General features: G+C 57.4%; 57 protein-coding genes and 1 pseudogene (2 of these 58 cut by a window edge). 14 read left to right on the top strand and 44 right to left on the bottom strand.

Features of this window, described 5'->3' with window-relative positions:
• Positions 1–86, top strand: the 3' end of a protein-coding gene (locus tag O9H32_RS20315) for a hypothetical protein (protein WP_269867962.1). The gene continues 247 nt to the left of window position 1, outside the view; 86 of the gene's 333 nt are visible here — the last part of the coding sequence; the start codon falls outside the window, past its left edge; the stop codon is at positions 84–86.
• 805 nt (positions 87–891) lie between these two features.
• Here the strand turns inward: O9H32_RS20315 and O9H32_RS20310 are convergent.
• The 7 genes from O9H32_RS20310 to O9H32_RS20280 all read right to left on the bottom strand — a co-directional run bounded on the left by O9H32_RS20310 (position 892) and on the right by O9H32_RS20280 (position 7682).
• Entirely contained in the window at positions 892–1674 is a 783-nt protein-coding gene (locus tag O9H32_RS20310) for an SGNH/GDSL hydrolase family protein (RefSeq protein WP_269867961.1), read from the bottom strand.
• A 241-nt stretch (positions 1675–1915) separates the two neighbouring features.
• Positions 1916–3382: a DUF4179 domain-containing protein gene (locus O9H32_RS20305; protein WP_269867960.1), complete on the bottom strand. Its 1467-nt coding sequence runs from the start codon at positions 3380–3382 to the stop codon at positions 1916–1918.
• Entirely contained in the window at positions 3369–3893 is a 525-nt protein-coding gene (locus O9H32_RS20300) for a sigma-70 family RNA polymerase sigma factor (RefSeq protein ID WP_269867959.1), read from the bottom strand. The genes O9H32_RS20305 and O9H32_RS20300 overlap by 14 nt, the downstream gene beginning before the upstream one ends.
• Before the next feature lie 213 nt (positions 3894–4106).
• Positions 4107–4295 carry a hypothetical protein gene (locus O9H32_RS20295; RefSeq protein WP_269867958.1) on the bottom strand — a complete coding sequence of 63 codons (189 nt, stop codon included), beginning with the start codon at positions 4293–4295 and terminating at the stop codon, positions 4107–4109.
• Between the two features lie 121 nt (positions 4296–4416).
• Positions 4417–5109, bottom strand: a complete 693-nt coding sequence (locus O9H32_RS20290; RefSeq protein ID WP_269867957.1) for a class I SAM-dependent methyltransferase — start codon at positions 5107–5109, stop codon at positions 4417–4419.
• Between the two features lie 128 nt (positions 5110–5237).
• Positions 5238–5768, bottom strand: a complete 531-nt coding sequence (locus O9H32_RS20285) for a DUF420 domain-containing protein (protein WP_269867956.1) — start codon at positions 5766–5768, stop codon at positions 5238–5240.
• 603 nt (positions 5769–6371) lie between these two features.
• Positions 6372–7682, bottom strand: coding sequence for an ABC transporter substrate-binding protein (locus O9H32_RS20280; protein WP_269867955.1), 1311 nt, complete (start codon positions 7680–7682; stop codon positions 6372–6374).
• 145 nt (positions 7683–7827) lie between these two features.
• On the opposite strand from O9H32_RS20280, the gene O9H32_RS20275 reads away from it, so the two are divergent.
• Positions 7828–8085, top strand: coding sequence for a hypothetical protein (locus O9H32_RS20275; RefSeq protein ID WP_269867954.1), 258 nt, complete (start codon positions 7828–7830; stop codon positions 8083–8085).
• Positions 8082–8540, top strand: coding sequence for a c-type cytochrome (locus tag O9H32_RS20270; RefSeq protein WP_269867953.1), 459 nt, complete (start codon positions 8082–8084; stop codon positions 8538–8540). Before O9H32_RS20275 ends, O9H32_RS20270 begins: the two co-directional genes overlap by 4 nt.
• Before the next feature lie 172 nt (positions 8541–8712).
• Here O9H32_RS20270 and O9H32_RS20265 read toward each other — a convergent pair whose 3' ends face one another.
• From O9H32_RS20265 to O9H32_RS20245, 5 genes are all read right to left on the bottom strand, one after another.
• Complete coding sequence (locus tag O9H32_RS20265) at positions 8713–9837, bottom strand: carbohydrate ABC transporter permease (RefSeq protein WP_269867952.1); 1125 nt, start codon at positions 9835–9837, stop codon at positions 8713–8715.
• Positions 9837–10958 carry a carbohydrate ABC transporter permease gene (locus O9H32_RS20260; protein WP_269867951.1) on the bottom strand — a complete coding sequence of 374 codons (1122 nt, stop codon included), beginning with the start codon at positions 10956–10958 and terminating at the stop codon, positions 9837–9839. Before O9H32_RS20260 ends, O9H32_RS20265 begins: the two co-directional genes overlap by 1 nt.
• A gap of 12 nt (positions 10959–10970) precedes the next feature.
• The gene (locus O9H32_RS20255; RefSeq protein ID WP_269867950.1) at positions 10971–12398 is read right to left on the bottom strand and encodes an ABC transporter substrate-binding protein; all 1428 of its coding nucleotides are present in this window, start codon (positions 12396–12398) and stop codon (positions 10971–10973) included.
• Between the two features lie 233 nt (positions 12399–12631).
• Complete coding sequence (locus O9H32_RS20250; RefSeq protein WP_269867949.1) at positions 12632–13672, bottom strand: LacI family DNA-binding transcriptional regulator; 1041 nt, start codon at positions 13670–13672, stop codon at positions 12632–12634.
• Between the two features lie 190 nt (positions 13673–13862).
• Positions 13863–14765: an NAD(P)/FAD-dependent oxidoreductase gene (locus O9H32_RS20245; protein WP_269867948.1), complete on the bottom strand. Its 903-nt coding sequence runs from the start codon at positions 14763–14765 to the stop codon at positions 13863–13865.
• Between the two features lie 150 nt (positions 14766–14915).
• On the opposite strand from O9H32_RS20245, the gene O9H32_RS20240 reads away from it, so the two are divergent.
• Positions 14916–16004 carry a citrate synthase/methylcitrate synthase gene (locus O9H32_RS20240; RefSeq protein WP_269867947.1) on the top strand — a complete coding sequence of 363 codons (1089 nt, stop codon included), beginning with the start codon at positions 14916–14918 and terminating at the stop codon, positions 16002–16004.
• 440 nt (positions 16005–16444) lie between these two features.
• Here the strand turns inward: O9H32_RS20240 and O9H32_RS20235 are convergent, their stop codons facing one another.
• From O9H32_RS20235 to O9H32_RS20220, 4 genes are all read right to left on the bottom strand, one after another.
• The gene (locus tag O9H32_RS20235) at positions 16445–16768 is read right to left on the bottom strand and encodes a hypothetical protein (RefSeq protein WP_269867946.1); all 324 of its coding nucleotides are present in this window, start codon (positions 16766–16768) and stop codon (positions 16445–16447) included.
• A 116-nt stretch (positions 16769–16884) separates the two neighbouring features.
• A complete protein-coding gene (locus tag O9H32_RS20230; protein WP_269867945.1) occupies positions 16885–17562 on the bottom strand; it encodes a TetR/AcrR family transcriptional regulator in 678 nt (225 codons plus the stop codon).
• Between the two features lie 50 nt (positions 17563–17612).
• Positions 17613–18782 (bottom strand): FAD-dependent oxidoreductase, encoded by a 1170-nt coding sequence (locus O9H32_RS20225; protein WP_269867944.1) that lies wholly within the window; start codon positions 18780–18782, stop codon positions 17613–17615.
• 634 nt (positions 18783–19416) lie between these two features.
• Entirely contained in the window at positions 19417–20421 is a 1005-nt protein-coding gene (locus O9H32_RS20220; RefSeq protein ID WP_269867943.1) for a LacI family DNA-binding transcriptional regulator, read from the bottom strand.
• A gap of 341 nt (positions 20422–20762) precedes the next feature.
• Here O9H32_RS20220 and xerS point away from each other — a divergent pair, with 341 nt between their 5' ends.
• On the top strand, positions 20763–21842 hold the full coding sequence (gene xerS, locus O9H32_RS20215; RefSeq protein ID WP_269867942.1) for a tyrosine recombinase XerS: 1080 nt from the start codon (positions 20763–20765) through the stop codon (positions 21840–21842).
• Positions 21843–22137: 295 nt separating this feature from the next.
• On the opposite strand, the gene O9H32_RS20210 is transcribed toward xerS, so the two are convergent.
• Together O9H32_RS20210 and O9H32_RS20205 are read right to left on the bottom strand one after the other, a co-directional pair.
• On the bottom strand, positions 22138–23505 hold the full coding sequence (locus O9H32_RS20210; protein WP_269867941.1) for a Stk1 family PASTA domain-containing Ser/Thr kinase: 1368 nt from the start codon (positions 23503–23505) through the stop codon (positions 22138–22140).
• Between the two features lie 128 nt (positions 23506–23633).
• Complete coding sequence (locus O9H32_RS20205) at positions 23634–25166, bottom strand: NAD(P)H-hydrate dehydratase (RefSeq protein WP_269867940.1); 1533 nt, start codon at positions 25164–25166, stop codon at positions 23634–23636.
• Between the two features lie 408 nt (positions 25167–25574).
• Between O9H32_RS20205 and O9H32_RS20200 the strand changes: the two genes are divergently transcribed.
• Entirely contained in the window at positions 25575–26516 is a 942-nt protein-coding gene (locus O9H32_RS20200; protein ID WP_269867939.1) for an aldo/keto reductase family protein, read from the top strand.
• A 218-nt stretch (positions 26517–26734) separates the two neighbouring features.
• On the opposite strand, the pseudogene O9H32_RS20195 reads toward O9H32_RS20200, so the two are convergent.
• The 9 genes and pseudogenes from O9H32_RS20195 to O9H32_RS20155 all read right to left on the bottom strand — a co-directional run bounded on the left by O9H32_RS20195 (position 26735) and on the right by O9H32_RS20155 (position 32810).
• A pseudogene (locus O9H32_RS20195) lies at positions 26735–28197 on the bottom strand (amidase family protein).
• A 189-nt stretch (positions 28198–28386) separates the two neighbouring features.
• Complete coding sequence (locus tag O9H32_RS20190) at positions 28387–28860, bottom strand: hypothetical protein (protein WP_269867938.1); 474 nt, start codon at positions 28858–28860, stop codon at positions 28387–28389.
• Positions 28861–28921: 61 nt separating this feature from the next.
• Positions 28922–29380: an SRPBCC family protein gene (locus O9H32_RS20185; RefSeq protein WP_269867937.1), complete on the bottom strand. Its 459-nt coding sequence runs from the start codon at positions 29378–29380 to the stop codon at positions 28922–28924.
• A 137-nt stretch (positions 29381–29517) separates the two neighbouring features.
• The gene (locus O9H32_RS20180) at positions 29518–29775 is read right to left on the bottom strand and encodes a hypothetical protein (RefSeq protein ID WP_269867936.1); all 258 of its coding nucleotides are present in this window, start codon (positions 29773–29775) and stop codon (positions 29518–29520) included.
• A gap of 114 nt (positions 29776–29889) precedes the next feature.
• Positions 29890–30549: a hypothetical protein gene (locus O9H32_RS20175; RefSeq protein ID WP_269867935.1), complete on the bottom strand. Its 660-nt coding sequence runs from the start codon at positions 30547–30549 to the stop codon at positions 29890–29892.
• Positions 30539–30829, bottom strand: a complete 291-nt coding sequence (locus O9H32_RS20170; protein WP_269867934.1) for a MazG nucleotide pyrophosphohydrolase domain-containing protein — start codon at positions 30827–30829, stop codon at positions 30539–30541. The genes O9H32_RS20175 and O9H32_RS20170 overlap by 11 nt, the downstream gene beginning before the upstream one ends.
• 52 nt (positions 30830–30881) lie before the next feature.
• On the bottom strand, positions 30882–31418 hold the full coding sequence (locus O9H32_RS20165; RefSeq protein ID WP_269867933.1) for a DUF4937 domain-containing protein: 537 nt from the start codon (positions 31416–31418) through the stop codon (positions 30882–30884).
• 57 nt (positions 31419–31475) lie between these two features.
• Positions 31476–31664 (bottom strand): hypothetical protein, encoded by a 189-nt coding sequence (locus O9H32_RS20160; protein ID WP_269867932.1) that lies wholly within the window; start codon positions 31662–31664, stop codon positions 31476–31478.
• 189 nt (positions 31665–31853) lie between these two features.
• Positions 31854–32810, bottom strand: coding sequence for a helix-turn-helix transcriptional regulator (locus tag O9H32_RS20155; RefSeq protein WP_269867931.1), 957 nt, complete (start codon positions 32808–32810; stop codon positions 31854–31856).
• Positions 32811–33020: 210 nt separating this feature from the next.
• Between O9H32_RS20155 and modA the strand changes: the two genes are divergently transcribed.
• Together modA and modB are read left to right on the top strand one after the other, a co-directional pair.
• Entirely contained in the window at positions 33021–33857 is an 837-nt protein-coding gene (gene modA / locus O9H32_RS20150; RefSeq protein WP_269867930.1) for a molybdate ABC transporter substrate-binding protein, read from the top strand.
• 2 nt (positions 33858–33859) lie between these two features.
• Complete coding sequence (gene modB / locus O9H32_RS20145) at positions 33860–34528, top strand: molybdate ABC transporter permease subunit (RefSeq protein WP_269867929.1); 669 nt, start codon at positions 33860–33862, stop codon at positions 34526–34528.
• Positions 34529–34824: 296 nt separating this feature from the next.
• Here the strand turns inward: modB and O9H32_RS20140 are convergent, their stop codons facing one another.
• The 4 genes from O9H32_RS20140 to O9H32_RS20125 all read right to left on the bottom strand — a co-directional run bounded on the left by O9H32_RS20140 (position 34825) and on the right by O9H32_RS20125 (position 39881).
• Positions 34825–35502 carry an SOS response-associated peptidase gene (locus O9H32_RS20140; RefSeq protein WP_269867928.1) on the bottom strand — a complete coding sequence of 226 codons (678 nt, stop codon included), beginning with the start codon at positions 35500–35502 and terminating at the stop codon, positions 34825–34827.
• A 66-nt stretch (positions 35503–35568) separates the two neighbouring features.
• Positions 35569–38694 carry a glycoside hydrolase family 2 TIM barrel-domain containing protein gene (locus O9H32_RS20135; RefSeq protein ID WP_269867927.1) on the bottom strand — a complete coding sequence of 1042 codons (3126 nt, stop codon included), beginning with the start codon at positions 38692–38694 and terminating at the stop codon, positions 35569–35571.
• Positions 38695–38817: 123 nt separating this feature from the next.
• A complete protein-coding gene (rpiA, locus tag O9H32_RS20130) occupies positions 38818–39492 on the bottom strand; it encodes a ribose-5-phosphate isomerase RpiA (RefSeq protein ID WP_269867926.1) in 675 nt (224 codons plus the stop codon).
• 65 nt (positions 39493–39557) lie between these two features.
• The gene (locus tag O9H32_RS20125; protein ID WP_269867925.1) at positions 39558–39881 is read right to left on the bottom strand and encodes an iron chelate uptake ABC transporter family permease subunit; all 324 of its coding nucleotides are present in this window, start codon (positions 39879–39881) and stop codon (positions 39558–39560) included.
• A gap of 94 nt (positions 39882–39975) precedes the next feature.
• On the opposite strand from O9H32_RS20125, the gene O9H32_RS20120 reads away from it, so the two are divergent.
• Positions 39976–40167, top strand: coding sequence for a hypothetical protein (locus O9H32_RS20120; protein WP_269867924.1), 192 nt, complete (start codon positions 39976–39978; stop codon positions 40165–40167).
• A gap of 12 nt (positions 40168–40179) precedes the next feature.
• Here O9H32_RS20120 and O9H32_RS20115 read toward each other — a convergent pair whose 3' ends face one another.
• From O9H32_RS20115 to O9H32_RS20085, 7 genes are all read right to left on the bottom strand, one after another.
• Positions 40180–41028, bottom strand: coding sequence for an alpha/beta fold hydrolase (locus tag O9H32_RS20115; RefSeq protein WP_269867923.1), 849 nt, complete (start codon positions 41026–41028; stop codon positions 40180–40182).
• 561 nt (positions 41029–41589) lie between these two features.
• Positions 41590–42117: a DinB family protein gene (locus tag O9H32_RS20110; protein ID WP_269867922.1), complete on the bottom strand. Its 528-nt coding sequence runs from the start codon at positions 42115–42117 to the stop codon at positions 41590–41592.
• Between the two features lie 82 nt (positions 42118–42199).
• Positions 42200–43117: a helix-turn-helix transcriptional regulator gene (locus O9H32_RS20105; RefSeq protein WP_269867921.1), complete on the bottom strand. Its 918-nt coding sequence runs from the start codon at positions 43115–43117 to the stop codon at positions 42200–42202.
• A gap of 244 nt (positions 43118–43361) precedes the next feature.
• Entirely contained in the window at positions 43362–43679 is a 318-nt protein-coding gene (locus O9H32_RS20100; RefSeq protein ID WP_269867920.1) for an S-layer homology domain-containing protein, read from the bottom strand.
• A 118-nt stretch (positions 43680–43797) separates the two neighbouring features.
• Positions 43798–45108 carry an FtsW/RodA/SpoVE family cell cycle protein gene (locus tag O9H32_RS20095; RefSeq protein ID WP_269867919.1) on the bottom strand — a complete coding sequence of 437 codons (1311 nt, stop codon included), beginning with the start codon at positions 45106–45108 and terminating at the stop codon, positions 43798–43800.
• Positions 45105–45440 (bottom strand): PadR family transcriptional regulator, encoded by a 336-nt coding sequence (locus O9H32_RS20090; protein ID WP_269867918.1) that lies wholly within the window; start codon positions 45438–45440, stop codon positions 45105–45107. The genes O9H32_RS20095 and O9H32_RS20090 overlap by 4 nt, the downstream gene beginning before the upstream one ends.
• Positions 45441–45790: 350 nt before the next feature.
• Positions 45791–46012 carry an alpha/beta-type small acid-soluble spore protein gene (locus tag O9H32_RS20085; protein WP_269867917.1) on the bottom strand — a complete coding sequence of 74 codons (222 nt, stop codon included), beginning with the start codon at positions 46010–46012 and terminating at the stop codon, positions 45791–45793.
• Positions 46013–46274: 262 nt separating this feature from the next.
• Between O9H32_RS20085 and O9H32_RS20080 the strand changes: the two genes are divergently transcribed.
• Positions 46275–47204, top strand: a complete 930-nt coding sequence (locus O9H32_RS20080) for a GNAT family N-acetyltransferase (protein WP_269867916.1) — start codon at positions 46275–46277, stop codon at positions 47202–47204.
• A gap of 97 nt (positions 47205–47301) precedes the next feature.
• On the opposite strand, the gene O9H32_RS20075 is transcribed toward O9H32_RS20080, so the two are convergent.
• From O9H32_RS20075 to O9H32_RS20065, 3 genes are all read right to left on the bottom strand, one after another.
• Entirely contained in the window at positions 47302–48522 is a 1221-nt protein-coding gene (locus O9H32_RS20075) for a hypothetical protein (RefSeq protein ID WP_269867915.1), read from the bottom strand.
• A gap of 167 nt (positions 48523–48689) precedes the next feature.
• Complete coding sequence (locus O9H32_RS20070) at positions 48690–49166, bottom strand: GNAT family N-acetyltransferase (RefSeq protein ID WP_269867914.1); 477 nt, start codon at positions 49164–49166, stop codon at positions 48690–48692.
• 61 nt (positions 49167–49227) lie between these two features.
• On the bottom strand, positions 49228–49758 hold the full coding sequence (locus tag O9H32_RS20065) for a DinB family protein (RefSeq protein ID WP_269867913.1): 531 nt from the start codon (positions 49756–49758) through the stop codon (positions 49228–49230).
• A gap of 355 nt (positions 49759–50113) precedes the next feature.
• On the opposite strand from O9H32_RS20065, the gene O9H32_RS20060 reads away from it, so the two are divergent.
• On the top strand, positions 50114–50320 hold the full coding sequence (locus O9H32_RS20060; RefSeq protein ID WP_269867912.1) for a hypothetical protein: 207 nt from the start codon (positions 50114–50116) through the stop codon (positions 50318–50320).
• Positions 50321–50670: 350 nt separating this feature from the next.
• Here the strand turns inward: O9H32_RS20060 and O9H32_RS20055 are convergent, their stop codons facing one another.
• The 3 genes from O9H32_RS20055 to O9H32_RS20045 all read right to left on the bottom strand — a co-directional run bounded on the left by O9H32_RS20055 (position 50671) and on the right by O9H32_RS20045 (position 52953).
• Positions 50671–51492: a hypothetical protein gene (locus O9H32_RS20055; protein ID WP_269867911.1), complete on the bottom strand. Its 822-nt coding sequence runs from the start codon at positions 51490–51492 to the stop codon at positions 50671–50673.
• Between the two features lie 158 nt (positions 51493–51650).
• Positions 51651–52280, bottom strand: a complete 630-nt coding sequence (locus O9H32_RS20050; RefSeq protein ID WP_269867910.1) for a class I SAM-dependent methyltransferase — start codon at positions 52278–52280, stop codon at positions 51651–51653.
• A 358-nt stretch (positions 52281–52638) separates the two neighbouring features.
• The gene (locus tag O9H32_RS20045; RefSeq protein ID WP_269867909.1) at positions 52639–52953 is read right to left on the bottom strand and encodes a DUF1904 family protein; all 315 of its coding nucleotides are present in this window, start codon (positions 52951–52953) and stop codon (positions 52639–52641) included.
• Between the two features lie 369 nt (positions 52954–53322).
• Between O9H32_RS20045 and O9H32_RS20040 the strand changes: the two genes are divergently transcribed.
• The 3 genes from O9H32_RS20040 to O9H32_RS20030 form a co-directional block, all read left to right on the top strand.
• A complete protein-coding gene (locus O9H32_RS20040; protein WP_269867908.1) occupies positions 53323–53925 on the top strand; it encodes a nitroreductase family protein in 603 nt (200 codons plus the stop codon).
• A 158-nt stretch (positions 53926–54083) separates the two neighbouring features.
• The gene (locus tag O9H32_RS20035) at positions 54084–54956 is read left to right on the top strand and encodes an aldose epimerase family protein (protein ID WP_269867907.1); all 873 of its coding nucleotides are present in this window, start codon (positions 54084–54086) and stop codon (positions 54954–54956) included.
• Between the two features lie 209 nt (positions 54957–55165).
• On the top strand, positions 55166–56407 hold the 5' portion of the coding sequence (locus tag O9H32_RS20030) for a DUF445 domain-containing protein (protein WP_269867906.1). 12 nt of this gene lie beyond the right edge of the window; 1242 of the gene's 1254 nt are visible here — the first part of the coding sequence; the start codon lies at positions 55166–55168; the stop codon falls past the right edge of the window.

The following is a 56407-nucleotide window of genomic DNA, read 5'->3' as shown; positions in this document are numbered from 1 at the left end:
AAATTGCTAACGGAGAAGAGCAGCTTAACGCTGAGACTAAGCAGTTAGTTGTCAGCTTTGGCGTATTCGAGAAGGTTTCAGAGTAAGCCGTAGCTTGCAGACATCTAGCTATCCATTTGGAAAAAAGATGCTCCCTCAAAAAAGCCCTGCTTCTCCGGATCCGCCCGGCTTGCTCCGTGGAGGGTGTCAAGCAAGTGCAGGAACATAGGGGCTCTAGGACGGCGTGATTTTCGCTGCCCTAGAGCCCCTTGTATCGTTGCGGGTAACCCACAGCGGCGGTACCGGATCTTGGCCAGTGCCTTTTGCTGGCTTAGAGCCGATAGCATGAGGTACAATAAGCATTTAATAATGTTCCGTCTGGGTAGGTACTAAATGACTAACGTTGGCTGGAGTTATGTGACGGGAACGGCTGTGCTGCTAGCGCAGAAAACGTCATGTAGGAGGTTGGTATGAAAAGAACGTCAAAGGTGGCAAATGTCACGCTGGCTGCAGTATTTACACCTGGGTTTGGTATACATCAAAAAGGATGTTGGAAAATTCGTGCGTACCACTAAACAATAAGCTTTAGACATCATTGATTCGATATTACACGAACCGGTTGGGAGAACCCTGCCGGTTCGTGTATTTTATTTATCCGCTAATAAGAGAGCCACAGACTCGCTCGTACACTCGCCTGCTGCAGCTCGCCTCTAGTTCCCCGCATTGCGCCAACCGTGCCGACCAAGCGGTACCCGTTGTCCAGCGCAGATCCTGATTCACGGGAATTCCAAATGCTGAATCTGTGTGTGTTTAAAAACGAAAACGCATCCCGTTTTGGAATGCGTTTTCACCATTTTTCTCAATAACGCACATGACCATGTACATCTGCGCATCATCTGTGTGTGTTTCTTTTTACCGCTTACCGTATATGTACTCATTTAAAATGTTTCCCCAGATCGCGTAGCCTTTATCATTCGGATGCGCATCGTCAACCAGCAAGTCATTGATTGTCAGGTTGGATTTTTTCATTTCCTCCAAAAACGGATGATAAATATCAAAATAGGTCCAGCCATTCTGTACAATGTAATCACCGGCTTGATTCACGTAGTCTTCGTATGTAAGCCCTACTTTGTTCGGATACGTTTTTTTGATCGGATTGGCCGAAGTCAACACCAACCGGGTGTTTGGCATTTCCGTCTGCATTTGCTTTACAATCGCTTGGAGATTCGATTTGGTTTGATCGATCGGCACGTTGGTTCCATAGTCATTGATCAGGCATGTTTCGAAAAAAATCATATCCAGGTTCTGCTTGGCGACCACGCTTACTTTATTTTCCTTTACTATGCCGTTGGTGGAATACCCGCCGAATCCGGTATTCTCATAGCTGAATTTGCCCGCCCCCACATCCTTGGTCAGCCGATCATATACGAGATAGGACCAGGTCTTATCCGGCCCTGACGAACCGGCTCCCGCAGTTACGCTGCTGCCCAGGGTACCGAACACTACTTTTTTTCGGGATTTGGCCAGCTGCTTCGAATAATTATACAGGGAGCCGGCCTCCCGCTCCGATCTCCGCACCTCCTGCTGTCCCCAAGCCGCGGCGGCCTGCTGGATTTGTGTCATCGTCCCGGCTGCTTGTCCCGCTTGCCCGTTCGGTTCTGTAACGAGCATCAACATGAGAAGCCATGGTAACATTCTTAAACTCTCTCCTCTCTCTCCTGCCTGTTCTATCAGAATCAGGCTCTCCCATGGGTATAGTACAACAAAACATCCAGTTTGTGCAAAATAAAATTACAAATTCCGACTTTATTGGAGGACAAGAGACACAGGAACGTTCTAAAAAATGACAAAAACACCGGCTCTCTTTCCCTAAACGGCCGGAAAAGCGAAGTGACGGTGTTCTTTACTGCGAGACTTTCGAGACTATGGCTGCTATTTATTCGTTGGCTTCACTTGTAAAAATTTGAAGACGATACGGCTCCCGAATATAGGCTGGATATCCGCCCACATGGAAAGACAGCGGCTGGACATAGGGCTTGTCAGCAATATAATAGAACCTAGTCTGTACATCATCGCTATACATACCGGTTATCGTGTTCTTCGGATCCGGATGCCCCATCGGGAATTCTCGCCCCTGCGCATCCGTGAACCCCGATCCGTCAAAGAGGTTATACCCTACCAGATGATCATCCGCGGCGATGCCTTTCAGCCGCAGCGTCATCTTCAGAAGCCCGCCGTCCTCTTCTTTGCTGATACCCCCTAGCACCATCTTCTGATCCGGAGCCTTCAGCACTTCCTGCGTCTCGGTGTTGATCACAATGGACATGTCGTCCTTATCCAGGGCCCGGAACATGGAGCCTTCCAGATACAACGCCTTCGGTTTGTGATAATAGGAGCTTTCGAACGTGACGGTATCTCCATCCTTCGAATCTTCCGACCCGCCAATCGATTGCCAGACGTGCCCGGTGTCGTCCGTCAGCCGCATATCGACCTGATCAAAAACCTGCTTCGAGTTCGCTTCGTCATACCGGAATTGGACGTTAATCCGCAAGGGCGAAACGGTCGCTTTCACTACTTCGATCCGCTGGCCTTCCATTAATAGGGTCCGGTGAATGTCCAGCTCCCGTTTCAAGGTCTCGAACCGGCTGCGGTCGATCTTGAAGGCTGCGCCCATCTCCACCGGTTCGCCATCCGGACCACCCAGGGTGCTGTACGCCGGAGAATGCTCCTCGGGGAGGGCTGCGACCTGCACGCGCAGCCGCACCTCCGCCGGCATGGGAACCCCCTCTGCCATCCGGATATCCAGTGTACCGCGCTGCACGCCCTCTTCATCCGATTCCCCCGCACCCTCCAGCCGCTGAGGCTGGCCCCACGACCAACTGGCTTGCAGATGGCGGCCGGAGCTGTCCATCACCTCCGGTTCGGTCAGAGCGACCCCCTGATCGTTAACTGCACTCCGGACGGAATAGAACACCACCAGCCGGGCGTCATCGGCCGAGATCGCATCTACCGTGAACGTCAATCCTTCCTTCTCATCCGAGGCGCCGATCGGCTGTATATACTCATTAGCCACAGCTAGCTGAACCCCCTGGTCGGATGTCTCCTGTACCAGCCGGACGAACACGCTTAGGCCGGGGATCTCCCGCAGCGCAGAAGCGAACACAGGCGAGACCCGGATACCGGCACTGAAGAGCAGGAATACAAGGCATGCCGCTGCAGCGCAGCCTATCCACCGTTTGCGGCGAACCGCCAGCTTCCGCTTCTCCCGCTTCCCCTCGTCGATACCGATTCGAATCCGCAGGCTCAGCTGCTCCTCCTGCGGCAGCTGCAAGCCCTTGTGCCGTAAGCCGGACTGCTCCAGGATCGCCTCTACCTCGGATTCTCCGCGGTCATGCATAGTCATATCCCTCTTCCTCCCCAACCGTTCTGCGAAGCTCCTTCAAAGCTTGGTGGAGCCAGGACTTCACCGTGCCTTCCGGCCGCTCCAGCAAAGAGGCAATCTCTGACAGCGTCATATCCTGATAATATTTCAGCACGATGACATGCCGCAGCTTCGGCTTCAGCCGCTCTACAGCTTGCTCCATGCGGATTCTATCGTCGGGCGCATCAGCGGCCGCAGCCTCCTCGCGGGTATGCGGTACGGGAAGCACCCTGCGCCTGCGTTTGCGCTCGTCGATACAATAATGGATCAGGATCCGGGTCAGCCACGTGGCAAAATACTTCGGTTCCCTAAGCCTCGGCAGCTTCAAATAAGCCCGGCATGTCACTTCCTGGATCGCTTCCAGCGCCTCGGGCTCACTCCTTAGGTAGGCGTACGCGATGCGGTACAGCTGCTCCTTCTGATCGCTAACCAGCGAGTAGAACGCATCGTCGTCGCCCCGCTGCGCAGCGCGAACCGTCTCCTCAGAGGACATGCATTGCCACTCCCTTTCGTACATTAGACGGAGAAGCGGCCAAAACGGTTTTGGTTAATCCGGTATTTGTTTCCAGCAAATTTGATGCCAGTAATGATCTAACGCAAAAAAACCACCGCAACGGGGCAAACCCGTGCATTCGGTGGCTTCTCCTTGCGCCTTCCACTTCCACTTCCTACATTCCGGTAGACGCAAAAAGTCATTCTTCCTGCATCATTGATCCGATTCCTGCTCCGTCTGCGCTAGTCCCTGCGTGCCGATCACGGCACAAGAGCCCGGATAGCCGTCGCTGGCCATCGTCTCCTCGAGATGCTCCCGCATGTCTTCGTCTCCAGGCAAATCGGCCGCAAGCCTTACGGCCGGCGGGTGGAACTCCACGTGTCCCTTGGGGTGGTCCGTCATACCGGTGATTCCTCCTTCGCGGTTAAGTATACGGGCTGTCATTCCCATATAGTATGGCCGCACAGAGGCAGGCTCACTCCAGAATCTTCCGAGCCCTGCCAAGACAGCGGACAGTCTCCCGCTACCCTGGCTCACCTTCCCTTACCCGGGCACCGGCGATCCACAGCGTGCTGCAATAGGAGCGGGTCACCCAGTCCATCTGCGCATACAGCTCTGCCGGAACCTCCGGATGCCGCACCCCGGTCATGGATCCGACAGGCAGCCCGAGTTCGTCCAGCATCCGGTGAAGCTCCACAGGCAGGAGCATGTTATAATTCGTCGGCTCCCCGCGCAGGCGGCGGTAGGCATCTTCATGCGGCAGGGTCCGGGGACCGAGACAGGCTACGATCACAGCGCCTCCCGGCGCCGTCACCCGCTTCATCTCGTCAAGCAGGGCCAGCGGACGCTTCACCCATTCGACCACCGTACAGGCTGTCGTAACCGCGAAGCTCCCGCTCTCAAAAGGCAGCGAGCCCCCGTCCGCCAAGCGGACATCCAACCCGGACGCCTGAGCCGCTTCCACCATAGCCGGCGAGAGATCCACACCGCCCGCCCGAAATCCCATGGCGGCATAGCGGCGCACCCCAAGACCCGGGCCGCACCCGACATCCAGCAGCGTTCTTCCGGCAGGCTCTCCCGCAAAATTCCGGACAAACTTCAACAGGTGCCTGCGGCTGCCCTGATCCCACAGTGCCTCATCCGAGAAGAATCCGCAGTAGGCGTCCCACCAAGAGCCGCCGAACGAACCGGCCGCCGCGTACTCCTCATCGTTCACCAGATCTCCCCCTCTTTTGTGCAAGCTCCGCTTTCCCGCGCGATCGCCAAAAAAAGAAACGCACCCGCCGAACGTCCGACCACCAAGTACATGATCTTCCGCTTCTGTCCCCCGGGTGCGTTTCGCTTCTAATAATAAGGTTTGATCATGAGATACACAATAACGCCGGTGAGGCTCACGTACAGCCAGAGCGGCATCGTCCAGCGGGCGATCCGGCGGTGCTTGTCCACCTGGTTCGTAATCCCCCTTGCAAAGGTGAGCAGTGCCAGCGGAACGATCGCCGCCGCCAGAACAATATGCGTGATCAGGATGAAATAGTATACCGGGCGCATCGCCCCGACACCGCCGTAAGAGGTGGATGGCGCCATCCCGTGATAGGCCAGATACGAGACCAGGAACAAGGCCGTCGTCGTAAAGGCCGCATAGATGAACCGGCGGTGCCACACGACATTCTTCCGCAGGATCAGGAACAGCGCCGCGAGCAGGAAGACGAACGTGAAGGAGTTCATCACGGCGTTGAACAGCGGAAGCAGCAGCAGGTTGAAGCCCTCGGCCGGGTCGATGTTCGGCAGGAACAAGAGCAGGATGACCAGGGCATTGATGCCGATGGAGAGCCCCACGACCCAGGGGACATAATTGAACGAAGAAGTTGGCTTCATAGGGTACAGCGGCTCCTTTGCGGGATTGTAATGGGTTTGTGCTTCGATCATAAGCAATGCCGCGCAGCGAAGTCAAGGCAGCGGATTACCGCAGCCCCCTCCGGGGACACCGGCCGTGAACGTTCTGTGACCTTCCTGCGGCAGCCCGCACCTCCGCAATTACCCGGGATAGGAACGTGAGTTCGTATGCCCTGCAAGATTCAGCAGAAGAGATCAGATACAGCGGGCACGGACGGATTCTCCCACAATCGAGTTACCTGTGCATTTACCTGCGCAATAAGCCGGAAAGCCTGCACCTGTGCGGACTTTCCGGCTTATTGCCCTTCAAGCTTGAGGGCTTGCGCGGGTACTATGTCCTCGGACATCGGCCCGGATGCTTCGCAGCGCTATACACAAACGTATGTTCCCTATCCACAGTAACCCACAGCAATTCCCATAGAAGGATTGGCAGCATCTGCAACGGATAGCGCACTCCCAATAGAGATAATGCGGCAAAAGATGCTGCGAACAACAAAGCGGGAGCTCCGCTGCTCCGGAATCTCCCGCTCTGCCATTCAGGCTATACCCCGCTTGCCGCTCGGGTGAGTACGGCCTGAGTCTTGACTACTTCTTGTTCTTCGCCAGTATCGCGTTCGCTTCCTTGCGGAACTTGGCGGCCGCCGTCTCCACACTCAGCTTCTTATACATGATCTGCTCGCTCGTATCCCGCAGCAGCTTCTCGATCTCCACAGCGCCTACCGGGCTCGGCGGATCCATCGGCGAGGAGTTGTTCTCCGCCCACGCGATATAATCGAAGATCTTGGTCTCGTTCGGCGTGAGCAGCGGCTTCAGCGCTTCCTTGACCTTGGAGGATACAGGCACGCCGCGGTCGCCCTTAATCAGCTTGTTCGCTTCGATATCGTTCACGAAGAAGGAGATGAACTTGGCAGCTTCGGCCTTCTGCTTCGAAGAATTCGTCACCGCAAAGTACATGCTCGGCTTCAGGAACAAGCCCTTATTCCCGTTCGGCCCCGGGAGCGGGTGCAGCTCAAGCGGCGTCTTCGCGAGGTTGGCCACCGCCAGGAACTGGTTGGACCAGCCGTTGGTCCACAGGGCGTTGCCGAGCAGCACCTCGTCTTCCTCGGCCGTCCCTTTCTTCTGCGCTTCTTTGTCCAGCGGGAGCAGGTAGCCGGCGTCGTACCATTTCTGATATTGGGTGAAGTAATCGATGAACGGCTTGTCGTCGGCGTAACCGAGCGCAGAGCCGTCCCCGTTGAACATTTGCTGTCCTAGTGACCTCAGGTAATACGGGAAGAACACATCATGACGGAACGCGAAGCCCCCGATCATCTTGCCGCCGGCTTTTGCCTTCTCGCCGATCGCCGTGAAATCATCCCATGTCCAGTTCTTCGCCGGCGGTGTCACGCCGACCTTCTTCATGAGCTCCGGATCATACATGGTCATGAGCGCATTGACCCCAAGGTTCATCGCCATGAGCTTGCCGCCGACTTCGCCGCCCGACAACGCATTCGGAGAGATCGACGAGACGTCCAGCGTGCCGTCCTTGGTGTAAGAGGTCAGATCCGCGAGCTGCCCCCGCCCAGCATACTGGGACAAGTACGAAATATCCATCTGAACGATATCCGGCAGCTGATTGGCCGCTGCCTGCGGGGCCAGCTTCTTCCAATAGTCGTCGAAGGTCGCATATTCGGCCTCGATCTTCACATTCGGGTTCTTTTGCTGATAGAGCTCTATGACCTTCAGGGTATAATCATGCCGGGCCTGGCCGCCCCACCATGCTATGCGCAGCTTGACCTGTTCGCCGGACGCCCCGCCGGCCGTCCCGGAAGCGGGCGCCGTGTCTCCGGATCCCGAAGCACACGCCGATGTGAGCAGCAGAGCTGCGGATACCAGCAGGGGGATTGTTTTTTTCATCGCTCTTCCTTTTGGTCCGGCAGCCGCCGTCCCAAGTTCCTTACTTTTCTCTCTACCTGTCTCTGTATTCATTTCTTTTTGTCCTCTCCTCTTCCCTTGGGAACTCCTGACATGCTTATTATCCCTCCCGGACACGCCCGAGGTAATGAAAATAGCCGTGTTTTTTGTTAAAAAAACAGAGGTTTATCCCATCGAGGTACAGAAAGCTGTGTCTCTTCATAACCAGAGAATCAAGATACAGCAGACAGGAATGGAAATTTATAAGGATGAGAACAAGTATATTGTTGGCACGGATCAAAAAAACAACATCCAAAAAGATACCGGCCATGCATTCTTGGCAATGTATGGGCGCATATTAAGAAACGGAAGAACATTCAGAAGTCAGGGGGTGGAACCAAGATGAAAAAACAATGCATACTGGTCGCATGCTCATTGGTACTGCTCGCCGCTCTCACGGCCTGCGGAGGAAACAAAGAGAAAAATAATGCGACAGGCAATACAGAGAACAACACCAATACCGGCAAACCCGAGAATACCGGTAATACCGGGACAGGCGGTACCGAAAACGGCGGGACGGCCGGAGGCAACACAGGCGGGACGGCTGGCGGCGGGACGGCAGCAGGCGGTACGGTCGATGCCCAGGCCGTCTACAAATCGCGCTGCATCTCCTGTCACGGAGCGAATCTCGAAGGCGCGATGGGCGGGAACACCAACCTGACGAAGGTCGGAGCCCGGCGCTCGAAGGAGCAGATTACCGCGCAGATCACGAACGGCGGCAACGGGATGATGGCTTTTAAGGAAATCCTGAAACCGGAAGAGATCAACGCGCTGGCGGATTGGCTCGCGGCGAAGAAGTAAGCGGAAGGCCGGCGGACAACGCCCGCGGCTTTCCTGCAGCAATCAGCAAAAAAAACGGCTCGCCCCGCTCCGAGAGAGCCAGGGGAAGCCGTTTTTTTGTGGGGCCTTGCAGCGAGCGTGCAGCGTGCTGGGCCTGTTCTTTTGTTCGAGCATGCCATCGTACAGCCAGGACTCAGCCTTTGACCGAGCCGCCCAGCAGGCCGCGGACAAAATATTTCTGAAGGCCGAAGAACACGGCCAGCGGCATCAGCATGGAGACGAAGGCGGCGGCGGTCAGCAGATGCCAATCGTTGCCCCGCGATCCGACCATATCGGCGATCCGCATCGAGAGCACCTGCACATCCGGCTGGGAGCCGATGAAGATCAGCGACACGAGATAATCGTTCCACACCCACAGGAACTGGAAGATCCCGATGGAGGCAATCGCAGGCACCGACAGCGGCAGCACGAGTTTCGTGAAGATCGTGAAGTTCGAAGCCCCGTCCATGAACGCCGACTCGAAGAGGTCCTTGGGCAGCTGCGAGATGTAGTTGAACATAAAGTAGGTTGCCAGCGGCAGGCCGAACCCCGTATGGGCAATCCAGATGCCGAGGAAGGAGCCGTTGAGCCCGAGGCCCGTAAAATCCTTCATGATCGGGATGAGCGCCACCTGGATCGGGACGACGAGCAGGGCGATCACGACGACGAACAGCGTGCGGCGCCCGGGGAACTTCAGCCAGGCGAAGCCGTAAGCCGCGAACGAGGCGATGAGCACCGGAATGACCGTGGCCGGTACCGCCACCGTGAAGGTGTTGAGGAAGGCGCGGCTGAGATCCGTGCCTTTCTCCGTCTGGGTGCTGCCATCCCCCATGGTAATGACGTACTCTTTGCCCGTCAGCACATTCTTGTAGTTATCGGTGGTGAACTGCGCACCGGCCGTCCAGGATGGCGTCTGCACATTCACGGTACGGGCGCGCCGGTTCTCCCAGATCAGCCTGCGCTCCCCGGCCAGCACACCGGCCCGAAGCTGTTCGTCGGTGTAGGTGACACCGAGCACTTCGATGGGGCCCCGCAGATCCGTGTCCTTGGACAGCGTAAGGGTCTCCGCCGTGGACCAATCCTTGTGGGGCAGCACCTTCCACCACCCCGACTGAAGAATGTCCGCCGCCGGCCGGAAGGAGGAGACGAGCAGTCCGACGGTCGGAATGAGCCAGATCAGACAGATCACCCCAAGCACGGCGTTGATCAGCCATTTGGAGCCCCCTTTGCGGACTCCGGATTTGCGCTTGCGCGGAAGCCCCGTAGCTGCACTTGCCATTATAACCCTCCCTCCTTCCGGAACTGCCTGAGATTAAACCAGATCACCGGGATGACCGCCAGCAGCAGCACAATCGCCAGCGTCGAGCCGTATCCGAAGTTGCGGTACATGAAGAACTGCCGGTAGAACTGCGTCGCGACGACTTCCGTGTCGTACTGCCCGCCGGTCATCACCATGACCACGTCAAAAATCTTCAGCGTGAACACGATGATCGTCGTCGTCACCGCCAGCAGCGTGCTCGAGATGTACGGGATCATGATGCGGAAGAAGATACGCACTTCCCCCGCCCCGTCCACCCGGGCCGCTTCCAGCAGATCCTCCGGGATGCTCTTGATCGCCGCGGAGAAGATGACCATCGCGAAGCCGGTCTGCATCCACACGAGGATGGCTACGAGGAACAAATTGTTCCACGGCTGCAGCATCGAGGTCCAAGCCATCGGCTCCCCGCCGAAATACACGACGATGGCGTTCAGCAGGCCGATCTGCTCCTGCTCCGGCTGGTAATAGTAGATGAACTTCCAGATGACGCCCGCCGCGACGAAGGAAATCGCCATCGGCATGAATACGATCGCTTTGGCTGTCCGCTCGAAGGAGCTGCGGTCCGCGAGGATGGCGATCAGCAGGCCGAGGCCGACACAGGCGGCGGTCCCGAAGACGACCCACAGCAGGTTGTTGCGCAGTGCGACGAGCAGCAGCCGGTTCGTGAACACCGCCGCATAGTTGGCGAGGCCCACGAAGTTCTCCGAGCCCGCATCGAGGAAGCTTAAGTAAAGCGTCCGCAGCGTCGGCAGGAGGAGCAGCCAGCCGAGCAGCGCTAGGGCCGGGCCGATGAATACGAACGGCTGGACCTTCTGCCGGACGCGGTCGCCGTACTGCTCCACCACCCAGTTGAAGGAGAGGAAGAGCAGGTAGATCCCGGCGACGCCCCATAGGACGGCGAGCAGCGTATAGAGCACCGGATGGATCGAAGCCGTGCGAAAATATTGGAAGATCCCGTAATGGACGGCGCCGTTCAGGAGCGGGACGCCGAGGGTGAGCAGGAGCAGCCGTCCGAAGGACGGCGCCCCCTGCTCCTTGCCGGTGGATGAGGCCTTCGCAGGCCCGGGAATGACGGGGTTCATGGAACCTCCCCCTTACTTTTTGTTCCAGCCCGCTTGAATCTCGTTCAGCGCGCCGTCCAGGTCAACCGTACCGCTGACATAATCCGTCATGCCTTTCCAGAACGTGCCTGCGCCTACAGAGCCCGGCATCAGGTCGGAGCCGTCGAAGCGGAGCGTCTTCGCGTCCTGCACAAGCTTCGCCATGCGGCGGTCGACGTCCGTGGAGTACCAATCGAGGGCCGCATCGTTCATCGGCGCGATGACGCCGCCGGACTGCACCCATGTCTTGATCGATTCGCCCTTCGTGAAGAACTGCAGCACCGCGCGCACTTCCGGACGGTCGTTGAACATCGCGTAGATGTCGCCGGCGACGAGCACCGGATTGCCGTACTGCGGATCGATCGGCGGCAGGTAGAACCAGTCGTAGTCGACGCCCGCTTTGGCCGTGTTCGGGAAGAAGCTCGTAATAAAGTTACCTTGGCGGTGGAGCCACGACTTCGCCGGGTTCGAGAACATTGACTTCGGCGCGTCGCCGAAGGAGGTGGTCACGATTGACTTGCGTCCGCCGTACACGAATTCATCGTTCAACCAGATCTCGCCCATCTTCTCGACAGCTTTCTTCACTTCCGGCGAAGTGAACGGCAGATCCCCTTTCACCCACTTGTCGTAGTTCTCCGGGGTCGTCGTCCGCAGCATGATGTCCTCGATCCAGTCCGTTGCCGCCCACCCCGTCGCCGCGCCGCTCTCGATGCCGATATTCCACGCCTTATCGCCGTCCTTGGCAATCTGCTGGGAGAGCGCGATCATCTCGTCCCACGTCTTGGGCACCTTGTACCCCGCTTCATCGAACTGCTTCTTCGGATACCACACGAGGCTCTTCACGTTGCTGCGGTTCCAGATGCCCGCCATGATCTTGCCGCTCGGGCCGTCCATCGTCGCCATATCGATCCAGGAGGCGTTGTAATTCTTCTTCAGCGCGCCTGCGTCCATGACCTTGTTCACATCGATGACTTTGCCCTTCTTCGCGAACGAGCCGAGCAGGCCCGGCTGCGGGAAGTCGGCGATGTCCGGCGCATTGCCGCCGTCCACCCGGATCGAGATCGTCGCCTCGAACTCCTTCGAGCCTTCATACTGGATATCGATGCCCGTCTTGCTCTCGAATTCCTTGATGCTCGTCTCGAACTTCACCTGGTCGGCGTCCGTGAACGGCCCGAACATCGTAACCTTGGTGCCCTTGTATTTGCCGGCGAGCGCTTGGTCGTACTCCGTAGACCCTGCAGCAGGAGCGGGAGCCGCGGCCGGGTCAGTCTTCGCAGGCTGCGTATCCTTGGCGGCCGGTGCGGTGGTTCCGCCAGCCGGTTCTGCTGCCGGTGCGTTGCCGCCGCAGGCGGTCATGAGCATCGAAGAAGCAAGAAGGACGGAGACGGCGGACATGCTTTTTTTCCCTAAGCGTTTGGACATCGGAGAGTTCCCCTTTCGTATGCGGCTTACGCCGAATGCAGGATTAGCATTTGAATGCGGTTACAAAAAAAGCAGTGAACGATGCATTCTATGGGCTGTGCCGAAGTGAGTTCATGTCTATCCGTATTTAATTCGCATCATTAATTATTAATGAACTTAATTGAAACCATGGAGGTTCACCTGCCCTGTATAGAGTTCATATCCCACAAGATCGGCCTTCTCTGAAAAGCTTTTCAGAGCGGGAGGAAAGGAGGCGTTTCCCCGCGCTCCCGAACCGGGGCGGTGGAAGACCGGATGATCAGTTCGTGGGGCAGATACTCCCGCAGCGGCTGCACCCTGCCGTGCTCGATCAGCTCATGCAGCTTCTCCACCCCCGTATAACCAAGCTTGTATACGGGCTGCGCGACGGTCGTAAGCTTAGGAATCGTCATCTGCGCCATCCGGATGTTGTCGAACCCGATAACGGACACCTGCCCAGGGACCTTCAGTCCCCTCTCGTGCAGGTAGGAGAGCACGCCCATCGCGAACTCGTCGGAAGCCGCGAAGACCGCCGTAAGCCCCGGCGCCTGCCCGAACAGCCGGCTGGCCGCACTGTGCGCCTCATCGTACCAGTGCTCTGCGCAGACGACCTGCCCGCTGTCATGAGGCAGTCCATGCTCCCGCATCGCGCGCATGAAGCCTTGGTACCGCGGCAGACCGGCGATCGTATCGCTCAGCGGAAGCGAGATCATCCCAATGTTCCGGTGGCCCAGCCCGATCAAATGCGAGACCGCATCGTAAGCCGCTTCTTCGTCGTTGATCTTCACCGATGCCAGCTCGTACTCGAGCGAATGCGTGGACACGAGGACGACAGGCAGCCGGAACCTCCGGATCTCCATATAATAATCCGGATACACCGTCTCCGAAGTGAACAGGATTCCGTCCACCTGCTTCTCGTTGAAATTCTCGAGATACGAGATCAGCCGCGTCTTGTCCCGGTCGGTGTTGCAGATCACAATGCTGTACCCGAGCGCTTTGGCCGCATCCTCCATCCCCCGGATCACGCCGGCATAGTACGGGTTGCGGATATCCGGGATGAGCACGCCGAGCGTATGCGACTTCTTGTTGATCAATCCCCGGGCAAAAGCGTTCGGGAGGTACTGCAGCCGTTCAATCGCCTGAAGCACCTTCTCCCGCTTTCCTTCCGCGACCGATTCCGGAGCGTTCATCACTCTCGATACAGTAGATATCGAGACACCTGCTAATTTGGCAACATCCCTGATGGTAGGTTTCATGGCGTATTTTTCCTTGGGCTGAGTTTTAGCGTTTCGTTTGAAAACCTTTTCAAGATAATCTGATTATAAATGGTAACGCTTACTTTGACAAGAATAAAATGGACATCTCGTCCGCAGCAGCCTTGGAGGAGCATTCTCGTACGGAATGCCCAGCCGCTCTCCCCTTGTTTGGAACCCTTAGCGGAACACTTTACCGAAATGCCTCTTCTGTCAGCTGCAGGTTCACCCCCATCGCAGCACGGCTTCCGGCCGCAGCCGCGATGATCAGCTGGGAAGGGCCAGCCGCAGCCGCATCTCCTGCCGCATAGACACCGGGAACACTGGTCCGTCCGAAGGCGTCCGCAAGAATCCCTCCCTGTCCGTTCATACGGCAGCCGAGCTCCGCGCCAAAAGGAACCGCCTGTGTCCAGCGCGTCCGGACGAATCCGCCATCCCGCCGAACCCACGTGCCATCTTCAAACTCCACACGCTCCAGTGCTCCATCCGTGCCCGAGAAGCGGGAGATCCGCCGGGTCTCGATCCGGAGCCCTTTGGCCTCCAATGCTTGCCGATCCGCTGGCGCCACCCCTGCCCCTCCCTGGGTACACAGCAGCAGATCCCGGCTCCAGTTGTACAGCAGCTTTGCCATGTAGGTCAGCTGCGGCCCGTCCGAGACCAGTACGAGGGCTTTATCCCTGAGCTCCCAACCGTCGCAATAGGGACAATTGAACAAGCTCCGACCATAGAAGTCATGGACTCCGGGAATGTCGGGCAGTGTTTCCTTGAAGCCTGCGGCCAGGATCAGCGTCTTGGCCTGCAGCCAGCTCCCGTTGTCCAAGGCCAGCTCCAAGGCCTGCGGGAAGCGTCTGACGTGAACCACCCTCCCGGCTGCCATGGCAACCGAAGGATACCCGGCCAGCTCCTCTCGTGCCAGACGCCGAAACTCCGAGGGGCGGATACCGTCGCGGGTCAGGAAACCATGAGTTTCCCTGCTCACCGCATTCCTGGGCCGGTTATCGTCCAGTAAAGCGACAGACCTGCGCGCTCTTCCAAGCACCAATGCCGCATTCAAGCCGGCGGGACCGCCGCCGATTACCGCGCAATCGTATACCATCGCTTCCTCCTTTGTACCGCGGGTTGCCTCGAATAGATAAAATATTTCTATATATATGAACTAATATATGATGTTTTGTTTATTGAATCACCGTGGTACGATACATTCCAAGGAATTCCAACTACACCCAACACATAGGAGGCGCTGGATATGATAGCCAAAGGATTGGAAGGCATTGTAGCCGCAGAAACCAATATCTCCCTGGTGGATGGTACAGAGGGACATCTCGTGTATCGGGGCCACTGGGCCAAAGAACTCGCCGTCCACCGCTCTTTCGAGGAGGCTGCCTACTTGCTCTGGCACGGCACGCTGCCTTCCCCCGCCGAGCTCCGGGAATTCACCCTCGAGCTGGCCCGCCAGCGCCGGCTCACCCCTGAACTGAGCAGCCTGCTGGGTGCCATGCCGCCGCAGGCTCCTATGATGAGCGTCCTGCAGTCCGCCGTCTCCGCCCTCTCCGGCTCAGAGCCCGCCTGGCCTCCGACGCGGGAGCAGGCCTTGCGGATCACCGCCCTGCTCCCGGTCATCATTGCCTACCGCCATCACCGGAGCGCCGGCACGCCCTGGAACTTCACCGAGCAGGAGGAAGGTCATGTCTCCCACTATCTTCGCCTGTTGTTCGGGCGCCCGGCCTCGGAGGCCCACGTGCGGGCAATGACCGCCTATATGATATTGGCCATGGAGCATGGCCTCAATGCCTCGACCTTCGCCGCGCGGGTCGTCTCCTCTACGGAGTCGGATATGTATTCGGCCGTAGGCGCTGCGATCGGCGCCATGAAAGGACCTCTGCACGGCGGCGCCCCCTCCGGCGTGCTCCATCTGCTGGATGAGATCGGCACGGCAGACCGGGCTGAACCCGTCCTAAGGGCGCTGCTGGAGCGCGGCGAACGACTCATGGGCTTCGGGCACCGCGTCTACAAGACCCGGGACCCTAGAGCGGAGGCGCTCCGGGAGGTCTGTACCGGCGTGGCGGGCGGCGATCCCTGGCTCGATCTCGCGGGTGCCGCCGAGCAAACGGCCATCCGGCTTCTTGCCGAATATAAGCCCGGCCGCCGGCTGTACACGAATGTCGAGTTCTACGCGGCAGCCGTCATGCGAGCCGTCAACATGCCTTCCGAACTGTTCACGCCGACATTTACGGCCGCCCGGATCGTCGGCTGGACCGCCCATGTGCTCGAGCAGGCACAGCATAACCGAATTTACCGCCCCCAATCTCGTTATACAGGCGTATTGCCTGACTGAATCATGTTCCAAATAAATGACCCGTACCGTACCGGCCGGGCGGCATCCCAGCCTCGCTCGGCCGCCGGTCGCGTCCCCCTTCCTTACCGCAAAAAGAATGGCTGAATACAGCTTCGCAGACTAACCCCTTCTTACATGATATTCGCGACTAAGTTCAGCCTATGCTACCTGTTAACCGGGGCAGGATCTGGAAAGAGATAAATTAGCTCTAGAATGAAGATTTGTAAACAAGTATATTGATATTAAATTTATTGTCTTCGCATTTATCTACGGTTTCTTTATTGTCAGTAGACTCCCGATTATTGTTTACATAATAAATTTTATGTAATGTATTGTACTGATTTCCCTTGAAACAAAGAAATTCACGTTATCCACTGATCACGTACCCTGCCAACGACAATAAGCGCCGTAGCGGCGCTTATTGTCGTTGCAGAATACTCCTAACGGTCTCTGTCCAAGCGGTTCGTAATCTCGCATACTCCAATCAGCATACAGAAGACGGATAATGCCCACGACACGCCGGCCAGCCCAATCGACCATGAGTTCTCTTCCGATCTCATCACATGATGGACATCAGGATTCCCCTTCAGGACATCCACCGCAAAGAAGTATCCGATAACCAGAAATACCAGGTTCGCAAGAAACCAAATATAACTGCCCAGCCTGGTTCTTCTCCACAGCACAATAAAAACGAAGGCACACAAGGCTATCACAGTCCCAAAGCCGATGTGCAGCAGGGGTAACGTCCCCTCTTCCATCGTCATGTTGTCTCCCTCACTCCCTTAAACCTCTGCAGCTGGCAAACCACCCGTGAATGGAATGAAAACAGCGGCACCATGGACGACAAATGAAAGCCCTAGACAGCCGCTGTTGTATTAAACTATACCCGCGTCCTTAAGATGCCCTGCAGGATCACTTCGAGCCCCCAGCGGAACCGTTCCTTGGATTCGGTGTCTCCGGAGAACATCTCCTCCTTCAAGTTCGCGATCAGTGGATACTGGAGCGGGTCGGCGGACTTGTAGGCCGCCTGGATGACCGACATCTGATCGGTCCCGTTCTTGTTCCAAGAAGCTTTCTCGAATGCCACGGAGGAGACATAGAACAAGAACAGGTCTACCCCCCAAGCCGCAGACGCGGATGTGATCCCCCCCTCATGCAGCCTGCCCAGCAGGTACTCGGTCAACCTGAGCGCATGGGGACCCATCGGAATCGTGGTGAGCGACAGCTCGGCGAGGCCCGGCATCTCGTACAGCAGCAGGAGGTAGGCATCCATCGCTTTGAATAAGTCTTCCTTCCATGTGCCCTCCCCGGGAGCGGGCCATACCACTTGACTAAGCCCGTAATCCATCACGTAGGCGTTCAGTTCCTGAAGATTCTTGACATACACATACAGGGAGGAGGGTCCTGTATCCAGGGCTTTGGCCACTCTGCGCATGCTCATTCCCTGCATGCCTTCCTCCTTCAGCAGCCCATAAGCGGTCTTGACGATGAGCTCACGGCTCAGCGGTTCCTTGGCCGGCCGGGCTCGGCGGCTGATTATCGTTCGGTTCGAGTTCATCCTATTCCCCTTCTAACATGCTTGGAATCATAGTGCCTACTCCGCTTACTCTACTTCTGGTTGTGCATCTCCTCGAAATGATTCATGAGATCCCTCATCCGGGCCGCGGCATGGTCGCCGAAGCATAGCTTGAGGCTGTCATACGATTCCCGTGCCTTTTCCTCCGAGTATGCATACATCTTCTCTTCATAAACCTGAACCGCCTTGGGCGTCACGCCGTGATCGACGATGGCCAGCGCCAGCTCGGCAGCATCCAGCATGGCCATGTTCACACCCTCGCCCGCAAAAGGGGACATGACATGAGCGGCATCTCCGATGAGCGTCACCCCGGGATTCCGATTCCACTTGAAGCCGATGGGAAGCATGTAGATCCGCCGTGGAAGAACTGTGTCTTCCGCATAGCGGATATACTTTTTCAGCGAATCGTTCCAGTCGCTGTACAGCTCCATCAGACGGCGCTTGGCCTCTGCCGGCTCGTCGAAGGGAATGCCGCTGTGCTCCAGCCAGTCGCGCCCGGCCTCCAAACTCAGATATGCTTTGATGCGGCCATCCCCGTTCAACTGCCCGAGAATTCCCTTATGGTCGTCCAAGGCAAACATTTTGCCGCGGCTGTTCCACTCGGCCAAGTCCGGATGCTTCTTCGCCGCATCAAGTATGTTGAGCTCTATAAAGGTAATACCGCTGTATTCCGGCTGGATATCCGTCAGAAGAGAACGGACGCGGGAGAACGCACCATCGGCGCCAACCAGAAGATCGACGATATCCGTGCGGCCGTTCTCAAAATAAAGCTCCGTCATTCCATTTTGGAGCGAAACGGCTTTTTCCAGCTTATAACCGTATTCGATGCAGCTGAGATCAAGCGCATCCATCAGCAGCTCCGACAGGACGCCACGGTCGATTTCAGGCCGGCCCCCCTTCACATCAGGCTCCACAGTCTCATCCATATAGATTGTACCGGTTTTATCCATGAGGCGGAAGTCCTCGCCCTCATAGCGGGCAATCTGCTCGAATTTCTCGTAGAGTCCTGCTTCCTTGATTGCCCTTTGTCCGGATTCTTCATGGATATCGAGAGATCCCCCTCTCTCCCGGTTAGCATCATGCAGCTCCCTTTCGTATACGACGGCCTGAATGCCGTACCGCTGCAAAATGAGGGCCAGAGTCAGGCCTCCGGGGCCTGCCCCTATGATAGCGATGCGTTTGTGTTCATGGTTTGTTGTCATGAGTTCCATCTCCTTCAAGTTATTATTCGTATGTTCATGACCGTGCTGCTCGAAAAGCACTTGCGACTCATTAGAAGCTACTTACGTTATATCATAACGAACATTGTTCGTAAAGTACACTGTTCGTTAAGTTACGTATTTGCCCCTGCTGTCCGCTTCGATGATAGGATAGGACAGAAAAAACTAAGGAGCTTTGAGCTAGTGAATGAGCTAGAAATCAAGATGGAGTTGAGCTAGCGATTGACAAAGCACGATAACAAGTATATTAATATAAAGAATTCATTTTCCGTATAAGTAGGGCCTGAAATCGATTCCAAGCTGTTGTATAAGATGCCGAGTGGAATCGATTTCAGACCTTACAAGCATGATCCCCCAAGAGAGCCATCCAGCCGTGATCTTGGGCTGGATGGCTCTCTTGGGGGGGGCTTCAAGGAGGTGGCGCACGGCAGCAGGCGCTGGGCGCTGGACGCTCGCCCCGCTCGTCACCCTTCCATTTCTAAGGCTGGGTCAATCCGGGAGCCGCTCCTCTCCCTTGTCCCGGCCGATCCGCTGCCGAGCAGCCGCTCTGCCCGGGAAGAAACGCCCCCACTCTCCCGGCGCAGCGCCGGAGCACCGGGCGGATGGTTCCCTTCCCTTATGCCCGGTGGGACGACTCGCGGACCACCAGTTCGGAAGGCAGCTGGATCGAGCGGGGGTCCCCTTCCCGTTCCCCGTTCATCTGCGAGAGCAGACGCCGTGCCGCCGAGGCGCCCAGCTCGAAGTTCGGCTGGCTGACCGTGCTGAGCGCGGGCGACAGGTAGCGGGACACCCGGTTGTCGTCTACGCCGACTACCGCCAGATCCTGCGGAATGCGCAGCCCGCGTTCCCTGCAGGCCCGGTATACGCCCAGGGCCATCTCGTCGTTGGCGGTATAGAGGGCGCTGAAGCCAACGCTGCCGTCCAGCAGCCGGTTCACGGCTTCGTACCCTCCATGTTCGTTCCAGCCGCCATGCTCTACCATCCCGGGGCGGAATGGAATACCCTGCTCCCGCAGCGCCTTCAAATAGCCTTCGAGCCGTTCGTAGCTGTCCACCGCTTCCGGTGCGCCGCTGATGAACGCAACGCTGCGGTGCCCGCCTTCGATGAGATGGGTGACGACCCGGCGGGAGAACTCCACGTTATCCGTGTAGGCGCAGGGGATTCCGGGATGCTCGACGTACCTCCCCACTACAGCAAGCTCGTATCCGTTGTCCGCAAGCGCCTCCAGTTCCTGAAGCGGGGTCATGGGCTGCACGAGCACCATGCCATCGACCGTACGGTTGCGGAGCAAGTCCAGATACTCGCTCTCCTTTTCCTTACGGTTCTCGATATCGCAGATCAGCACTTTGTACCTCCGCTCCGCTGCGGCCTGCTGCACGCCCTTGATTATCGCGGCGAAATAGCTCGTGTTGATATCCCCCACGCTCACCCCGATCGTCATTGTCTTCTGGGAGCGCAGATTCTTAGCCGATGCATTCGGGTGGTAGCCGAGCTCGCGGACGGCCTCAAGCACCCTGCGGCGTGTGGTATCGGATACATGGCTGCTCTCGTTCAGTACGCGTGACACCGTCGCCGGGGATACGCCGGCATGCTTCGCCACATCGACAATTTTTTTATCCACGGTATGCGCCTCCCCAGCCTCTGATGCTACCATTATAATCCGGTATTGAAATCGAATTCAATCCAGGTTGGCCGAAAGTTTCCTTCGATATGAGAGAAAGAGAGTCAAGTGCTTATATTCATCTTTTCAATTTGGATTAAAGATGGGAGGCCCCCTCCTTCCCCGCTCTGCTGTCTATCGAAGTTAGCGCTTGCAGTTTATCGAAGTTAGCGCCGGCTGCCTCTCGAATCCGCCCTCCCCTTTTCGAATCCAGCCTCCCCTTATGGTACAATAAGGAATATCCCTTCTCCGAAGGGAACTACGGACGAGCCGTAACGTCGAACGAACGAGGTGAAGCCCTAATGAACATCATTAAGATCAAGGACCGTCAGGAGCTCGACAAGAGAGTCCCCTCTATGCCCTGGTACGTCGAGAAATTCATCGGCTACAAGCTGCCGGATCTCTCCCCCTCCTCCCTGCTCGAATATGTGCGGGATTATGATACGTTCTTCTCCTGGCTGCTCGCCGAAGGGCTGACGTCAGCCTCCTCCATCCGGGAAATCCCGCTCCAGGATCTCGAACGGCTGCATATGGATTCCATCGACAACTTCAAGATGTTCCTCGCCACCCGCAAGGAGCATGCCAACAGCCGGACTACAATCTCCCGCAAGCTCTCCTCGCTGCGCTCGCTGTTCCATTATTTGAGCCAGATCGCCGAGGACGAGAACTTCTATCCTCTCTTGAAACGCAACGTCATGGCCAAGGTGGAGATCAAGCGCACGCACAAGCCGAAGGATACCGCCGCGAAGCTGGAGGGTAAGCTGCTGCAGGAAGTGGAGATTCTTGAATTCATCGAATACATCCAGACCGGATACCCCCTGGATGTCGCGAAGAACAAGCAGGCGCTCTACTCCTACGAGATCAACAAGATCCGTGACGTCTGTATCGTCTCGCTCATCTTGAATTCGGGTCTGCGGGTGTCGGAGGTAGTGAACCTGAATGTGGAGGATATCGACCTGAAGAAGAAGCTGACCTATGTGTACCGCAAGGGCAAGAACGACGACACGTTCAAAACCCCCGTGTACTTCCGCCACGAAGCAACCGAAGCGCTCACGGCTTACCTGGAGCTGCGCTCGCTCCAATATAAGGCGCCCAAACGCGAGAAAGCTCTCTTCCTCGCCGTAGCGAACGGCAAAAAAGAAGGCGAGCGGATGACCAAGCGGGCCATCCAGGAGATGGTGATCAAATACGCCAAGCGGTTCGGCAAGCCGTATCTCTCCGTGCACAAGCTCCGGCACTCGTTCGCGACCGACTATTACCTGCGGAACGACCTGTACAAGACCCAGGAGCAGCTCGGTCACGCCTCTCCGGAGACGACCCAGATCTACGCCCACCTCACCGACAAAACGATGGCCGAGGCGATCGACAAAGCCGCCGAGTAAGGGAGCGCAAGGTAAGATGGGGACGTGCTCGGCGCCCAGTGGAGCGGTGTACGCAGACTTACGCCGTCCGCCCCGCAATCAAGCCTACCGGCGGCAGCTTAACCGGGCGCAAGAAAAAGCCTGCAGCATAGAAGCTCACAGGCCGATCCCTTCGGTCACGCATGTAAATGGACAAAGATAAAAGTGCCGGAAACCCGTGCAGCCCGGTCCCGGCACTCAGGCCCCGATCATTCGCGGGGCTTTTTGTGCTGTCTCTCTCCAAGATTTCCGCGTTCTGCTCATCCGCAGATCCTTCCTAAGGCCCCCGGCTGATATAAAAAATCACCTTGGTACCACGAGGTGCCGCTTCGCCGGGCTTCGGCGTCTGGTCGAATACCGTGCCCGCCGGCTCTTCGCTCGGCTTCCGGTAGAAGGCATAGCCGAGACCGGTCTCCTTGGCGATCTTATCGGCCTTCGCCTCCGCGTCCGCCTGCTGGAGCCCGATGAGGTTCGGCGTCTCGACCGAACCTCCCTCGAGCGCCGCCCCCTCGCCCTCGGACGACTTATCGGGAGGCTCCGCCGGCTTCTCCGGCGCTTTACCGCTGCCCTTGTCGGGCCCGGCCGGCACAGACGTTGCAGGCGGCGCCGAAGGCACGGCAGCGCCAGTATCCGGCGCCGGAGCAGCCGACTCCTGCTTGCCCGGCATGCCGGGCAGCGAAGGCGCCTCATTCACGAGCCAGACGAAGACAGCCGTCCCCGCGGTTAACACCAGCGCGGCGCCGAGCAGCAGCTTCAGCCCGGTCTTCCAGGCCCGCTTCGGCGCGGGGGCCTCCTCCTCTTCTTCGTCCGGCTCCGGCGGGAATGCCGCAGGAGCAGAGGACGGAGGAGGAACATGCCGCGGCGGCGCCTCCCGCCTTCCCAGCTCGGCCCTCACGGCTTCCACCGTCTCGTAGACCGGCGTCTCATGCAAGGAAGCCCGGGACGAGAGCGCCTCCGGGGATTTCACCAGAAGACCCAGATGCACAACCAGCGAAGACAGCGTCTCCTGGCGTACGGCGGTCCGGCGCAGCATGGCGATGAGCTCCGCCTGCTGTACGGCATTCAGGCTGGAGAGCGACGCCCGCAGCGCCCTCTCCCCTGGAGGGCCGAGCTCCGGCTCCTCCTTGCGGGTCAAGAGCTGCAGCAGGAGCCGTGCCAGGCCCTGGGCCCCTTTTTTACTGTCCTGGCCTTTGTCCCAGTAATTGATAATCTTCAAGCGGCCGTCGTCACACAGCCACACATTGGCGGCATCGACTGCGTACCCGGATACCCCTTCTTCCATCGCATCCTGCAGGCCCCGCCCCAGTTCGAATACACCGCTTAGAATCTCCCGGTCCGTGAGCCCATGCCCCGGGAGCGATTCGATCAACGGCCTTCCGTCGAACGTCTTCAGGACGGCGAAGAGATAAGGCTTCTCCATCCCCACATCGAGCATATGCAAAAAACGGTTGTCGCTCAGCGGAGCGACTTCCTGAAGTCTCGCCATTGCAGCTTGTCGTAACGAATCATCGGCGCTATCCACGACATACAGGAGCACTTCCCTGTGCAGGGACAAATCCTTGCCGCCGTACAGCATACCGCTGATCATGGGGAGGATCGGCTGTCCGAGCACATAGCGCGAGCGGAACGATTCAGGCTTCTCCATGATGTACCCCTCCTTCTAACGCGGATTCCTTCCCATACTGTTCGAAGGCCGTTCGCCTTTTGGGAGGTCACCGCGATCATTCAGCCCCTTGATAGTTTATCACATTAATATTGAATGGAGCCAATCATTCACAAGAATTCCGGAATATCTCCCGCGGCCAGCGAGGCCTCGTGATAACGGGCCGACGACGCCCGGTCTCCCGCCGCTCCATGCAGATAGACACCCAGCGCGGCCGCCTGTGTTCCGTGATAGCCCTGAGCGAGCAAAGAGGCGATGATGCCCGCCAGTACGTCGCCCGTTCCACCGGTAGCCATCCCCGGGTTGCCCGTCGTGTTCACGTATACGTCGCCCGAAGGATCGGCGGTCACGGTCCTCGTCCCTTTCAAGACGACCGTAACACCGCAGCGGACAGCGAATTCGGCAGCCGTACGCACCCGGTCCCGCTGCACGTCCGCGGCGGAGACGCCCAGAAGCCTGGCCATCTCCCCGGGATGCGGGGTAAGCACAACAGCCCCCTCGCGCTTCGGCCAAGCGGTGGGGCCTCCCTCTCCCATCATATTCAGCGCATCCGCATCAAGAACCAGCGGACACTTGGTCTGCTCCCATAGGGTGCGCAGGAAGGAACCGTCTGCCACCCACCGCCCTGCGCCCGGCCCGAACAGTAGCGCATCCTTGTCTTCAGCCAGCTTCGTGAGAGCGAGCGGATCCACTGCGCTCCACTCGCCGAGTCCGCCGTCTTCGAGCCCACGCAGCATCGCCTCCGGCAGCCGGCCGGTCATCGGTCCGACGAGCCGCTCGGGCAGCGCCCAAGTCACCAGTCCGCTGCCGGCCCGCAGAGCGGCCGTAGCAGAGAGGAGCCCGGCTCCGCTCATCGGCCAGCTCCCGGCAGCCACCAAGACATGGCCGTACGTCCCCTTATGCGAATCAGGCCGCCGGCTGCGGTACTTCGCATAACCCAGACGCTCCGAGAGCAGCGGCTCTTCGGCGCGGTAAGTCCGCACACCGGCCCGCTCCGCCGCTACCTGTGGAATCCCGATGTCGCGCACGACAACTTCGCCGGCATATTCCGCCCCGGGATGCTGCTCCAGCCCGATTTTGGAGAACGCCAAGGCAACCGTCGCCTTGGCACGGATGCAGGGCTCATACACCGCTCCCGTATCCGCATCCAGCCCGCTTGGCACATCGATCGCCGCAAGGGGCAGACCGCTGGCGTTCGCCTGTTCGATCAGCAGGGCGTACGCGCCTCTGGGCGCGCCGGTGCTGCCGGTCCCGAGCAGCGCGTCCACCGCCAGATCGTAAGAACTGAAGTCGGGACGGTCCCCGGCAGCGAAGCTCAGCACTTCAAGCCCGAGGTTGTTCGCGATGGCATACTGCACGGCAGCCTCGCCCTTATACTGTGCCGGATCGTCCGCACAGAAGAGAACCGCCCGGTGGCCCATCCCCTCGAGGTGGCGGGCGGCGACCATACCGTCTCCTCCGTTGTTGCCTTTGCCGACCAGCACAAGAATCCGCAGCGCACGGCGGGGTTCCCCCCACCTCCGCACGATCTCTTCCGCAACCGCACGTCCCGCATTCTCCATGAGCACAAGAGCCGGAATACCGATGTTCTCTATCGTTTCCCGGTCGATCCGCCTCATCTGCTCCGCCGTGACGATGTACACGCTGACCCACTCCCTCGCGTATTGGTTCCTTTTATTATAACATATCCGGATTGGACGCTCCCTGTTATCACCGTCAAGTTATTTACATAATAATAGTTATGTAATCTTATTAGTTTTCCTTTATGAACATTTTGTAGTGACGCTTTCTAACCTTCTCCTCATCAAAAAAAGGCCCGCTTAGAAGCTCAAATTAGAAGTTCGAATTAGAAGTCAGCATCCAAACCACTTACCCCGTCCCTCCCCGGGTGAAACAAGCCTTCTAACCGCGTTACGGACCGACACTTACCCGTACGTAAGTAAGTCACTCCCAGGTCACTCCTTACGGCAGCACCCGGGTTCGGTATACAATGAAAGAGGTTACATTGTTGAATATTCGGCTTATCGCCACCCGGAGGAGGCATTCCCACCATGCAATATCGCAAACTAGGAAACAGCGGACTCAAAGTCAGCGAGATCAGTCTCGGCAGCTGGATGACCTATGGAGGTTACGTGGAGAACGAGCGGGCCGTCCGCTCCATCGAACAGGCTTATGACCTCGGGATCAATTTCTTCGACACCGCGAACGTATACGAGCGGGGCGAAGCGGAGAAGCTGGTCGGCCGCGTGCTCGCAAGCTATCCCCGCGAATCGTACGTGCTGGCCACCAAAGTATTCGGCAACATGGGCGACGGGCCCAACGACCGCGGACTCTCCCGCAAACACATAACCGAGCAGTGCCACGCTTCCTTGAAGAGGCTGGGGACCGATTACGTCGATGTGTACTACTGTCACCGTTACGATCCCGAGACCCCGCTCGAAGAAACGCTCCGGGCGCTCGACGATCTCGTGACCCAAGGCAAAGTCCTGTACGTAGGCGTCAGCGAATGGACGGCTGCCCAGATGGTCGAAGCCCAAGGGCTGGCGGACCGCCTCCTGCTGGACCGGATCATCGTCAACCAGCCGATCTACAATCTGTTCAAACGCTATATCGAAAAAGAAGTCATCCCGGCCGGCGAAGCCAAGGGCATCTCCCAGGTCGTCTTCTCGCCGCTGGCCCAAGGCCTGCTCACCGGCAAGTACCGCCGGGGCGAAGCGGTGCCCCAGGACAGCCGGGCCGCAAGCAAGAATTGGGGCGAGGAGCGGATCAACGACGCCCAGCTCGCTCAAGTGGAGCAGCTCTCCAGCGTAGCGGACGAACTCGGCATCAAGGTCTCCCAGCTGGCACTCGCCTGGGTGCTGCGGCAGCCCAATGTCGCCAGCGCTCTTGTCGGCGCCAGCCGGCCCGAGCAGGTAAGCGAGAATGCCGCCGCATCCGGTATCACACTGCCGCCGGAAGTGCTGCAGCGCATCGACGCGATCCTTGAAGCGTAGCATTCGCGCTTGGGGCTGAGCTGGCCTGCTGAAGGCAGGGCAGGTGAGGCAGCCGGGAGGCGGCTTCAGCGTTGCTCCCGCGCACGAACGAACACATAAACGACCAAGAGCCTGAGGCGTGCGTGCGCCTTCAGGCTCTTCGTGCGATTTCTTCACGCGCTCATAGCAGCGCTATAAGCAGCGGGCCTCCCCCTGCCTTGCTGCCAGGAGAAGCGGGATCAACCCCACACCGGCGGCCGGCGCACGCCCGTCAGCTGCTCGAAAGCATAGGCTATGCGGATCAGCTGAGGCTCCGTGTAAGCGCCGCCGGTAAAGGTGACGCCGACCGGCCGGCCGCCGGAGACATAGCCGCCGGGTACGGCTATGGACGGGTATCCCGCTTTGGCCGCCATGCTGGCCCCGGTGGTGCCGGGAAACACCAGCGCATGAAGCCCATGCTCTCCGAGCACGGCATCCAAGCCTTCCCTGCGGGACAGTCGGAGATCCGTCAGCCGGTCTTCGATATAATGCGGCTCGGTCAGCGTACCGTCGTCTCCTCGGCGAGCAGCAGGTTCACTTGGCCGTATTTGAGCGCTTTCTCATGATTCACCGTGTTGAAGACGAGAAGCTCGCTCAAGGAGTGGACAGGCAGGTGGGGAGCCAAGCGGCTCAGATAGCGGTTGATCCCCGCCTTGAATTCATAACGGAATACGGCCGACTGGTACTGCGCCAGCTCGGCGGCGGATGGAATCTCCGCCGGATCGACTAGTATGGCACCTGCACGGCGCATCGCTTCCAGATGATCTTCGAAGAGCTCCAGCTCTTCGGGAGACAGCAGGTCATGGAACATCTTCCGGGGCACTCCGATTCTCGCCCCCAGCAGACCTTTCTCGTCCAGATAGGGCGTGTAATCCCTGCAAGTCCGGCCGAGCCCCGAAGCCGTAGCGGGATCATCCGCATCCGCACCCGTCATCGCCCCGAGCAGCACCGCCGCATCCTCCACCGTGCGGGCCAGCGGCCCCGGCGTGTCCTGGCTCAGCGCGAGCGGAATCACCCCGCTGCGGGAGATCAGGCCCACCGTCGGCTTGATGCCGACTACGGAGCAGCATACCGCCGGGCTCAGAATCGAGCCCGAGGTCTCCGTGCCGACGGCTGCTGCGGCCAGGGAGGCAGCCACCGCCGCCCCTGACCCGCTCGAGGAACCTCCGGCATTCAGCCGCCCGCAGCCGTAGGGGTTCAGCACTTGGCCACCGCGGGAGCTGTAGCCGCCCGGCATCCCTCTTGTCATGAAGTTCGCCCACTCGGTCATGTTCGTTTTGCCCAGGATGACGGCCCCCGCCTCCCGCAGCCGGGCCACGAGGAAGGCATCCTTCGCCGCATAATGGCCGGCCAGCGCTATCGATCCGGCGCTCGTATGGAGCCCGTCTCCCGTATCGATGTTATCCTTCAAGAGCACGGGGATGCCGTGAAGCGGCCCTCTGGCTCCCTTCGCCCGCCGCTCGGCATCCAGTCCTTCCGCGATGAACATCGCTTCGGCATTCACCTCAAGGACCGCATTCAGCTTGGGTCCGGCTTTGTCGCAGGCAGCGATACGCTGAAGGTAGCCCTCCGTCAACTCGGCCGAAGTGAGCTCTCCCGCTTCCATCCGCTGCTGAAGCTCCGCTATCGTAAGATCTTGCAGCCAATCGGCCGTGCGGCTCATTCGGCAGCCCTCCTTCGTTGAGTACATTTGAACTGGCAGTGCCTGGCAGCCCCCTGTACATACGGATGCCGCCCAGGTAACGCTGGCTCCCGTACGCCAACGATACCCGTTATTACCCCGCTTGACCGCCGGCGCCTTCCTTCCGGCAAGGAATCTTCCCCGGATTGTTCCTTCCTGTAGATTCACCGGCTAGATCCACCGCCTGAAGCGCCGGTTGGCTATGTTCACTCTGTGTTGCTGTGCCCACTGGAGGAACGACTGCATCGCTTCATCCTTCTGCGGCTCCGCGAACCGGAAACAGCAGGCGATGGGGACGATCCTGCGTCCCCAGGGCACAATTCCGATCTCGGGCCGATACGAGCCTTGGATCCTCACCTCTCCGATCTCCCCTGCCCCCAGTACCTTGCCGCGCAGAAGCAGCCGGTCTCCCTCGATGACGAGATCCTCCGGCCGCTTCAGCAGACGGATGATCGAATACAGGATTATGCCGCCGGCCATTAGCAAGAAGGCCGTCTTCACGATCCCAAATCCCCACTGCCCCTTTGCCATATCTTCCGGCAGATCTCTTGCCAGAATCAGAACGAGGGCGCCCATCGAGAAGATGAGCTTCAGGCGGGAAGGATCTTTCATTAGAAGCCTGGTGCTGTGCCCGTTCGTATTCATAGGGAATCTCCTCCTTGGAGCCGGCGATCCATAAGTCCAGATACAGGACAGAACCCGTGCCCTATTGCGCCTCCAGCCGCAGCTTAAGCTGCCGGTTCCGGTATTCCAGGAACCGGGTCATGTACCCCTGAAGAACCAGGCGCTCGGCTATCCAGCCTGCCGGCCCGAACGGCGCTGCGAAGATCAGCGTATCCCGCATTATCGTCCCGCCGGCGCCAAGCGGTATGAACTCGTGTTCGTGCCGCATGCTGCGGAATGCGCCGCTGATCATTTCGTCCACGAAACGGACAGGCCTGACGAACTCGACCACCCGGGAGGTCAGACGCTGTCTGATCCCAAAGTGCACGGCCTCGAACGTCACCGTCTCTCCCGCTCCGATCATACCCGTCGTTCTCCCAGCTACCGCCCGTTCCCTGGTATGCTTCCATACAGTCTGGGTATGAATCTCGATATTCCTTGCCGCGTCAAAGCAAGCCTCCACCCCTGCGTTGAAAACCGTTTCAGTAGAAGTAGTGATCATCCTGATGCTCCTTGGCCCCCCAAGTTTATTCATATCCTATATATTTAATAAGATTAACTATTAATAGAGTTACCTTTTAAGTGCACCCAATGGGATATCATCGGACCCTATATCGGAAATGCCTAAAGGCTTGCCTCTTACCTTAGCGTCAGCAGATCCCCCCGTAAGGCGAAGGACAGCGGTTTCCCTTTCCCCTGCGGGTTCCAGCCGAGCGGGATCGCCTGCCGGATGCAGGATTCCACATCTTTGGGCGTAATGATTCGCGCCTCGTCCGATACGGTACCGAGGGTGCCGCTCCCCCGTGGGCCTGCACCTGCGGGGCCTGCATGCACTTCGATCCGCTGCCCCTGGCCGCTGCCATGTTCTATGATCACCATCATCTGACCGCTGTTCACAGAAACAATCCACCGGTATGTTTCTCCGGCAACGATGAGGGTCCTCGACCCTTTTTTGCTGATCGCTATCCTTCATTCCTCCTGCTGCTTATACTCGGCTGCTGCATCGTACGGTTAGAAGCCGATGCTCCGCTCCAGCATCTGCCGCACTTCTTCCTCAGGCCTAGCCATCCGGGCAGCCATGGATTCGACCACGGATTCCTCGAACACGATTTCCCCGCTGAATCGGGCGCATTCGGTATAGCATGCTAAGGCATCTTCCCACGCCAGTGTTGCCATAAGTTCCACAGGCGCCGCCTCGATCCCCAGGAACCTGCCGCAGAATTCAGCTGCCGCCTGCTTTATCACCTGCTCATCCACACCTTCCGCAGGATGCCACAGTTCAATGGATCTCGGCTTCCTACCGGAGAGATTAAGCGGTAGATTAGCATAGGGAAGCTCTTCCCTGTCCACATCGTCCGCCCTGCTGTAATAGTAATGATACCGGATCGCATCGTCATCCAGAAAAGCTTCGATCTCCTGTACGTATTCCTCCTCGGATGAATCTTGGGCCAGCTCCTCTATCCCCGCTCTCAGATACGATTTACAGCAAATACAAAAATAGGCTATCTGTTCACGTTCGTCGTCCCGCTTCCTATAGATGCGAATATCTTCCCACTCCCAAAGGGGAGTCAGTCCATAGATTCCCCACCAAAAATTAGCGGAGGTCACTTCGACTTGGATTGATTCCCATTCATCAGCCGGAACTGCCAGAGCCTGCTTGTTACCGTTCATACCCGCCCCCTGCTTCCTTGTTCCACTTCGCTTTATTGATTTGCTCTTTGTGCCGGAAGCAGGTCTCGAGATCAATCTCATACACATTAGCAAGTGCGGCAATATAGTAGAGAACATCGTAAAGCTCCTCTTCGATCGTGCCTTTGATGGTGCCCGTATCCGCTTCTCGCTTGTCCTTCCGGATGGCCTCAGCCAACTCTCCGGTTTCTTCGATCAGCTTCAAGTAATACGCCGTCTTAAGATGCGGCTGATGGTCCGTTCGCCGAATGTACTCCTGCAATCCCTTTAAGGTCAAGACTTCTTGCAAAACGGCTTCCTCCGCTCTACTATAACTACACCCGATGCTTCCCGCCGAACCGTTCCCCATGGCCGCTGCCCCTAACCGTCCACGGAGGGTTCAAGCGGATCGCAGCCTGTTCGTCCCCCGCATCCGGCCGCAGTTCTTCTTTCCCTGACGCAGGCCATGTGAGGATCAACGTGTCACCCCAAGCCTCCCACAAGATGCGCGGGTTACTCCGCCGTTCCGCCGCCGGGCCTCTTCGGAGCAGTACGATACGCTGTTTCTCCGGGAGCTGCCGGGATACCTCCTCTTCGGTTTCTCCAAAGTCAATATGAATACCTGCGTATGTTCCTTGCTGGCCGGTGCCCTGGTAGATCCGGTCATGGGCACTCCTCATAAAATCCTGATGCGCTTTCGTGTCTCTCCAGAGCCCGAAAAGGTATGCCCGCTCCGGATCCTCCTCCACCCAGCCGCCGCACTGGTACATGAACCCGTTCAATTCCCTCAAGGGGTGCCATGCCCGCTGTGCCTTATCGAAGGGCTCTCTCCAGTGCTGCGGCACTTCACAGCGTATCGCTTTGATCAGCATACTTTCTCCCCCAGCACCGTTATACGATAAGAATGGGTTTCTACTTTTGCTTACATCCTATGAATTCTTATCGGCACTATTTATTTTTTGGAGCTCCTCGTAGATTTTTCTCAGATAAGTCGTGATCGTCACCAAACTCATGAAAATGAAGCCCAGCATAATGAAGGTAACGACCTCCCCGGTAAAGACAGAGGCGCCGGCTAACAAGACCGCAAACAAAACGTACCCGATATTCGAAAAGAACATATCCATATCCCCCTCCGATCTGCTCACTCTTTCTATCATACCAGAATTGGTTATTTGTGTTAAATATTCAAGGCGCATTCGGCACAAAAAAGGACAGCCGAGCTGCCCTTTTCTCTCTTACATTTCTACTTTACTCTTACATTTCTACTTTACCCTTATACTCGACGGCAAAGCTGACCACAAGGACCGCTAAGGCGTCTCGAACAACACGCGCCCGGTTTGCGACAGGTCGTAACCCCGGATCGGACTCAGCTCACTTCGGAACGCCTCGGATTGAAGGATTTCCTTCACCTGCGCGATCCAGGGCAGGTTCTCCGGTTTCTTCAACATCACAAGGTCCACTCTCTCCTGCACAAGCGGGATAAAATCGACACCGCCGACCATATAGGCCGCCTTTTCGGTTCCGACTCCGACATCAGCTTCCCCCGTAGCCACTTTGCCGGCAACGCCCATGTGGTTCGACTCTTCCTGCCCATACCCGTCCAACCGCTGGGCGGATATGCCATGGAGCCGCAGCTGCTCATCGAGAAGCACGCGGGCGCCGGAGCCTTTCTCGCGGTTGATCATCCGCAGTCCGGGCTGCCCGAGGTCCGTCCAGCCGCGGATGTGCCGGGGATTCCCCTGCCTGATATACAGGCCGGCCGAGCGCGAGACGAGGCTGACTACGACATAGGCGAAGCCCGTCAGCAGCCTGCGGATATGCGGCAGGTTGTACTCGCCGGTATCCCCGTCGAGCAGATGCGTACTGACGATGTCCGCTTCCCCCCGGTACATGGCAATCAGGCTGTCCATACTGCCTACATAGGCTCGAAGCGGCCGGTAGCCCGCCACACCACGCTCCATATGCTTGGCCAGAATGTCCAGAGAGATATCTTGGCCCGTGATGACTAACGAGTCCTTGACTGAGGACACCGCTGACGCCGGTCGTACCGCAGCGGTTTCGGACGGTTCCCTGGGAGGCGCGGGAGTCAGAGTGCCTTTGGAGCGGACTTTGTAAGCTTCCAGGTCCGAAGCATCGACACGCATTTGTTTGCCGACCCGATAGGCGGGGAGCTCCCCCTTTTTGATTAAATCATACACCGTCAGCTTGGAGATTTTGAGCAGCTTCGCAATTTCTTCGGTCGTATACGATATGTCAATGGTCATTGCTTTCCTCCATAGGGGCTCACCCCTAGTGCATTCTCCTCTATCATAAGCGGAGGAAAGACGGATTTCAATGCTGTATCTTTACAGAATATGGAGCGTTATATATAATTGCCTATAACCAAACCATACTAATCATAACAAGATAGATAGATGCATGCATAGTTTAGATAGAAAAATACATAGATGCATAGTACGGAAGGAGTCTCTTTGATGTTATCCGGCAGATACAGCAAGGTCCTATTCAGTCTCACGGTCTCAGCGCTCGTATTCACCGGGTGTGCCTCCCCCCGGGAACCGGCTGGGTCCGGCACCACACCTTCACAGGCCGCACGGGCCTCTGCCCCGGCGGCTGACGTAGAACTCACAGTCTCCGCAGCGGCCAGCTTGACCGTCCCCCTCCGGGAGATTCAGAAGAACTACGAATCGAAGCACAGCGGAATCCGGCTGATCTTCAACTTCGGCGCGTCGGGGGCGCTGCAGCAGCAGATCGAGCAAGGGGCGCCGGCTGACCTGTTCCTCTCGGCGTCAGCCAAGAATATGAAGGCACTGGTCGACAAGCAGTATATCGACGACTCACAGCACACGAGCCTATTGCGTGGCGAGCTCGTTGTCGTCGTGCCGGCAGACGGCGGGTCCGACGTCCACACCATGGAGGATTTGAACGCAGATGCGGTCAAGCATCTGGCCGTAGGCGAGCCGCAGACCGTCCCGGCCGGGGGCTATGCCAAGGAGGCGCTGGTGAAGGCGAAGGCATGGGACACGCTGCAGCCGAAGATCTTGCAGGGCAAAGATGTGCGGCAAGTGCTGACCTATGTGGAATCCGGGAATGCCGAGGCCGGTTTTGTGTACCGGACCGATGCGCTCGCATCCACGCGGGTCAAAGTCGCTTTCAGCGTCGATCCCGCCTCTTACACGCCGATCGAATACCCCGCAGGCATCGTTAAAGCCACCAAGCACAGCAGTGAGGCGAACGACTTCTATACGTATCTTCAGAGCAAGGAAGCATACGATGTGTTCATCAAATACGGATTCAAGGTTCCGGAGTAAGGATGGCTGCTATGAACTGGGCTGACTTCGTTTCGCCCATTGCCCTGTCACTGAAAGTAGCGGTCGTATCGAGCGGGATCGTACTCTGGCTCGGCGGCTGGGCAGCCTGGGGGATGTCAAGGCGCAATTTTGCAGGAAAAATAGGGGTCGAAACCGCCTTTCTCCTGCCTCTTGTGCTTCCTCCAACCGTCGTGGGTTTCATCCTGCTCGTGCTGCTTGGCAAGAAAAGCTGGATCGGTTCCTTGATGGAAACCTGGTTTCACCAGTCCATCCTGTTCACTTGGGGGGCTGCCGTGATCGCTTCAGCAGTGGTGGCATTCCCCTTGGTGTACCAAACGATGAAGACCGGCTTCGGGTCCGTCAACCCGGACTTCGAAGAAGCCGCGAGGTCTTCGGGCGCAAGTGAATGGCAGGTGCTCTGGTACATCACCTTGCCGCTGGCCCGCCGCTCCGTCCTCTCCGCTTATATTCTGGGATTTGCCCGGGGCTTGGGGGAGTTCGGCGCGACCCTGATGATCGCAGGCAACATCCCGCGGCATACCCAGACGCTGCCTACCGCCATCTATATTGCGGTGGAATCCGGCGACCTGACCTTGGCATGGTACTGGGCCGGAGCCATCATCGCGATCTCCTTCGGCCTGCTGCTCATCGCGGGCCGCAAGGTGAATTGAACGTTAGGCGGACGAAGCCGGCCCCCGGACAGTGAACCTGCGCCTGTACTCGCCCGGGGTACGGCCTACGCATTGTGTTGAACACCGTTGGGGGGAGGGATACAGGAACGTTCGTCCTTCAAAACCGGCGCCCAGGTGTAATAGACAGCATCCCCCTATCCGTCACATGCCCTCCCCCGCGCGATCTCCTGCACCGTCTCCCCCTGCAGCCGCAGACGCCGCCTTCGCTTCCTCCTCACGATCAGACCACAAAAAGAACGCAGCCCTCCATGGGTCTGCGTTCTCCTTCTCTTGCCTTATCGCTTCAGCCAAGCCATACGTCCCGGAACCGGCTCGATATCCTCCGCCTCCAGTTGCTCCCGCCCGCCGACATGCGGGGATACGGTATATGCCCGCATCCGCTCCGGCGCATAGGGCTGGAGCAGGCTCTGCAGGAAGTCTGTCTGCCCGTCGCGGGCCGGATCCAGCCATTCATCCATCGCGGCATCATCGAGGATCACTGGCATCCGCTCGTCGTACTCGAACACAAGGCGGTTGGCGCGGGTCATCATGACGGTGCAGGTCCGGTATTCCTTGCCGCGGGTATCCTTCCATACCTCATACAACCCCGCCATCCCGAACAGTCCGCCTTCCTTCAGCATCACACGCAGCGGTTTGCGCTTCTTCTTCACTGTCTTCCATACATAGAAGCCGTTGGAAGGGATGATGCAGCGCTGCCGCGCGAACAGCTTGCGGTACGCAGGCTTCTCATGGACAGCGGAGCTGTCGGCGTTCACCGCATCCTTGCCCCAGAACGGGACCAGGCCCCAGCGGTATTCTTCCAGCATCCGTTCGCCCTTGTGGGGGATAATCACGGAGACCTGCTCGGTCGGCGCAATATGAAAGCGCGGCGTATAAGCAGAGCGGACCTGCCGGATCCCGAACCGCTCCGACACCTCCTGCAGCGGGGAGGAAAGACTGAATCGTTCGCACATGAAGTAAGCACCTCGATCTTTTTAGTTCCAGTATCTTCATGTGCGAAGATTTTATGCGGAGAACATTTACAGTTCCGTCCCCTGCAGGGTGAAACGGTACGCGTACGTACGGTTGGCGAACAGCGTATATTCCGGGTGTGTCTTAGAGCCCCAGCTGTCGTCGCCGCCTACGCCCATCTGCTTGTAGTTGATACGCAGCACGGTCCGGCTGCTCTCCGGCAGCTTGTAGACGTGGTCGTTCTCTTCGAGCTCGGCCGGCGTGTAAGGCAGCGCGTTCAGCTCCAGTTCCGGTATGCCGGCAATGCGCAGGCCGATGCCCGCCTCATTCGTGACGGTCGCATAGCGGACGCCCGTCTTGTTGCCGCACTCCTGCGGGCGCAGGTAAGGCACGAACTGGTCCGCCACCCGCCCACGGTACAGGCCGAGGCGCGCTCCGGCGCTGCGGTCCCAGTAGTTCTCGTGCGGGCCGCGGCCATACCAGGCCAGCTCGCCGAAGCTGCCGTCCATGACGAGCATCGTCCCGATCTCCGGAATTTCCGGCAGATCGGCTCCCGGCGACAGCTCGAGCCCTACCTCGACCTCGCCATCCGGTCTCACGGTGTAGGTGACCATGCAGGCAGAGCCCTCTCCGCCTGTCGGCAGGAGGTACGCCGCCCGGATGTGCGCCACACTTCCGCGCAGCTCCGCATGGAGCCCCGTCAGCGTGCGCTCGGCACCCGCCGTACGCCACACCGCGCTGCGTTCGTGAAGCTTGTTGCCTTTGTCGTTGTCGGTGTAGGCGCGCCAGAAGTTCGGCGCGAGCCCTCCGCTCAGCAGCTCCGTCCCCTGGAAGCGGTAGGAGAACAAGCTCCCGGTACGCTTGTCGAAGGCAAGCCGGAAGCTCCCGCCGGACACGGCGATCTCCTCGCCGGTCTCATCGAGCGCCAGCGGAGCCGGTGTGCCTGCAGCAGGCTTCGCTGCTCCTTCGGCAGCCGCCGCCACAGGCAGCCGGAACTGCCCGAAGGCCACTTCGTGACCCGCTTCAGCCCAAGAGGCGGACTCCTTCAGCACCAGTGCGATGTTCAGCAGATACTCCTCGGTACGGGGCGCCTCCTTCGGCAGCTCGACTGGCACCGCGATCTCTCCGGTCTCGAGCGGCGCGAGCTGGAGTGCAATCTCGCCCTCCTGCACCGGAGTGCCACTGCGCAGCACCTGATACACGCAGCGGTATTCGTCCAGATCCGTGAACAGGAAGCCGTTATGCACGGTGACGCGGCCCTCCTGCAGATCCGCCGCTTCGAAGCGGACATTCTGGTAGCAGGCTTTCACCTCATGGATCTTCGGCGAAACGGTACGGTCCGCGAAGATCAGGCCATTGCCGCAGAAGTTGCCGTCGTGCAGCGGCTCGCCGAAGTCCCCGCCGTAGGCGAAATACTCCGTGCCGTCCTCAGTCTTCGTCCGGATCGACTGGTCGATCCAGTCCCAGATGAACCCGCCCTGCAGCACGGGATACTTGTCGGTAAGGTCCGTGTACTTCTTCAGGTTGCCGCAGGAATTGCCCATCGCGTGGCTGTATTCGCACAGGATGAACGGCTTCTTCGGCCACTGCAGCGCGTACTCTTCGACCCGGTCCGGGCGCGTGTACATGTGGCTCTCCATATCGGAAGCCGCTTCGGAAGCCCGCCAGTGGAAGACGCCTTCGTAGTGTACAAGCCGAGAAGGATCCGCTGCTTTGAGGAAGTCGTGCATCTTGATGAAGTTATCTCCGCCGAACGATTCGTTCCCGAGCGACCAGATGATGACCGCCGGGTGGTTCTTGTCGCGCTGCAGCATCGAATTCGCCCGGTCGAGCACCGCCCCCGTCCACTCCGGTTTGCTGCCCGGGACGGTATCCCCTTCAGTCGTCTGCCCGTATTCCCACGATCCGTGGGTCTCGAGGTTCGTCTCGTCGATGACATACAAGCCGTACTCGTCGCACAGGTCGTACCACAGCGGATGATTCGGATAGTGCGAGGTCCGCACCGCGTTGATGTTGTGGCGCTTCATGAGCAGGATATCCTGCAGCATGTCCTCTGCCGTTACGGCGCGCCCCCGGTCGCAGGAGAATTCATGGCGGTTCACGCCCTTGAAGACGATCCGCTGCCCGTTGATCTTCATCAGACCATCCTCCAGCGCGAAGCGGCGGAAGCCTACCCGGCACGACACCGTCTCGAGCAGCCCTCCATTATCTCCGCGGAGGCTCAGGACCAGCGTGTACAGATTCGGCTGCTCCGCGCTCCACAGGAGCGGGGCCTGCACTTCGCCTGTGAGGTGCAGCCCCTTCTCGGCAGCACCGTCCAGCCGCTCTTCCACCCGCAGCGGCTCGCCCCATACGGGCTGCTGCGCCGCATCATACAGCTGCGCTTCCACAACGGCCTGCCCTTGGTAAGCCGAAGCGTAGTTGACGAGCGTCGCCTCGATCGAGAGGCGGGCGGACGTGTAATCTTCGCTGAGCTGCGGGACGGCGAAGAAATCGTAGAGATGCGCCGCCGGCGTCGAATACAGATACACGTCGCGGAAGATTCCGCTCATCCGCCAAAAATCCTGGTCCTCCAGCCAGCTCGCGTCGCACCAGCGGTACACCTCGACCGCGAGCCGGTTCTCGCCCGGCACGAGGTACGGCGTCAGGTCGAACTCGGCCGGCGTGAACGTATCCTCGCTGTAACCGACGAGGTCCCCGTTCACCCACACATAGAAGGCCGACTCGACGCCCTGGAACGATATGTACACCGGCTCGTCTTTCCATTCCTCCGGAATGTCGAAGGTGCGCACGTACGAACCGACCGGATTGTACTTCGTCGGCGCGAACGGCGCCTTGAGCTCTTCCGTCTTCTCCCACGGGTAGCGGATGTTCGTGTACTGCGGATAATCGTAGCCTTGCAGCTGCCAGTGGGACGGCACCGGGATCGTATCCCACGAGGAGACATCATAGTCCGTGCGGTAAAAATCCGCAACCCGCTTCTCCGGATTCTCCGCGAAGCTGAACTTCCACTCGCCGTTCAGCGAGCGGTACCGTCTCGCTTCCGTCCGCTTCCCGGCCAGCGCTTCTTCCACCGTATCATAGGGCATCAATATCGCATGCGCTTTCATCCGGTTAATTTCATATACGTCAGGATTGTTGTTCCACTCCGGATAACCGTTCGCAGGAGGGGTATAATCCAATTTTTTTAACATGTCGGGCACCTCGCAGAATTGACGTGAGGAACCTGCTCTGGGACAGATTCCTTGATAGACCCTATTGTATAAGATCCTGACGCGGAAGAAAATGAGAAGATTTGAACCCGGATAGGAGAATATTCACATGAAGTCTTCTACTGTCACCCGGCCGCTCGCATATCCGGTGACGATACGGTGCGCCCGCCGCACGAACAATCCGTTCTCCACGACGCCCGGGATGAGGTTCAGCCGCTGCTCGAGGTCCGCCGCATCCGCGATGGATCCGAACCGGCAGTCCGCTATGAGGTTGCCGTTATCCGTACGGAAGAGCCCGCCGCCGTCCTGCCTGCGGAGCTCCGGTTCGCCCCCCAGCTCCTTCAGGCTGCGCAGCGTCAAGTTCTCTGCGAACGGCACGATCTCCACCGGCAGGGGGAACGCGCCGAGCCGCTCGACCCGTTTCGACTCGTCGACAATGACGATCATCCGGCGGCTGTGGTACGCCAGGATTTTCTCCCGCAGCAAGGCTCCGCCTCCCCCTTTGATGAGCGACCCGTTACCGTCTGCCTCATCCGCCCCGTCGATCGTCACATCGATCTCCCCGATCCCCTCGAAGGCAGCGAGCGGGATGCCCCACTCCCGCGCCAGTTCCTCGGAGTGCTTCGATGAAGAGACGGCCTGGATCCGCAGCCCCTCCTTCACCCGCTCCGCTATCCGCCGGATCGCAAAGTAGGCGGTAGACCCCGTGCCGAGACCGACCAGCATCCCGTCTTCGATCGATTCCACCGCTTTCTCTGCGGCAAGCTGTTTGGGATTCATGATGGTGTTCCTCCTTCGGATTATCGTATATAGGGTGTGGCGGCCTGTCCGCCTCTCATTCCAGATTATACTAAATCCGCGAGCGGGATTCGATAGGAATGAACTATCGAAACGGAGCCGGCAGTGAAGAGCAGATCAACGCCATGTAACACCGCCCATGTGAATACGCCAACCGGGATATCCAGAGGCTGAAAAAAGCTTCTCCCCACAAGGTCAACCAGCATGTCAATCGCGCCGCCAAGTAATACAGAGACAGGCAGGACACTCTCGAAGCCCGAACCCACCAGCTTGCCGGCCATATGCGGTGCGATCCGTCCGACAAATCCGCCCCCGCCAGCCGCGGTAATGGTCGAACCGGACAAAGCCGCACGGATGAACAGCAAAATCATGCGTGGTTCGTTCTTTATTCCACCATTCCTGCTTGTAGGGCGTGGCCGAGCTGACGCACGCCCTGCTACCATTGGCGAAGGACGATGATATCAGATGAAGCTAAGAACGGTTGTACCCATGTACACGACGATGGACCCGGATTGTACGATCGTTACATTCATGGACTGCATCGCAGATATGCCTTGCTCCGCCGGAATCCGGGAGAGCGATGTCATGATGAAGACGGAGAAGGCGAAGAAAATGCCCGTCAGCAAGCCCGGATCCCAAAGCGGACGCAAAGGTTAGATACTAGAGCAGTTATTGATCGCGGTTCCCCCCCGAGTGTCTGGTGATTTCGCCGATGATCCTGTCCCAATCATCGCGATGAAGCTCATGTCCCGTTCCTTCCAAGGTTACCAGCGCTGCTCCGGGAATGGACGCGGCAAGCGCGACCCCATGCGCATAAGGAATAATGGGATCTTCCGTGCCGTGAATCACCAGGGACGGGACGGCAATGTCGCCGGTCCGCGTCAGGTAGGATTCTCCGCCTGTCACCATGCCATGGTTGTTCATGCTCGCCATATTACGGCTTCGCTTGACCTCTGCCGCCGCCAAATCATATATTCGCTGCTCTTCGAACGAATGTCTCGAACCCGCGAGGACTTTCCATTTCCCCACTGTAAAGGCAATAACCGCATCATCGTTCGTCCAATCGATTGCCGCTGCTTCGGTAAAATACGCCATAACCTTATCTTCCATGGGCGGAAGATCGGGGGCAAAATTCGAAGTCGCCAGAAGCGTCACGGTAAGCACCCTTGCCGGATGCCGCAGGGCCAAAATTTGCGTCAGCATGCCGCCCATCGAGATGCCGACGATGTGCGCCTTCTCGGTTCCGAATCGGTCGAGGACGCGAATCGCGTCATCCGCCATATCCTCGAAGGTGTACCCCGGATTGCCCACCTCATAGGTGGCAGATCGGCCAACATCGCGGTTATCGTAGCGGATGACATACCGACCTTGCGCTGCGAGTCTCTCGCAGAATTCCTCATCCCACCACACCATGGATGCTTGAGCCCCCATGATCAACAGGATGGCCGGATGCTGCGGGTTGCCGAAGCTTTCGGCGCATAGTTCGATTCCATCCATCGTAAACAGTCGTTCGTTCATTCTATATCTCTCCCATCGTTAGATAACATAAAAAACACAGGCCGGCAGCCTGTGTTCATAGCAATCGATAGAAAATAGAATGGACGCATGACGAATCGCCGAGTACATAGGCCTCAAGAAAGACACATGTAAATCAACCGAAGTCGATTCATCGTCGGATCGTAAGCGAGCATCATCATTCTGTCGGGTACCGTGAAGGCATACCATTCTTCGATTACTATGCACACGAGAAGGCCGCAAAGTGAAGGCCAAAAAACTCTATTCTTACTGTGCAATGGTTTACCGAAAAATTAGTTTGCCACACGAACCCCTCCGTCCAAATGAAAGTATCTGTATATTAACATCTATTTTCTTGTTCTGTCAATCGTTGGGTTGGATTTACAAAGCCATAGTGAAAAGCGACACTTCATCTTAGATAAATTCGTCGAAATAGATGTTCTCGAGCATCGAGCATCGGGTCACCGTTCATTCTTCCTATGGCCGCCCCATCATTCATATAAATGAAAGCATCATAGTTTACGGTTTTGTTTGTAAAAGGGGTGATCTGTCCATGTTCTTCCGTCAGAGGTTCATCGATTCCGCAGGTTCCTGATACCAAAAAAGGGAATAGTCATTCATGGTGGAAGCGTGGCCAAGCTGACGCAGCATGGTAGAAATATTGCCCCTATGATAGGTCCCGTGATTGACGACTTGCAGCACAATTTCCGATAAGCGTGTAAGGCGGATGCCGGCGAATGGATTGTCAAGCAGAAGGGGTTGCTCCAGATCGGCTTGGCTTCGGAACCATTCTCTGTATTGTTCCGATAACAGGGCAAAGCTATTGGCGTATTCATCCACAGTATCCAGAATGCTCGCGTTGAGCGGCATGCAGGCTTGCAGCGCCTCTCCCATACCCGTGCCTGCTAAAACCAGATACCACATCTTATCCACCGCATACATATGGCTAAGGGCATGGGCGATGGTGGGAAAGGAACTGTTCACTTCTTGACTCAGTACAGAGGACGGGAGTTCCTTGATTCTTCCCAGGATCGTCCGGTTGGCCCATGTGTGGTATGTAAACATTTCTACGGGGTGGTTTTGGTTTTTCATTTGTGTCGTCTCCTTTTGGTTATTCATGGATTTGTTTTTGTTTCTGTTGTGATTATAAAAAAAGAAGTATGACAACAGTCTGTCATACTTCTTCATATAGTTTGAGTGTATTTTGAAGCTGTTCTTTCAAGAGGCTTCGCAGTGCAGGGGGTTCAAGGACTTCGGCACCGCTGCCAAAACTCAGCAAAATGGACCACAGCCAACGTGCTTCCAATGGCCTGTAAACAGGGATTCGCATCGTCATACTTCCATCGGCATGAAATTGCTTATCAACCTGGTGAAACTGATCCATCGCTCCGGCCAAAGCCTCAGGTCCCACCCGGATTACTACTTCCTCCACCTGATCTTGCCATGCCCCGGTTAAAAAACCAGCCTCTTTCGGTACCTTGTGATGTGGCTGAAAGGTATCCTGGGTCAGGGACAAATTCATCATCCGGGATAGCCGGAACTCCCGATAATTCCGACGTGTCCGGCAATAACCGAATAGGTACCAATTGCTGTATTTAAAATGAAGCCTCACCGGTTCCGTTTCACGGGTGGTGCGTTCATTCTTTGTATTGATGTAATCGAAACGGACGACATTTCGCTCCGTTATGGCCGTGCGTAAATGAGGAAGCGCGTCGGGTTCCGTACGGCGGGTTTCGAGGTCCACCGCAAGACCCGGGGTCTGATGCTCCGTTCCAATCGTTTGCAGCCGTTCAATGGTTCCCTGCGCTCGCTCGTCTTCAAACACGGAAGAGAGGCTTCTGAGCACAGTAATCAGGGAAGCGACATCATATGAACCAAGCAAGCTTTTATCCATTTTATATCCGTCCATCATGCCATAGCCGCCGTTCATCCCCTGATACGATATGACCGGGAAGCCAGCGGCACAGATGATATCGATATCCCTATAGATGGTGCGTGTGGAAACCTGATACTCTTCAGCCAGCATGGAGGCAGATAAAACTTCGTGGTTCAACAGCTTGTAGATCATCGAGATCAATCGTTCCAATTTCATAGCTATCCCCGCCCGCTCCTCCATATCGTATTGCAGGTCATTATTATAACAGATTTGTTCAGGCTGTCAGGCGCTTACAATGATACTGATTGATCGGAGCGAAAAGCTACCACATTCTAGCCCCCTAACGACAGCATCTGGACACGGCCATCTCCTATGATCCAAAGACATGCGGGTCCGGGTCCGCACAAGAAAAAAACACAGACCCGGCGGCAGATGAGCCCTTCCGGATCTGTGTCTTCCTTTACTCCTCAAACTTCAACTGCGCTAATGTGCGGTACAGCATGACCGCTGCCTGCCCGCGGTCCGCCGAGGCATCAGGCTGGAAGGTGCCGTCCTCGAAGCCTTGAATCACCCCAAGCTTCACCTGTACGCCGACAGCGTCGGCAGCCCAGTCTGCAATGGCCGCCCGGTCGCCGAACGGGGCAAGGATGCCCTCCTGCTCACTTGCGCCGACAGCGGCAGATTCACCGGCGTAAGCCATGGCCCGCTGCAGCATGACGGCCAGCTCTTGCCGGGTAACCGGCAGCTGGGCGCGGAATGTGCCATCTCGGCTCTGCAAGTCGTGCTCATCTCCACGAATTCCATCCTATACGCGGCCCCCCCAGCCTGTTCCTTCTCTTAATATGGATCGATTCCCGCTTCTGAATAGAGACCCATCCCACGCCACAACCGCCATCCTACCGGACGACATGCTTGCCGCCTTTTCCTATTATATCCTTGCGCCGGTAGATGCCGAGAACCAACCCAATGACCGCCATCTCGATCATCATGCAGCTCGTATCTGCACTGAAGAAGGGAGGCGAAATCCCGATGATCGGCAGCCAGCCGAATGTCATCAGGATGCTGTACCCGAACTGAACGGCCAGCATGGCGGTCAAGCCGGCACTCACCGCCCTTCCGTACGGATCGGAGACCCGGGTTGGCACCGAACCCATGCTGGATAAGAGCAGGATGACCGCTGCAATCAGGAAGGCCCCGCTCCACCAGCCGAACGAATGGATGAGATAAGCCAAGACCGACTCCTGGCTGAGCCCGGGCAGTTTCTGGCCCAGGTTCCCTACGCCATGGCCCCACCATCCGGCCGATTCGATAGCCTCTTTCATTTCCATTATTTGGTAAGATCCGTCTTTGTTATGAGCATTGGGATTCATAAAGACATCCAGCCTGTGCAAGATCTGCTCTCTTTTGTCCAGTACCCACATCGCCAAACCTGCGGACAGTCCCAAGCCCCCGCAGGTTTGCAGCGCCGCCAGGGTATGTCTGCCCGTCACCATGGCGCATACCAACGTATAACCGGACAAGTACACGAGAAGGCCCAGAAACCAATGAAACTTCACAAAGAACAGGAGTGGAACCAGCACATAGAAACAAGTCGACTTCAGCCAAACCCCCCGTCTCCTGGTCCGCCAAGCCCGAAGATTCCCTGCCGCCGAAAGAATTAATAAGCAGCTGACGATCATCCAATCGAGCAAGAAAGGGCTCATAGGAATAACCCTTCTTCCCGCCATATCCAGATAACCCCATAAGCATGCGAACATAGCAACTAAGGCTAGGGAGTACAGGCCGCCCGGCCAATCTTCCAGCTTCCGGTAATCGAAGAAGTAGAGACCGAGCAGTGCCCCCATACCGGATGCGGCGCCTGCGATCCTGTGTTCCAGCAGCACACCGTACCCCACAGCTGCGTCTACCGCATACATAGAGATCACGCCGAGCAGGACAAGAAGCAGCACGCCGGCAAGCAGCCCTGCATGCAGCCGGGGCCTGTGGATGCGGTGCAGATTCCATCCTACCTCGGCCGGATCTCCCATCTGTCTTACCGCCCAGCGGACGGCCTCCTCCCTGGCACAGCCTTCCGCTTCTTTCTCCTCAGCGAGTTCCTCGATATGACTTGCGAGCTCCTGCCGGATCTCCCTATGTACTTCCCGCGCACGTATCTTCGAGCATACTTGGTTAAGGTAGCTACGTACCTCCTCCTGATCCCAGATCATACCCGCCCCTCCCCCAAGACTCTATCTACAGAACGGCGGAAGAGCACCCACTCCGCTTTCTTCTCCTTCAGCTGTCCCCGGCCCTTGTCCGTCATCCGGTAATACTTGCGTCTGCGCCCCTCCACCTCCTGCCAATACGCTTCGACCCACTGCTCGCTCTCCATACTGTGCAGGATCGGATACAACGTTCCTTCCTTGAGCATGAACGTTCCGCCGGAGCGGCGTTCCAGTTCTTTGATCAGCTCGTAGCCGTATAGATCCTTCCCTTCGAGCAGGGTCAGCACCATGGTCGTCGTACTGCCCTTCAATAATTCCTTGTTCACCGGTGTCATGGGTCACCTCCTTTCCGTTAGCTTAATGCATTGTCATCCTATGCATCGGATATCTATGCTATAGATTACAATATTTTTCCATATGTGTAAACACAAAAAACGTCCCGCCCAGTTCACTGCCTGAGAGGAACGCTTCTACTGCTGCCGGTTGGACGTCAAGCCGGAATTCCCGGCGAGCTGTCCCCTTCGGCGCAGCAGGTTGAGCAGCTGGGATTCAGCCTTGTCCCTGCCCCTGCCATTCAGCATGCACCGGAAGACAAAATAGGGACCCAACCGCATCATGCGGTTAGGTCCCTAAGTTATGCCAATAGGAGGAATCAGCCAACCTTGCCTTCGCAGCTTCCCTAGGACTAACGGAGCGAGCGTCCGCTGAGCTGCTGCTCTGCAATTTGAACGAGACGGCGTGTGATGTGTCCGCCGATTGCGCCCGTATCGCGCGTTGCCATGTAACCGTAGTAACCGTCTTGCGGGATTTGAATTCCAAGCTCCTGCGCAACCTCGTATTTCAGCTGATCCAATGCTTGCTGTGCCTGCTGAACAACCAGGGTGTTGCTGCTTCTTCTGTTAGCCATGAAAATCATCCCTTTCTGGTGGTGTAAAGCTAGTATGTCATGGTCTTTGATATCGTATTCACTTTCGAAACTCCATTTTTCATGTTTTTTTCAAATGCCCGGCTTGAGCCTCCCTTAAGAGAGTCTGCGGCGTTCCCAGCGGGCAGTCCTCTACCGTTCCTAGATTGTTGTTTTTACTTGAAAGAACGGGAGCGATCCAGTACAGTAACGGTACGCGGAAACCCTCCACGAATCATGGAACAAAGAACGGAGACCTATCCTGATGAAAGCTGCTCCCCTTACACTTCGCCATCCCAAGCAGGAAGACGCACAAGCCGTCTGCGATCTCGTGATCGCCTGCGATATCGAAGATTTTGGCACGCCCGACTTTGATCTCGGCGAGCTGCTCGACATGTGGGCAGGCTTGGATCTGGGGCACAATGTCTGGATCGCCGAGCGAGACGGCGGCACCCTCGCCGGCTATGCATTCCTCGAAGAAGACAGCGACGAGAAGCTGTTCTCCTGCGGCTTCATTCACCCGTCGGCCCGAGGCACAGGCGTCGGCTCAGCCCTCTTGGATGCTGTCGAGCAGCGGGCAAGAATGCTCTCCGCCGCATCGGGCCAGCGTAAACGGCTCCAGAACGTCATTCCCACACAGCGTCAAGATGCCGCTGACTTGGTCAGCTCGCGCGGATTCGTCCCCGTCCGTTATTTCAAAAGGCTCGGCATCCGCATGGAATCGGCTCCACAGCTGCCGGATGTGCCGCAAGGCATCACACTGAATCCATTCGCTCCGGACCGCGATGAGCGCGAGGTCTATGAGGCTTACATCGAATCGTTCGCCGACCACTGGGACTTTGCTGCCCCTGCATACGACGCATGGTTGGAGAAGACGCGCCTGCCCTCTTTCTCTCCCGCATGGTGGATCATCGCCCGCGGAGAGAATCGCGAAGTCGCCGGGTTCGCACTTGGCCGCATGCGGGAGGACACGCTCTACATCAACCAGATCGGCGTGCGGAGCGCATACCGGGGAAGAGGACTCGGCAGCGCCCTGCTGCAGCAAGCGTTCCATAGCTCCTACGCCGCGGGTCAACCATCTGTCTCTCTCGGTGTCGATGCCTCGAACACGACTGGGGCTTACCGGCTCTATGAGAAGGCAGGCATGAAATCCGTGTACGAAATTACGATCTTCGAAAAGGTGATCGAGGGGTAATACGGGGCGAATACAGATCAGGCCGGCTTCTCCCTTTGGGAAAATCCGGCCTGTCGTATGGATCCTTGCTTGAGCGCAGACTGTATCAGACAATCCTTCACTCCGGCAGCGGCTTCTCCGGCACCCATACCGTACCGCTGAAGCTGGGAATATGGTACCAGTCCACGCCCTGCGGCGAAGTCCACTTCTCGAACGCCTGTGCCGTCTGCTCGCTGAACGACCCTTGCCTGTGGCTGACTTCCCCGCTCAGCGGGAACGAATACGCCTGTGTCTCCGGGCCCAGCCTGACCGTCTCCGTCGTAGCCTTAATGCCGATCGGCCGTTCCAAGAAAGCCCGGTCGAGGTTGACCCACTTCCACCCCTCCGGGGTCTCGATATGCACCCAGCCGTTGTCCACTTCATCCGCCGCATAACTACCCGGCTGAAGCCACAGCTGCGGCTCTGCTCCCGGCACCCCCGGCGAATCGAACAGCCTAACGGCCGTGTGGATGTTCACTTGCTGGTGATCCAGCTTGAATTCCCTCTGTTTGGCATGGCTTGTGTTCTCGATCTGGACCCACTTCAGGCTGCCATCCGCACGTTGGAACTTGTACCAGATCACAATCTCAGTCTTGACAGTGAAAATAGAGAAGGCTACAGGCTGGACGACACCCGCGGGTGCCTGCTCCCCCCTACCCGCGGCGGCATGCGGATAATCATAGAGCGGTTCGTCACCGCTCAGCTGAAGCAGCGTATCCGTAGGGAGCTCTTTGATGTCCTCGGGAATGAAGGGATCCAAGATCCACCGGTCCCCCATCCAGCTCGTGGGCACACGGTACCAAGTGCCGCTCCCCTCCAGCATGCCGCGGCCCGAACGGACCCACTTGTGCATATAGTGCACCGCACCGGTCACACGAATCTTCTGCGGCGCGAGACTTTGCCCAGTTCCCGGCGGCAGCTCGGACGGCGCATAGAAACCGGAGCCTACCGGCCTATCGTACAGCATCGTATCCGAGTCCAGTGTGATCTCGCGGTCCAATTCCTCGTAGCTGCCGTACACCACTCTCGCGTCATCTTCAATCCATTTCTTGCCGAGCCAGGTCTGCACAGGGATGTATTCCTTCCCCCCGGACTTCTTGCCGCAATCCCACTCCTGAGGTTCGCAGGCCAGCTTCACCACTTGAATCCCTGCTATCGATCCGGCTATGGAATCCGGCTTACGGTAATCGTGCAGCAGATTCGTCTGTGCCGTCACGACGACTTGGTCTGTCTTCATGGCGTCCAGCGCCTCGGCCCTGCCGCCGGCAAGCACAAGTCCGGCGAGCAGCACACCTGTCAAGGCCGCTATTCTTGTTCCGTTGATGGCCAGCGCCTCCTTCCCGTTTTCATTACAGACGCCGGAGATCCGGGGGAAGTTGCGTTCTCTATTATGATCCGGAGCTGCAGTTCTGTACGGTCGGCGGGACTATACAATACTCACCGCCTGCCGTTTCACACTATATCCGCCTAGGTTACCGTCAGCTTCAGCTTCCGCCCTCCCGTGACTACGAATCCTTCCCTCTCGTAGAACGCGAGGGAACGCTCGAACGCCGGCAGCGGAGGCGTGCACACTTCCAGACGCTTCCACCCTGACTCCGCGGCATACGCGGCGGCAGCTTCCAGCAGCCTCCGGCCCAGTCCATGAGAGCGGTCCGCCGGGCGGACGTACAGTTCTTGGATGATGCCGAAGCGACCGCCGGCATAGAGCGAAGCGCTTCCGTGCAGCGAGAGGAAGCCCGCCGGCTCGCCACTTGCCTCCTGCAGAGCGAGCCACACGCGATACTCGCCTCCCGCAAGCAGCGTGCGGGACAGCTCCACCGGATCCGCTTCACCGAAGGCGGTCGTCGTTCCACCCGAACGCTCCACAATCTCGCGGATCAGCGCTTCGAATAATACGGCGACCGCATCGGCATCCGCCGCTGTCGCTTGCTTTATGAAGTACATGGATATCCCACCTTTTTCAGTAGATAGCTACATGATATATAACCAACCCGTTCGTCCCATCTCAATGAGATGTACCCGTAATAGGGTGCGGATTCTCGTTTAATAACTTAGTAAGAATAACAATTTGGCCGGTATGATAACTATAATGTTCGCAGACTTGGATCAGAATGGTTTCAATGGTTTTGGAATAATAGGACTGTTCTTCAAACCGGGGACGCGCCACCATGCTATTCCAATCATCGCTTGAATAATGAATGCTGACGACTTTTTCAAGACTGGTTTCCGACAGATGTTCGAGAACTTGGGATGATTGCAGCCTGACATTGTGGAGCAGTTCTAATAATTCATTTCCCGACCTTCCATTGTTTTCAGTGAATTCACGCGTTCTTGTTCGTACAAAGGGCATACCACCCATGCCGCTCACCAAATGCTGATATTCGTTTCCTGCAAGGTGAAGACATAAGTTGCCAATGCTATTCATACTTGGTTTGAATTTATTCCAGATTTGCTCTTCAGACAATAAGCTTACACATGTTTCTATTCTTTGCAGTTGTTTGTTCATTTCGTTTTGAATAATAACGGGCAAGTTCATTCAACGACCTTCTTTCCCTTTTGAAAATATCAAATTCAATTCAATAATTATACACTATAGTGAATTTTTATTCAAAATAGTGAGTACCTGCTTGATACATCCATACAACAAAAAAAACCGCGATGTACGCGATTCTTCAATGACTGTATGTTCTTTCTCTCCGGCAGCGCTTCGCCCTATCCTCATCTGCGGAGGCGGGGTCGTTAGGCGGTATGGTAATCACCCTATTTACCGTTAGGAAGACTTGGTGCAGCTCTAGGCCTCAGGACAGCTCTTTGATTTGTGACTGTGATCACAACACTGCCTCCTTCATGCATTTATAATGAAATCATAAGCACAAAGGAGGCACACCCACATGACCATCTACTATTCCTTTTTGGTACTCATCGGGATTATCAGCGTGATCGCTACGCTCAAGGTGGCAGGCTCCACGGAGAACACCGAGGAGAATGATAACTATACCAAGCAGACCAAGGGCAACCTTCTCCGCTTGTCCTATTTGAACATCCTCTCGCTTGGGGTCTGGGTCGTCTACATGGTCATTTACCTCATCGTCAGCTAAACTTGCCGGCTTCTATGTAAGTATGTCTCGACCTCCGACAATGGGCCCCTCGCCAAACTCTGGCAGAGCGGGCCCTCACGCTGTACTCGCCTTGCGCGCGCAGCGTACGGCACAGCTCCGCTTCCTCGAAGTTGACGGCCCCCCCCCCGAACGCTAAACCAGCGGATCGGATCTGCTTCGAAGAGCAGTGCAACCGCTGCGGCGTCCGACGCTGACGCTTGCTTCGCGATATACAGGACTCTACCCACGCTTCCGCAGATAGTTAATGACACTAACGAATTTCTCAGCCGAGACTTTCTTTGAACCACTCTATCATGCGGCGTCTCTGACAGATCTGCCTGTGTCCAGGCCTAGCCGGCAGGCAGCTGCCCCGTCCAGCCGGTATCCGCCTTCTCCGGCTCCGGAGGGGCCAAGGGATTCACGCTCCACAGGCCGGCCAGACGAACGACATCTTCTTCGGTTGGCCGCATGCGGACGTCGTCGTCTTCCTCCCCTTCTTCCAGGGAACTCCCGTAACTCAGTCCCAGCTCCCGCTCCTCAGCGGTCCGCTCACCGATATCCAGTACGGTCTCCTCCGATTCCCCTGCATACGCGTACCCCCTCACCAGCTCACCTCCTGTGGCCTGCGCCCAAGCATGGTATTCGACTACCCGGTGCGTAGCGTAATAGTGGGCTTCGCCGAAGTCGCGGCTGAGGCGCTGCAGCAGGCTCGTGACGCTGTATGGCTCCCCTTGTGGGCTGCTCAGGTCGGGAAGCGACCATCCTACCACGAGGATCCAGCCGCGGAGGGGCGGCGTCACGAAGACGCCGGTAAAATCCGATGCACGGCGGAGGCCGCTGTTCCAGTTGCATGGGAGTGCCTCCCGAAGGTCGAACGCTTCCGCTACGGCCTGTGTATCCGTGCTCCGTACCGCATACCACTGCGATTTGTAACCGAAGGGGACCGGTACGTCCGGGGAAGCGTCAACCGCAGAGGCATCCTCCGGAGGATGTATGCGCAGCCTCGCCCCTTCCTTCTTTCGGCCGTTCCGGCCCAGCAGCAGCCATACCGCCGCAATGGCGATTAGAATGATCAGGTAGATCAAGCGCATCGTCTCCTTCGCGTGGGGACGCCCGCATGGGGCATCCCATTCGTCTCTTCTCCCTCCATTGTATTCTAGCCCTGCCGCCAAATGTCCTTTGCCTGACCCCGACAAGGATGCCGCCGCCCGAACGCCACGCAAAAAAAGAAGCGCTCTGCGCTTTTAGCAAAAGGCTATATTTAAGAATAGGGTTGTTCATATGAATAATGCTTAAGCACCTGAAGGTTTTTGTTGAATCGGTTATGTAATTACAATTCTTTTTTACATTTTACCATGATAAATGCAAATGGAGCTTTATTTTCCACATGCTTATGCGGCTCCACAATTTCCGAATATTCCATCAGTCCATAGTTTCCAAATTCTTGTCTTATCGAGTCAGCATCATAAAAAAACATGCTTATCCCTTCCATGATCTCGAAATAGTCTTTATCAAGTTGTTTGCCCTTTCCAAACATGGGGGCTTCTTTGGAAATCGCAGTAAAAATCATATATCCGTTTGGTTTTAACTGATTATAGCAATCTCTAATAAACTTCTCCCTCTCCCGATGATTCAATAAGTGAATAAGAGCATAACAAAATATACCGTCATACCGTTTGTTATCAAAAGGCATATCCGTTACGGAACCATGAAAAACACGCATATTCAGCCCTTTTTGCCTTGCCATATCCATCGCTGTTTTGGAAATCTCAATCCCAGTTACATGGATTCCGTTGTCAATAAAAACCTTTGCATTTCTGCCATATCCAATACCGGGTATCAATATATCCTTCACTTTCTTTTCAAGGAAAAAGTCCTTTGTCACGATAGCTGAGTCTGAAGGTTCCCATCCCCACATCTGTTGATTTTCTATAAAACTTGATTCCCAAAATTCGGTCATCCCTCGATCTCCTTTTGTGTTTTTTTCAAAGCGAACAACAGTGGCTGCGGCTATGCGGACATACAGACCTTGCCCTACGTTTTTGCTCCCCGATCTCATCCGTCACACGTACAGGAACAGTATGCCCTGTAATGCGGGATTGCTGGAATTGAAGGAGTTCACGCTTGCTGCTGCTATCCAAGGCAGAAGCATTGCACAGCCTGCAAAAAAGAGAAGCACTTTTAGCGCCTTTACCCAAAAAAAGAGAAGCACTCTCAGCGCTTTTTCCAAAAAAAAAGAGAAGCACTTTCAGCGCTTTTTCCAAAAAAAAGAGAAGCACTCTCAGCGCTTCTCCCTGGCCGCCGGCATTCGCCGTTCGCTACTCCAGCGGCTGTCCTTCTTTATAGTACAGCGCCCGGGTCAGGAGGATAAAAAAGATATGGACATGGTTGTGTCCATACTCTTTCAACATGGCGTCGAGCCGGGCGGCAATGTCGTTATGAATCGCCTGGTCTCTCGGGAACATGAGGATCTCCACGGATAAGGGGCTGTTCAAGATCGGCTCCACAGGCAGAAGCTCGATCTTCACGATCTCCTGCGGGACTTTCACGATATGGGCGAATTCCTCCACTACAAGCGGAGCAAGCTGTTCGACATCCCCTCGGGGGAAGCCTTTGAAACGTAAATACGGCACGGTTATCCCTTCATTTCGTCGGTGTTGTGTGGCAAGAGGCGCCGCACCGGGCAGGAGCTCCGATCTCTCTGCCGTGCGACAGCGCTCTACCCATTCTACGCCTACGGGGTTCGAAGCGCAACGCTCTGGAGTACTGCTCCCCGGAATAGGCCCCGAGCAGTTGGGGAAAGCTGGAGAGGAATGCGTACCATGATATTCCAAGTGGCCTCCCCAAGGAGGATGACATTGGGTATACGCACCCCGCAGCCCCGGGAGACGTGTCTCCCTCGGGACGACCTTCACCGGAGAGGAAGCGACCAAGATGAGCGTAACGGCCATCCGTTTCGGGTAAGGACAAGAGTGAGGAACACAACCAAAGGAGGATTCGCTATGAACGCCAATGCCTTTTTGGAGGCTGTACGCAGCCGCCGTACGATCTACAGCATTAGCAAGGATACACAAGTGGGCCAAGAACGGATTGAGCAGATCGTCAGGGAAGCGGTGAAGCATACGCCATCCGCCTTCAACTCGCAGAGTGCGCGGGTGCTTGTGCTGTTCGGAGAACAGCATGACAAGCTGTGGGATATTACCCTCGGAGTGCTGAAGGCCATCGTGCCGCCTGACAGCTTCGCATCGACGGAGAAGCGCATCGGCAGCTTCCGGGCAGGCTATGGTTCCATCCTGTATTTCGAGGACCAATCCGATGTGGAAGCCTTGCAGGCGAAGTTCCCTTCCTATGCCGAACGCTTCCCGACCTGGTCACAGCAATCCAGCGGCATGCTGCAGTACGTGATCTGGACGGCCCTGGAGCTCGAAGGGCTCGGCGCCTCGCTGCAGCACTACAATCCGCTGATCGACGAGTTGGTCCGGTCGGAATGGGACATCCCCGCCACATGGCAGCTCATCGCGCAGATGCCGTTCGGCCAGCCGGCAGCGCCTCCGGGGGACAAGGAATTCAAGCCGGTCGACGAGAGGGTCAAGGTTCACCAATAAGAACGTTGAGGTAGGAGAGGAGCTGTGGGCTGCAGCTCCTCTTGTTCATGTGGTGATCCCCCTTCTTCGGGGGAAGAGAGCGGGATGGAAGCCGCCGGGTAAACTATGGTAAGATCTAGGGGAACAATAGGAATGGTAATTGAAAGGAGAAACGGCGCATGGCTTCTTATGAAATCCGCTCTTATACCGATGGTTTCGAAATCTACGAAGGACTCGAGACTTCCACGAAGTCCTGGTTCAAGATCGCACCCGAACGCGGAGGCATCGTCCTCTCTTACGGGGCGGACGGAGAAGAACTGTTGTACCTGGACAAGGCTACCTTCTATGACGAGAAGGCGAACATCCGGGGCGGCATTCCCGTCCTCTTCCCCATCTCCGGCCAGCTGGCCGAGGGCACTTATACGTGGAAGGGCCAGACTTACACCATGAAGAATCACGGCGTCGCCCGCACCTCCCCCTGGACGGTGGAGAGCACGGATACCAACGACGGCGCATCGATTACTCTGACTCTCGGCAGCAATGAGGAGACGAAGGCTTCGTATCCCTTCGATTTTCTGCTCCGCTTTACATACCGCCTCAAGGAGGGAGACCTGACCGTCGACCAGGAGTATCACAACCTCTCCCAGGACGAGATGCCGATGTACCCCGGCTTCCATCCTTACTTTGCCGCCGACCGCAAAGCGCTGGCCTACGAGACCGATGCTACCCGGTACTACGATTATAACGACGGGGAAGAGAAGCCGTATGAAGGACGCGCGGTCGATCTCGACCAGCTGCCAGAATCCGTCGTCTTCCTAGATGCGAAGCGGAGGGACATCACATTCTCGCCGAGAGAGCAGACGGTCATCCGCTTATCCTATGGCGAAGAGTTCAAATATGTGGTGCTCTGGTCCGTCGCCGGCAAAGATTTCGTCTGCGTGGAGCCCTGGATGGCGAAGACGGACGAGCTGAACCGGGGAGACGAGCTTACGCTCGTGCCGCCCGGCGGCGTGCTGAAGACGACCCTGCAGATCGGCCGCATCCATCTGTAGAATCGCATATTTCCCGTAGATGAGGGGAGCAGCAGGCATTCATTGGCAGATTCAAGCCAAGAAGCTTCATGGCTCCCTTCTCTTCGCGGATGAATTTGTCGAATATGTCTGAAAAATCAATAAACGGATCGAGTCCTGCGCTTACCCGGGAAATGAGATCCTCCAAGCTGGAAATAACCCATCTATTCCATTGACTGAGGTGCACCATCATGACGAAAGTACAATCGAGACATCTTGCGGGGATCTCGCTGGCCGTTATGGCCGGCGGACTGGCCGCTACCCTCCCTATTCACACGACAAGCACGGTTGGCCTGCTGCTGCACAGCGGCTTCGAAGCCGGTCTGGTCGGCGGACTGGCCGACTGGTTCGCCGTCACGGCCCTCTTCCGCCACCCGCTCGGGATCCCGATACCGCATACGCGGCTTCTGCCGAAGAACCGCCAGAAGGTGACCAATGCGCTCGTGTCGATGATCGAGACCCATCTGCTCAACAAGGAGAGCATCGAAGCGCGGATCGCCGGCTTCCGCCTGACCTCCAAGGCGCTCGATATCGCGGCAAGCGAGATCCAGCGGGAGGAAGTGCAGGCCGCGATCGCGGGTGTGCTGAAGGACGCGGTCCGCAGCTTCTCCTGGGAGCCGTACCTGCCCTGGATGCAGGAAGAGCTGACCCGTCTAGCCGAAGGGGTCGATCCGCAGCCGATCCTGAATATCGCCGCCGATGAGATCCTAAGCGGCCATCACGACGAGGCGGCGCTCGACTTCCTGCTCGGCAAGGCGGAGCAGTGGGTCGTGCAGGAAGAGACGCGCAAGCTCTTCGGCAACATGTCCATCCGCGCCATCGAACGCATCGAGCTGCAGGGCATGATGTCCTTCGCGGTCAACGCGTTCCTCGGCTTCGTTAATGAGGACAAGCTCGGGGGCATCCTGCAGAACCTGCTCCTGTCGAACATCGAGAATCTCCGCATCGAAGGCCACCCGAACCGGGAGAAGCTGCTCGGGGCGATCCGCCGCGAGGTCGACGGGATGCGGGAGAGCGAAGGCTTGCTGGCTGCCCTGGAGGGCTGGAAGACGAAGCTCATCGGCGCCCTGCTCACCCCGGAACGCCTCACCGGCGTGCTTGGAAGCCTGCAGGGCAATCTGCTCGGGGCGCTGGAACAGCCGGACTTCGTCTCCCGCTATATCGTTCCTCTGGTCACCCGGTATATCGATAAGCTGCGGGGGGACGAAGAGACACTCGCCGCTTCGGACCGGTGGATCCGAGGCAAAGTCATGCATTACATCGAAGAGAACCACTCGGTCATCGGCCGCCTGGTCCGCGAGAACGTCGACAAGCTCGACGACGAGACGCTCATCGCCATGATCGAAGACAAGGCCGGCAACGATCTGCAGTGGATCCGGGTGAACGGCGCGATCTGCGGGTTCCTGATCGGCGTGGCCATCGAAGGCGTCCGC

Source organism: Paenibacillus caseinilyticus (genome assembly GCF_027533645.1).
In the GTDB taxonomy this organism is placed as follows: Bacteria; Bacillota; Bacilli; order Paenibacillales; family NBRC-103111; genus Paenibacillus_G; species Paenibacillus_G caseinilyticus.
Note: the sequence above shows the minus strand (reverse complement) of the source record. Positions and strands in the feature narration are given on the sequence as shown.

What these genes read in the sequence shown, in the direction of transcription:
- O9H32_RS20210 (WP_269867941.1), bottom strand. Translation starts at nt 23,505, where the DNA reads ATGGAGAAGCCTGAATCGTTCCGCTCGCGCTATGTGCTCGGACAGCCG.
- O9H32_RS20110 (WP_269867922.1), bottom strand. Translation starts at nt 42,117, where the DNA reads ATGAAAAACCAAAACCACCCCGTAGAAATGTTTACATACCACACATGG.
- modA (WP_269867930.1), top strand. Translation starts at nt 33,021, where the DNA reads ATGTTATCCGGCAGATACAGCAAGGTCCTATTCAGTCTCACGGTCTCA.
- O9H32_RS20250 (WP_269867949.1), bottom strand. Translation starts at nt 13,672, where the DNA reads ATGAAACCTACCATCAGGGATGTTGCCAAATTAGCAGGTGTCTCGATA.
- O9H32_RS20275 (WP_269867954.1), top strand. Translation starts at nt 7,828, where the DNA reads ATGAAAATAGCCGTGTTTTTTGTTAAAAAAACAGAGGTTTATCCCATC.
- modB (WP_269867929.1), top strand. Translation starts at nt 33,860, where the DNA reads ATGGCTGCTATGAACTGGGCTGACTTCGTTTCGCCCATTGCCCTGTCA.
- O9H32_RS20090 (WP_269867918.1), bottom strand. Translation starts at nt 45,440, where the DNA reads ATGACACCGGTGAACAAGGAATTATTGAAGGGCAGTACGACGACCATG.
- O9H32_RS20305 (WP_269867960.1), bottom strand. Translation starts at nt 3,382, where the DNA reads ATGACTATGCATGACCGCGGAGAATCCGAGGTAGAGGCGATCCTGGAG.
- O9H32_RS20225 (WP_269867944.1), bottom strand. Translation starts at nt 18,782, where the DNA reads ATGACAACAAACCATGAACACAAACGCATCGCTATCATAGGGGCAGGC.
- O9H32_RS20190 (WP_269867938.1), bottom strand. Translation starts at nt 28,860, where the DNA reads ATGAATACGAACGGGCACAGCACCAGGCTTCTAATGAAAGATCCTTCC.
- O9H32_RS20080 (WP_269867916.1), top strand. Translation starts at nt 46,275, where the DNA reads ATGAAAGCTGCTCCCCTTACACTTCGCCATCCCAAGCAGGAAGACGCA.
- O9H32_RS20095 (WP_269867919.1), bottom strand. Translation starts at nt 45,108, where the DNA reads ATGATCTGGGATCAGGAGGAGGTACGTAGCTACCTTAACCAAGTATGC.
- O9H32_RS20235 (WP_269867946.1), bottom strand. Translation starts at nt 16,768, where the DNA reads ATGACGATGGAAGAGGGGACGTTACCCCTGCTGCACATCGGCTTTGGG.
- O9H32_RS20165 (WP_269867933.1), bottom strand. Translation starts at nt 31,418, where the DNA reads ATGCTGATCAAAGCGATACGCTGTGAAGTGCCGCAGCACTGGAGAGAG.
- O9H32_RS20295 (WP_269867958.1), bottom strand. Translation starts at nt 4,295, where the DNA reads ATGACGGACCACCCCAAGGGACACGTGGAGTTCCACCCGCCGGCCGTA.
- O9H32_RS20285 (WP_269867956.1), bottom strand. Translation starts at nt 5,768, where the DNA reads ATGAAGCCAACTTCTTCGTTCAATTATGTCCCCTGGGTCGTGGGGCTC.
- O9H32_RS20135 (WP_269867927.1), bottom strand. Translation starts at nt 38,694, where the DNA reads ATGTTAAAAAAATTGGATTATACCCCTCCTGCGAACGGTTATCCGGAG.
- O9H32_RS20060 (WP_269867912.1), top strand. Translation starts at nt 50,114, where the DNA reads ATGACCATCTACTATTCCTTTTTGGTACTCATCGGGATTATCAGCGTG.
- O9H32_RS20120 (WP_269867924.1), top strand. Translation starts at nt 39,976, where the DNA reads ATGAAGCTAAGAACGGTTGTACCCATGTACACGACGATGGACCCGGAT.
- O9H32_RS20070 (WP_269867914.1), bottom strand. Translation starts at nt 49,166, where the DNA reads ATGTACTTCATAAAGCAAGCGACAGCGGCGGATGCCGATGCGGTCGCC.
- O9H32_RS20115 (WP_269867923.1), bottom strand. Translation starts at nt 41,028, where the DNA reads ATGAACGAACGACTGTTTACGATGGATGGAATCGAACTATGCGCCGAA.
- O9H32_RS20270 (WP_269867953.1), top strand. Translation starts at nt 8,082, where the DNA reads ATGAAAAAACAATGCATACTGGTCGCATGCTCATTGGTACTGCTCGCC.
- O9H32_RS20105 (WP_269867921.1), bottom strand. Translation starts at nt 43,117, where the DNA reads ATGAAATTGGAACGATTGATCTCGATGATCTACAAGCTGTTGAACCAC.
- O9H32_RS20245 (WP_269867948.1), bottom strand. Translation starts at nt 14,765, where the DNA reads ATGGTATACGATTGCGCGGTAATCGGCGGCGGTCCCGCCGGCTTGAAT.
- O9H32_RS20260 (WP_269867951.1), bottom strand. Translation starts at nt 10,958, where the DNA reads ATGAACCCCGTCATTCCCGGGCCTGCGAAGGCCTCATCCACCGGCAAG.
- O9H32_RS20230 (WP_269867945.1), bottom strand. Translation starts at nt 17,562, where the DNA reads ATGAACTCGAACCGAACGATAATCAGCCGCCGAGCCCGGCCGGCCAAG.
- O9H32_RS20040 (WP_269867908.1), top strand. Translation starts at nt 53,323, where the DNA reads ATGAACGCCAATGCCTTTTTGGAGGCTGTACGCAGCCGCCGTACGATC.
- rpiA (WP_269867926.1), bottom strand. Translation starts at nt 39,492, where the DNA reads ATGAATCCCAAACAGCTTGCCGCAGAGAAAGCGGTGGAATCGATCGAA.
- O9H32_RS20175 (WP_269867935.1), bottom strand. Translation starts at nt 30,549, where the DNA reads ATGAACGGTAACAAGCAGGCTCTGGCAGTTCCGGCTGATGAATGGGAA.
- O9H32_RS20300 (WP_269867959.1), bottom strand. Translation starts at nt 3,893, where the DNA reads ATGTCCTCTGAGGAGACGGTTCGCGCTGCGCAGCGGGGCGACGACGAT.
- O9H32_RS20125 (WP_269867925.1), bottom strand. Translation starts at nt 39,881, where the DNA reads ATGATTTTGCTGTTCATCCGTGCGGCTTTGTCCGGTTCGACCATTACC.
- O9H32_RS20255 (WP_269867950.1), bottom strand. Translation starts at nt 12,398, where the DNA reads ATGTCCAAACGCTTAGGGAAAAAAAGCATGTCCGCCGTCTCCGTCCTT.
- O9H32_RS20160 (WP_269867932.1), bottom strand. Translation starts at nt 31,664, where the DNA reads ATGTTCTTTTCGAATATCGGGTACGTTTTGTTTGCGGTCTTGTTAGCC.
- O9H32_RS20085 (WP_269867917.1), bottom strand. Translation starts at nt 46,012, where the DNA reads ATGGCTAACAGAAGAAGCAGCAACACCCTGGTTGTTCAGCAGGCACAG.
- O9H32_RS20065 (WP_269867913.1), bottom strand. Translation starts at nt 49,758, where the DNA reads ATGAACTTGCCCGTTATTATTCAAAACGAAATGAACAAACAACTGCAA.
- O9H32_RS20280 (WP_269867955.1), bottom strand. Translation starts at nt 7,682, where the DNA reads ATGAAAAAAACAATCCCCCTGCTGGTATCCGCAGCTCTGCTGCTCACA.
- xerS (WP_269867942.1), top strand. Translation starts at nt 20,763, where the DNA reads ATGAACATCATTAAGATCAAGGACCGTCAGGAGCTCGACAAGAGAGTC.
- O9H32_RS20140 (WP_269867928.1), bottom strand. Translation starts at nt 35,502, where the DNA reads ATGTGCGAACGATTCAGTCTTTCCTCCCCGCTGCAGGAGGTGTCGGAG.
- O9H32_RS20240 (WP_269867947.1), top strand. Translation starts at nt 14,916, where the DNA reads ATGATAGCCAAAGGATTGGAAGGCATTGTAGCCGCAGAAACCAATATC.
- O9H32_RS20265 (WP_269867952.1), bottom strand. Translation starts at nt 9,837, where the DNA reads ATGGCAAGTGCAGCTACGGGGCTTCCGCGCAAGCGCAAATCCGGAGTC.
- O9H32_RS20200 (WP_269867939.1), top strand. Translation starts at nt 25,575, where the DNA reads ATGCAATATCGCAAACTAGGAAACAGCGGACTCAAAGTCAGCGAGATC.
- O9H32_RS20310 (WP_269867961.1), bottom strand. Translation starts at nt 1,674, where the DNA reads ATGTTACCATGGCTTCTCATGTTGATGCTCGTTACAGAACCGAACGGG.
- O9H32_RS20050 (WP_269867910.1), bottom strand. Translation starts at nt 52,280, where the DNA reads ATGACCGAATTTTGGGAATCAAGTTTTATAGAAAATCAACAGATGTGG.
- O9H32_RS20155 (WP_269867931.1), bottom strand. Translation starts at nt 32,810, where the DNA reads ATGACCATTGACATATCGTATACGACCGAAGAAATTGCGAAGCTGCTC.
- O9H32_RS20035 (WP_269867907.1), top strand. Translation starts at nt 54,084, where the DNA reads ATGGCTTCTTATGAAATCCGCTCTTATACCGATGGTTTCGAAATCTAC.
- O9H32_RS20185 (WP_269867937.1), bottom strand. Translation starts at nt 29,380, where the DNA reads ATGATCACTACTTCTACTGAAACGGTTTTCAACGCAGGGGTGGAGGCT.